Annotated in this window: 56 protein-coding genes (1 of these 56 running past the window's edge); 27 read left to right on the top strand and 29 right to left on the bottom strand. The window is 33.1% G+C overall.

Features of this window, described 5'->3' with window-relative positions; translation table 11 throughout:
- The 5 genes in view from QMA06_RS07725 to QMA06_RS07705 are tightly spaced (at most 6 nt apart) and all read left to right on the top strand, a layout consistent with a single transcriptional unit that may run on beyond the window.
- Nucleotides 1-465, top strand: partial view of a GNAT family N-acetyltransferase gene (locus tag QMA06_RS07725; protein ID WP_290206297.1) — the end only. Its footprint begins 513 nt before the window's first position; only the last 465 of its 978 coding nucleotides appear in the window; the start codon falls outside the window, past its left edge; it ends in the stop codon at nucleotides 463-465.
- Nucleotides 462-1586 (top strand): DegT/DnrJ/EryC1/StrS family aminotransferase, encoded by a 1125-nt coding sequence (locus tag QMA06_RS07720; RefSeq protein ID WP_290206296.1) that lies wholly within the window; start codon nucleotides 462-464, stop codon nucleotides 1584-1586. Before QMA06_RS07725 ends, QMA06_RS07720 begins: the two co-directional genes overlap by 4 nt.
- Nucleotides 1587-2897, top strand: a complete 1311-nt coding sequence (locus QMA06_RS07715; RefSeq protein WP_290206295.1) for an O-antigen translocase — start codon at nucleotides 1587-1589, stop codon at nucleotides 2895-2897. It abuts the gene before it with no gap.
- A 6-nt stretch (nucleotides 2898-2903) separates the two neighbouring features.
- Entirely contained in the window at nucleotides 2904-4199 is a 1296-nt protein-coding gene (locus QMA06_RS07710; RefSeq protein WP_290206294.1) for an O-antigen translocase, read from the top strand.
- On the top strand, nucleotides 4189-5025 hold the full coding sequence (locus tag QMA06_RS07705) for a phytanoyl-CoA dioxygenase family protein (RefSeq protein WP_290206293.1): 837 nt from the start codon (nucleotides 4189-4191) through the stop codon (nucleotides 5023-5025). The genes QMA06_RS07710 and QMA06_RS07705 overlap by 11 nt, the downstream gene beginning before the upstream one ends.
- A 13-nt stretch (nucleotides 5026-5038) precedes the next feature.
- Here QMA06_RS07705 and QMA06_RS07700 read toward each other — a convergent pair whose 3' ends face one another.
- Nucleotides 5039-6181, bottom strand: coding sequence for a glycosyltransferase (locus QMA06_RS07700; RefSeq protein ID WP_290206292.1), 1143 nt, complete (start codon nucleotides 6179-6181; stop codon nucleotides 5039-5041).
- An 83-nt stretch (nucleotides 6182-6264) separates the two neighbouring features.
- Between QMA06_RS07700 and QMA06_RS07695 the strand changes: the two genes are divergently transcribed.
- Together QMA06_RS07695 and QMA06_RS07690 are read left to right on the top strand one after the other, a co-directional pair.
- Nucleotides 6265-7353: a glycosyltransferase gene (locus QMA06_RS07695; protein ID WP_290206291.1), complete on the top strand. Its 1089-nt coding sequence runs from the start codon at nucleotides 6265-6267 to the stop codon at nucleotides 7351-7353.
- A 7-nt stretch (nucleotides 7354-7360) separates the two neighbouring features.
- The gene (locus tag QMA06_RS07690) at nucleotides 7361-7765 is read left to right on the top strand and encodes a sugar 3,4-ketoisomerase (RefSeq protein ID WP_290206290.1); all 405 of its coding nucleotides are present in this window, start codon (nucleotides 7361-7363) and stop codon (nucleotides 7763-7765) included.
- Here QMA06_RS07690 and QMA06_RS07685 read toward each other — a convergent pair.
- On the bottom strand, nucleotides 7751-8695 hold the full coding sequence (locus tag QMA06_RS07685) for a glycosyltransferase family 2 protein (RefSeq protein WP_290206289.1): 945 nt from the start codon (nucleotides 8693-8695) through the stop codon (nucleotides 7751-7753). The two genes, QMA06_RS07690 and QMA06_RS07685, sit on opposite strands and share 15 nt — an antisense overlap.
- Nucleotides 8688-9989, bottom strand: a complete 1302-nt coding sequence (locus tag QMA06_RS07680; protein WP_290206288.1) for a capsular polysaccharide export protein, LipB/KpsS family — start codon at nucleotides 9987-9989, stop codon at nucleotides 8688-8690. The genes QMA06_RS07685 and QMA06_RS07680 overlap by 8 nt, the downstream gene beginning before the upstream one ends.
- A gap of 169 nt (nucleotides 9990-10158) precedes the next feature.
- Between QMA06_RS07680 and QMA06_RS07675 the strand changes: the two genes are divergently transcribed.
- Nucleotides 10159-10986, top strand: coding sequence for a 2OG-Fe(II) oxygenase (locus QMA06_RS07675; RefSeq protein WP_290206287.1), 828 nt, complete (start codon nucleotides 10159-10161; stop codon nucleotides 10984-10986).
- Here the strand turns inward: QMA06_RS07675 and QMA06_RS07670 are convergent.
- The 7 genes from QMA06_RS07670 to QMA06_RS07640 all read right to left on the bottom strand — a co-directional run bounded on the left by QMA06_RS07670 (nucleotide 10983) and on the right by QMA06_RS07640 (nucleotide 18212).
- Entirely contained in the window at nucleotides 10983-11666 is a 684-nt protein-coding gene (locus QMA06_RS07670) for a cell division ATP-binding protein FtsE (RefSeq protein ID WP_290206286.1), read from the bottom strand. The genes QMA06_RS07675 and QMA06_RS07670 overlap by 4 nt on opposite strands.
- A gap of 137 nt (nucleotides 11667-11803) precedes the next feature.
- Nucleotides 11804-12985 (bottom strand): tryptophan synthase subunit beta, encoded by a 1182-nt coding sequence (trpB, locus tag QMA06_RS07665; protein ID WP_290206285.1) that lies wholly within the window; start codon nucleotides 12983-12985, stop codon nucleotides 11804-11806.
- 139 nt (nucleotides 12986-13124) lie between these two features.
- Nucleotides 13125-13826, bottom strand: a complete 702-nt coding sequence (locus QMA06_RS07660; protein WP_456119802.1) for a phosphoribosylanthranilate isomerase — start codon at nucleotides 13824-13826, stop codon at nucleotides 13125-13127.
- 122 nt (nucleotides 13827-13948) lie between these two features.
- Nucleotides 13949-14734, bottom strand: a complete 786-nt coding sequence (gene trpC, locus QMA06_RS07655; RefSeq protein WP_290206283.1) for an indole-3-glycerol phosphate synthase TrpC — start codon at nucleotides 14732-14734, stop codon at nucleotides 13949-13951.
- Between the two features lie 65 nt (nucleotides 14735-14799).
- Entirely contained in the window at nucleotides 14800-15795 is a 996-nt protein-coding gene (trpD, locus tag QMA06_RS07650) for an anthranilate phosphoribosyltransferase (protein ID WP_290206282.1), read from the bottom strand.
- Nucleotides 15796-15916: 121 nt separating this feature from the next.
- Nucleotides 15917-16486: an anthranilate synthase component II gene (locus tag QMA06_RS07645; protein WP_290206281.1), complete on the bottom strand. Its 570-nt coding sequence runs from the start codon at nucleotides 16484-16486 to the stop codon at nucleotides 15917-15919.
- Between the two features lie 325 nt (nucleotides 16487-16811).
- On the bottom strand, nucleotides 16812-18212 hold the full coding sequence (locus QMA06_RS07640) for an anthranilate synthase component I family protein (RefSeq protein WP_290206280.1): 1401 nt from the start codon (nucleotides 18210-18212) through the stop codon (nucleotides 16812-16814).
- Nucleotides 18213-18678: 466 nt separating this feature from the next.
- Between QMA06_RS07640 and QMA06_RS07635 the strand changes: the two genes are divergently transcribed.
- The 4 genes from QMA06_RS07635 (at nucleotide 18679) to QMA06_RS07620 (ending at nucleotide 20724) form a co-directional block, all read left to right on the top strand.
- Nucleotides 18679-19152 carry a TlpA family protein disulfide reductase gene (locus QMA06_RS07635; protein ID WP_290206279.1) on the top strand — a complete coding sequence of 158 codons (474 nt, stop codon included), beginning with the start codon at nucleotides 18679-18681 and terminating at the stop codon, nucleotides 19150-19152.
- Between the two features lie 74 nt (nucleotides 19153-19226).
- Nucleotides 19227-19838, top strand: a complete 612-nt coding sequence (locus tag QMA06_RS07630) for a thioredoxin family protein (protein WP_290206278.1) — start codon at nucleotides 19227-19229, stop codon at nucleotides 19836-19838.
- A 140-nt stretch (nucleotides 19839-19978) separates the two neighbouring features.
- On the top strand, nucleotides 19979-20296 hold the full coding sequence (locus tag QMA06_RS07625) for a rhodanese-like domain-containing protein (protein WP_290206277.1): 318 nt from the start codon (nucleotides 19979-19981) through the stop codon (nucleotides 20294-20296).
- 17 nt (nucleotides 20297-20313) lie between these two features.
- Nucleotides 20314-20724, top strand: coding sequence for a rhodanese-like domain-containing protein (locus QMA06_RS07620; protein WP_290206276.1), 411 nt, complete (start codon nucleotides 20314-20316; stop codon nucleotides 20722-20724).
- Nucleotides 20725-20951: 227 nt separating this feature from the next.
- On the opposite strand, the gene QMA06_RS07615 is transcribed toward QMA06_RS07620, so the two are convergent.
- Together QMA06_RS07615 and QMA06_RS07610 are read right to left on the bottom strand one after the other, a co-directional pair.
- On the bottom strand, nucleotides 20952-22295 hold the full coding sequence (locus tag QMA06_RS07615; protein ID WP_290206275.1) for a sensor histidine kinase: 1344 nt from the start codon (nucleotides 22293-22295) through the stop codon (nucleotides 20952-20954).
- On the bottom strand, nucleotides 22285-23637 hold the full coding sequence (locus tag QMA06_RS07610; RefSeq protein WP_290206274.1) for a sigma-54-dependent transcriptional regulator: 1353 nt from the start codon (nucleotides 23635-23637) through the stop codon (nucleotides 22285-22287). The genes QMA06_RS07615 and QMA06_RS07610 overlap by 11 nt, the downstream gene beginning before the upstream one ends.
- Nucleotides 23638-23935: 298 nt before the next feature.
- Here QMA06_RS07610 and QMA06_RS07605 point away from each other — a divergent pair, with 298 nt between their 5' ends.
- From QMA06_RS07605 to QMA06_RS07555, 11 genes are all read left to right on the top strand, one after another.
- Nucleotides 23936-25186 (top strand): efflux RND transporter periplasmic adaptor subunit, encoded by a 1251-nt coding sequence (locus QMA06_RS07605; protein WP_290206273.1) that lies wholly within the window; start codon nucleotides 23936-23938, stop codon nucleotides 25184-25186.
- Between the two features lie 163 nt (nucleotides 25187-25349).
- Nucleotides 25350-26030 carry an ABC transporter ATP-binding protein gene (locus QMA06_RS07600; protein ID WP_290206272.1) on the top strand — a complete coding sequence of 227 codons (681 nt, stop codon included), beginning with the start codon at nucleotides 25350-25352 and terminating at the stop codon, nucleotides 26028-26030.
- A 183-nt stretch (nucleotides 26031-26213) separates the two neighbouring features.
- Nucleotides 26214-28613: an ABC transporter permease gene (locus QMA06_RS07595; protein ID WP_290206271.1), complete on the top strand. Its 2400-nt coding sequence runs from the start codon at nucleotides 26214-26216 to the stop codon at nucleotides 28611-28613.
- A 119-nt stretch (nucleotides 28614-28732) separates the two neighbouring features.
- The gene (locus QMA06_RS07590) at nucleotides 28733-31147 is read left to right on the top strand and encodes an ABC transporter permease (protein WP_290206270.1); all 2415 of its coding nucleotides are present in this window, start codon (nucleotides 28733-28735) and stop codon (nucleotides 31145-31147) included.
- 67 nt (nucleotides 31148-31214) lie between these two features.
- Nucleotides 31215-33662, top strand: a complete 2448-nt coding sequence (locus QMA06_RS07585) for an ABC transporter permease (protein WP_290206269.1) — start codon at nucleotides 31215-31217, stop codon at nucleotides 33660-33662.
- Nucleotides 33663-33994: 332 nt separating this feature from the next.
- Nucleotides 33995-36349 carry an ABC transporter permease gene (locus QMA06_RS07580; protein WP_290206268.1) on the top strand — a complete coding sequence of 785 codons (2355 nt, stop codon included), beginning with the start codon at nucleotides 33995-33997 and terminating at the stop codon, nucleotides 36347-36349.
- 13 nt (nucleotides 36350-36362) lie between these two features.
- Nucleotides 36363-38747, top strand: a complete 2385-nt coding sequence (locus QMA06_RS07575) for an ABC transporter permease (RefSeq protein ID WP_290206267.1) — start codon at nucleotides 36363-36365, stop codon at nucleotides 38745-38747.
- A gap of 17 nt (nucleotides 38748-38764) precedes the next feature.
- The gene (locus QMA06_RS07570) at nucleotides 38765-39508 is read left to right on the top strand and encodes a head GIN domain-containing protein (RefSeq protein ID WP_290206266.1); all 744 of its coding nucleotides are present in this window, start codon (nucleotides 38765-38767) and stop codon (nucleotides 39506-39508) included.
- A 66-nt stretch (nucleotides 39509-39574) separates the two neighbouring features.
- Nucleotides 39575-40252 (top strand): ABC transporter ATP-binding protein, encoded by a 678-nt coding sequence (locus QMA06_RS07565; protein WP_290206265.1) that lies wholly within the window; start codon nucleotides 39575-39577, stop codon nucleotides 40250-40252.
- 11 nt (nucleotides 40253-40263) lie between these two features.
- Nucleotides 40264-41685 carry a TolC family protein gene (locus tag QMA06_RS07560; protein WP_290206264.1) on the top strand — a complete coding sequence of 474 codons (1422 nt, stop codon included), beginning with the start codon at nucleotides 40264-40266 and terminating at the stop codon, nucleotides 41683-41685.
- Nucleotides 41686-41780: 95 nt separating this feature from the next.
- Nucleotides 41781-42767 (top strand): DNA topoisomerase IB, encoded by a 987-nt coding sequence (locus tag QMA06_RS07555; RefSeq protein WP_290206263.1) that lies wholly within the window; start codon nucleotides 41781-41783, stop codon nucleotides 42765-42767.
- 13 nt (nucleotides 42768-42780) lie between these two features.
- Here the strand turns inward: QMA06_RS07555 and QMA06_RS07550 are convergent, their stop codons facing one another.
- From QMA06_RS07550 to gntA, 7 genes are all read right to left on the bottom strand, one after another.
- A complete protein-coding gene (locus QMA06_RS07550; RefSeq protein WP_290206262.1) occupies nucleotides 42781-44010 on the bottom strand; it encodes a cation:proton antiporter in 1230 nt (409 codons plus the stop codon).
- Nucleotides 44011-44034: 24 nt separating this feature from the next.
- Nucleotides 44035-46167, bottom strand: a complete 2133-nt coding sequence (locus QMA06_RS07545) for a catalase (protein ID WP_290206261.1) — start codon at nucleotides 46165-46167, stop codon at nucleotides 44035-44037.
- 313 nt (nucleotides 46168-46480) lie between these two features.
- Entirely contained in the window at nucleotides 46481-46711 is a 231-nt protein-coding gene (locus QMA06_RS07540; protein ID WP_290206260.1) for a hypothetical protein, read from the bottom strand.
- A 119-nt stretch (nucleotides 46712-46830) separates the two neighbouring features.
- Nucleotides 46831-46989, bottom strand: coding sequence for a hypothetical protein (locus QMA06_RS07535; RefSeq protein ID WP_290206259.1), 159 nt, complete (start codon nucleotides 46987-46989; stop codon nucleotides 46831-46833).
- Between the two features lie 22 nt (nucleotides 46990-47011).
- Nucleotides 47012-47494: a YciE/YciF ferroxidase family protein gene (locus tag QMA06_RS07530; RefSeq protein ID WP_290206258.1), complete on the bottom strand. Its 483-nt coding sequence runs from the start codon at nucleotides 47492-47494 to the stop codon at nucleotides 47012-47014.
- A 217-nt stretch (nucleotides 47495-47711) separates the two neighbouring features.
- The gene (locus QMA06_RS07525; protein WP_290206257.1) at nucleotides 47712-48299 is read right to left on the bottom strand and encodes an urea carboxylase-associated family protein; all 588 of its coding nucleotides are present in this window, start codon (nucleotides 48297-48299) and stop codon (nucleotides 47712-47714) included.
- Between the two features lie 5 nt (nucleotides 48300-48304).
- Nucleotides 48305-48967 carry a guanitoxin biosynthesis heme-dependent pre-guanitoxin N-hydroxylase GntA gene (gene gntA / locus QMA06_RS07520; RefSeq protein ID WP_290206256.1) on the bottom strand — a complete coding sequence of 221 codons (663 nt, stop codon included), beginning with the start codon at nucleotides 48965-48967 and terminating at the stop codon, nucleotides 48305-48307.
- 214 nt (nucleotides 48968-49181) lie between these two features.
- Here gntA and QMA06_RS07515 point away from each other — a divergent pair, with 214 nt between their 5' ends.
- Together QMA06_RS07515 and QMA06_RS07510 are read left to right on the top strand one after the other, a co-directional pair.
- Nucleotides 49182-49700, top strand: coding sequence for a DUF421 domain-containing protein (locus QMA06_RS07515; RefSeq protein ID WP_290206255.1), 519 nt, complete (start codon nucleotides 49182-49184; stop codon nucleotides 49698-49700).
- Nucleotides 49700-50281 (top strand): hypothetical protein, encoded by a 582-nt coding sequence (locus QMA06_RS07510; protein WP_290206254.1) that lies wholly within the window; start codon nucleotides 49700-49702, stop codon nucleotides 50279-50281. Before QMA06_RS07515 ends, QMA06_RS07510 begins: the two co-directional genes overlap by 1 nt.
- On the opposite strand, the gene QMA06_RS07505 is transcribed toward QMA06_RS07510, so the two are convergent.
- Both QMA06_RS07505 and QMA06_RS07500 read right to left on the bottom strand, forming a co-directional pair.
- Nucleotides 50278-50538: a SemiSWEET family sugar transporter gene (locus QMA06_RS07505; protein ID WP_290206253.1), complete on the bottom strand. Its 261-nt coding sequence runs from the start codon at nucleotides 50536-50538 to the stop codon at nucleotides 50278-50280. The two genes, QMA06_RS07510 and QMA06_RS07505, sit on opposite strands and share 4 nt — an antisense overlap.
- A 64-nt stretch (nucleotides 50539-50602) precedes the next feature.
- The gene (locus QMA06_RS07500; RefSeq protein ID WP_290206252.1) at nucleotides 50603-51619 is read right to left on the bottom strand and encodes a helix-turn-helix domain-containing protein; all 1017 of its coding nucleotides are present in this window, start codon (nucleotides 51617-51619) and stop codon (nucleotides 50603-50605) included.
- A 283-nt stretch (nucleotides 51620-51902) separates the two neighbouring features.
- On the opposite strand from QMA06_RS07500, the gene QMA06_RS07495 reads away from it, so the two are divergent.
- Entirely contained in the window at nucleotides 51903-52322 is a 420-nt protein-coding gene (locus QMA06_RS07495; protein ID WP_290206251.1) for a hypothetical protein, read from the top strand.
- Nucleotides 52323-52402: 80 nt separating this feature from the next.
- On the opposite strand, the gene QMA06_RS07490 is transcribed toward QMA06_RS07495, so the two are convergent.
- Nucleotides 52403-52978 carry a DUF421 domain-containing protein gene (locus tag QMA06_RS07490; RefSeq protein ID WP_290206250.1) on the bottom strand — a complete coding sequence of 192 codons (576 nt, stop codon included), beginning with the start codon at nucleotides 52976-52978 and terminating at the stop codon, nucleotides 52403-52405.
- Between the two features lie 143 nt (nucleotides 52979-53121).
- On the opposite strand from QMA06_RS07490, the gene QMA06_RS07485 reads away from it, so the two are divergent.
- On the top strand, nucleotides 53122-53274 hold the full coding sequence (locus QMA06_RS07485) for a hypothetical protein (RefSeq protein WP_290206249.1): 153 nt from the start codon (nucleotides 53122-53124) through the stop codon (nucleotides 53272-53274).
- 59 nt (nucleotides 53275-53333) lie between these two features.
- On the opposite strand, the gene QMA06_RS07480 is transcribed toward QMA06_RS07485, so the two are convergent.
- The 7 genes from QMA06_RS07480 to QMA06_RS07450 all read right to left on the bottom strand — a co-directional run bounded on the left by QMA06_RS07480 (nucleotide 53334) and on the right by QMA06_RS07450 (nucleotide 57625).
- Nucleotides 53334-54182, bottom strand: a complete 849-nt coding sequence (locus QMA06_RS07480; RefSeq protein ID WP_290206248.1) for an SDR family oxidoreductase — start codon at nucleotides 54180-54182, stop codon at nucleotides 53334-53336.
- A 340-nt stretch (nucleotides 54183-54522) separates the two neighbouring features.
- Nucleotides 54523-54780 (bottom strand): DUF7672 family protein, encoded by a 258-nt coding sequence (locus QMA06_RS07475; RefSeq protein ID WP_290206247.1) that lies wholly within the window; start codon nucleotides 54778-54780, stop codon nucleotides 54523-54525.
- On the bottom strand, nucleotides 54771-55727 hold the full coding sequence (locus tag QMA06_RS07470; protein ID WP_290206246.1) for an aldo/keto reductase: 957 nt from the start codon (nucleotides 55725-55727) through the stop codon (nucleotides 54771-54773). Before QMA06_RS07470 ends, QMA06_RS07475 begins: the two co-directional genes overlap by 10 nt.
- Complete coding sequence (locus QMA06_RS07465) at nucleotides 55720-56238, bottom strand: peptide-methionine (S)-S-oxide reductase (RefSeq protein WP_407704305.1); 519 nt, start codon at nucleotides 56236-56238, stop codon at nucleotides 55720-55722. Before QMA06_RS07465 ends, QMA06_RS07470 begins: the two co-directional genes overlap by 8 nt.
- 75 nt (nucleotides 56239-56313) lie before the next feature.
- Complete coding sequence (gene msrA, locus QMA06_RS07460; RefSeq protein ID WP_290206244.1) at nucleotides 56314-56865, bottom strand: peptide-methionine (S)-S-oxide reductase MsrA; 552 nt, start codon at nucleotides 56863-56865, stop codon at nucleotides 56314-56316.
- Nucleotides 56862-57317, bottom strand: coding sequence for a peptide-methionine (R)-S-oxide reductase MsrB (gene msrB / locus QMA06_RS07455; protein ID WP_290206243.1), 456 nt, complete (start codon nucleotides 57315-57317; stop codon nucleotides 56862-56864). Before msrB ends, msrA begins: the two co-directional genes overlap by 4 nt.
- 68 nt (nucleotides 57318-57385) lie before the next feature.
- On the bottom strand, nucleotides 57386-57625 hold the full coding sequence (locus tag QMA06_RS07450) for a Rho termination factor N-terminal domain-containing protein (RefSeq protein ID WP_290206242.1): 240 nt from the start codon (nucleotides 57623-57625) through the stop codon (nucleotides 57386-57388).
- Between the last annotated feature and the right edge of the window lie 46 nt (nucleotides 57626-57671).

Genomic DNA, 57671 nt, shown 5'->3' with positions numbered 1-57671 from the left:
AAAGTTGAAGAATCCGATAATTTCGAAACGTTTTGGAACGAAATATTAATCCCAAATTTAGAGGCCAAGCACAACGTAAAACCTGTCCATAACTTAGAGGAAATTTCGCTTTTAAAATCTAGGTTTCCGAACCAAATAAGACAGTTCAATGTTCTAGCTAATGATAAAATCGTCGCAGGAACCACCATTTTTGAAACTGAAAACGTAGCCCATTGCCAATACATTTCAGGGAATGAAGATAAAAATGAATTGGGCAGTTTAGATTTTCTGCATCATCATCTTATTGAAAACATATTTGGCGAAAAATCGTTTTACGATTTTGGAACTTCTAATATTAATTTAGGTCAACAAATAAATAAAGGATTATTATTTTGGAAAGAAGGCTTTGGTGCGCGATCCATTCCCCAACGATTTTATAAAATAGAAACGAAAAATTATAAATTGTTAGATGACATTCTGGTATGATTAAATTTTTAGACCTACATAAAATAAACAATCGTTTTCGCGATGAGTTTAAAGCAGCTTTCAGTATCGCTTTAAATGACGCGCATTTTATTTTAGGTAAGAACGTTACTAATTTTGAAAATGAATTTGCTAGCTATTGTGGAACAAAATATTGTGTAGGTACAGCTAACGGTTTAGATGCGCTCACCTTAATTTTAAAAGGCTATATTCATTTAGGCAAATTAAAAAAAGGCGATAAAGTAATTGTACCTGCAAATACGTTTATTGCTACAATATTATCAATTTTACATGCAGAATTAGTTCCTGTTTTGGTAGAGCCAGATGCATCAACTTATAATATTTCGGTAGATACTGACACCACAAAGTTTGTGGAGGCTAAGGCCATTATTATGGTGCATTTATATGGGCAACTTGCAGATGCGGAATATTTTCAACAAATAGCCAAGCAGTTTAATTGTCTGCTAATTGAAGATGCGGCTCAAGCACATGGTGCTGAATTATCTAATGATTTAACACAACAGTCATCTGCAAAGCAATTAAGAGCAGGAAGTCTATCGCATGCGGCGGCATTCAGTTTTTATCCCAGTAAAAATCTTGGTGCATTGGGTGATGGCGGAGCAATAACTACGGACGACCTAGAATTGGTTAAAGTGATACGATTAATGCGTAATTACGGAAGTAAAGAGAAATATCAAAATGAAATTGTTGGTTATAATAGTAGATTAGATGATATGCAAGCGGCATTTTTAAGCATTAAATTGAAAGTGTTAGATGCCGATAATAAGAGACGTCGAGAAATTGCTGAAGTATACTTAGAACAAATTCATAATTCGAAAATAAAATTGCCATTTTATAATGGTTCTAAAAATCATGTATTCTATGCGTTTGTCGTTGAAGTTGAGAATAGAAAAGATTTTATTGATTACCTCAATAAAAATGAAATAGAATGGCTAATTCATTATCCTGTTCCACCACATCAACAAAAAGCATTAGAGCCCTTTTTACATTTAAATTTACCCCTAACTGAAAAAATTCATAAAAGAATTATAAGTTTGCCTATAAGTCCTGTGTTGACAGATATGGAGATTCAAACGGTCATTGAAGTCATAAATACCTACTAGTTGAAAAAAGTTTTTAATTATATTAATACCGAAGTTCTTGTAAAAGCTGGTAGACTAAACATGGTTAATATCAGCATTAGGATTGTAGCTGGCATTATTGTGTCTAAGTTTATAGCCGTTTATATTGGTCCACAAGGCATGGCGTTAGTTGGGAATTTAAGAAACTTTATGAGTGCTTTACAAACCGCGGCTATTTCAGGTCTTTATAAAGGAGTGGTAAGGCTTATAAGTCAGTTTAAGGAAGATATTATTGAACTGACGAAAATTTTATCTACGATATTTTACTTTGGTTTCTTCTCTTCGGTAATGTTGGCATTTGTATGCTATTATAATGCAGAACTGATTAACGAAATTCTTTTTTCTTCACACTACCACTACAAATATATTATTGAAACTCTTGCCATAGTTTTACCGTTCTATGCGTTAAACATGTTTGTGTTTTCGATTTTAAATGGATTTTCTAAATATAAATACTTACTTCTTATAACTATTTTAGGTCAGGTTTTAGGACTCTTAATTTCTGTTATTCTTATATATCAAGAAAATGTAGATGGAGCTTTATTAGCGATTGTTATAACACCGTCACTAAATTTACTCATAACCATTGTAGGAATTGCTTTTAGAAAAAGTTTAATGTCGTCAATTAAAATAACAAAAGTAAGTCTCTCAATATTAAACAAACTTGGACCAAATATGATTATGGCTTTGGTAAGTGCTATGGCAATACCAATTGTTATGATCATTATAAGAAATTATATCATCTCTAAAATAGGTATAACATCAGCTGGGTATTGGACTGCAATGACACGAGTTTCAGACTACTATTTAATGTTTTTTAATTCGTTAATGGCACTTTATATTCTTCCTCGTTATTCTAAAATAAATTCAAAAAATGAATTTAGAAAAGAAGTTTTTAGTTTTTATAAATCTGTTATGCCAGTTTTTTTAGGACTCTTACTAATCATTTATTTAAGTCGGTCAATACTGGTAAATATAATGTTTACAGAAAATTTTAGACCTATAGAAGATTTGTTTGGCTATCAAATATTAGGGGATATAGCACGTGTTTTTTCATTAGTTATAGCTTATCAGTATTTGGCGAAACAGATGTTCACTCATTTTATAGTTTTAGAAATATTCTTATTTGTAATTATGTATGTTTCCAGTATATTTCTCATAGATGAATTTGGTTTAAAAGGTGCGGTCATGGGACATTGTTTAAGCTATTGTATGTATTTTGGTATTATAATCTTACTTTTTAGCAGTTCGTTATTTGGAGTGTTGAATGAAGATGGTTTAGACAAAAAATAAAAAAACGTGAAACTGCCTAAACTTATTAGCGGAAACATTGTACTTAAGATAACATCGCTTAATGCCGTAGTTATCGCCATAAGATTAATTGTATCTGCTTTTATTCAGCGATTATTGGCTGTAACTATTGGTGAAGTTGGTATTGCAAATATAGGCCAGATTCGGAATTTACTGGCGATGCTGACCACTACATCGACACTCGGTATGTTTTCGGGTGTGGTTAAATATGTCGCGGAGTTTAAAAACGATCAACCCGAACTTTCAAAATTATTTTCGTCCGTAACACTATTTATAATTATTGGTTCATTCGGTTCTGCGGCAATTTTGTTTTTTGGTGCTTCCTATTTTTCAGATTATCTATTTTATTCACAAGCCTATATTTATGTGTTTCAACTTTTAGCAGTTATTGTTCCATTTATAGCTATTAATCGTGTTGTAAATGCGGTGGTAAGTGGCTTATCTGATTACAAGCGCTATGCAAAAATTGAATTAATTAGTTATCTACTAGGTTCCGCTGCGCTGATATATGGCTTATATAGTTTCGATTTAAAAGGGGTGATTATTGCCATAGCCCTAACGCCTATAATTCAGCTGCTAGTTTTAGCATTTGTGTTTGGTAAAACCTTAAATAGATATGTGCAGTTTAAAGCGTTAAGTTTAAATTTTATTTACAAAAATAAATTGTTAGCGTTTACATTAATGTCCTTTATATCTACTTTTTTAATTAATTATATTGAGTTAGATATAAGATCATTTGTCACTAAAGAAATAAATATTAATGAAGCTGGTTATTGGACGGCGATGACTTTTATTTCAAAAAATTACATGGTATTTGCAACGGGGTTATTTAGTTTATATGTATTACCCAAATTTGCAAGTATCCATACCAAAACTGAATTTAAAAATGAAGTGCTCAACATTTATAAAACAATTCTACCGATTTTTGGTTTGGGTATGCTGTTAGTATATCTTTTGAGAAATTTTATTATTGAATTAATTTATCCAGATTTTACCGGGATGGAGCCCTTGTTTAAATGGCAACTATTGGGTGATTTTATACGTTTAGGTTCTGTGGTTTTGGCACATCAATTTTTAGCTAAGCGTTTGGTGAAGAGTTTTGTGATAACAGAATTAATTTCATTAAGTCTATTTTTTGTACTGACAAAAGTATTTATTCCATACTATGGAACAGAAGGCGTGGTGTTAGCACACTTTATTCGGTATATTATTTATTTTATAGTTGTAGCCATAGTTATCTGGTACTATTTTAAAAACATTTCTAAAAATATAAATGATGCATAAAACCTGTAGTTTATTTATAGACAATAAACCTTTTGAATTTAAGGTTGAAGGCGAATTTTTTTGGGGAAATTCTGAATTGTTATATCCTGTGAAAGACAATGTACTTTCAAAAATGAATTGGGAAAAACAAGGTTTTAAGGTGGTTAAGGCCTTTGAAGAAGATGAATTCCTTAAACTTAAAGGTTCAATAAAATCTATTATTGAATCCGCTTTAATTTCAAATAACATAGCCGTTGAAACTTCGACTTTCAAATTAAAGGATTATCACAAGTATGTAACCGATAAAGAACTACATAATAAAATAATAAATATAACTCGCAATTTAGAGGTTTCAGATTTTGATTTTGATATCGAGTTATTAGCCAAGCGATTCGGTTCTATATTAGGTTATGAATTGACATCGTGGGTTGAAGAACTTCAGAAATCACATATTCAAATTAGAATAAGTAGACCAAATTCTCTGGATATTAATCCACCTCATAGAGATGGTTATTTAAGTTTTTGGGAAGATATCATCAATGTTTGGTTGCCCATTGAAGGTTGTAATGAAAAGTCGTCATTACCTGTTATGGAAGGCAGTCATTTGTTGCCAGAAGATGAAATTTTAAGAACGGAAAGCAAAGGAGCCAAAATAAACGGAAACGTTTATAATGTGCCATGTATTTTAGAAACTAAAGCGGGATCAATAAAAATGATAAGACCAAACCCTAACGAAGGGGAGGCGTTAATATTTACTCCATTTTTAATACATGGTGCGGCTGTTAATCAAAATGAAGATATTACGCGTATTTCCTTGGAACTCCGTTTTCCTAAGGCAAAGAAATAGATTCAACAGTAATTTATTTATCGCGATTCCATTTTTCTAAATAGGATTTTGCACAATTAATATGATCGTGATGTTGCTCTACAAAATCTCGTCCATTTCTAGAAATTTCAATTATTTTTTTTGGGTTTATAATTAACCATTCTAGTTTTTTTGCAACGGCATCAGCATTAGGTAAGGCATTAATAGCCACAGTATCCGCTTGGAGATTAAAATAGTCTAACCATTCTTGTTCTGCTCCTGTAAAAACGACTTTCCCTTTTGCCATGGCTTCCAAAGCATTAAACCCTTGATCATAAGCGTACACTTGATCTAGTAAAATATGACATTTGTCAAATCTTTCAATATACTCCGCATATGGTAGATCCGTAGTCGTTATAATTTCTACCTTATTTGAATATTTTAGCGCGATTAAATCTAATGCCGCATCAAAAATATCATTGCCTTTTTTTATATAGTTATGCGAATTTATACCGTGAAAAATAACAATCTTATCATTAATGATAGGACTTCTATAATCAAGTTGAGATGTGTTGATTGCATGAGGAATCATGCCTAAATATTTAGGATGTCCAATAAGCGGAATATGATAATCCAAATCATTGGAGATGACACCTTCGATGGTATTGAATATATAGTCGTGTAATATTTTGTGCTCAGGAGTTAAATAACTTAAAGCAGCTAAAAAATCTTTTTTCGTTCCTTTATTTTCTAAATATGGTGTGAGTATGGAATATCGAAATTTTTTACGCATCGCATAATCGACACTTATAAAATCTGTACCACAAGATAATAGAAAAGGCTTGTTGTTCCATCCAATTAATAAATCAATTATTTTTTTTTGGTTATTTCTGTCACAACCAAATGGAGCTTCATTCAAAAATTGGATAACATCATAATTCGATAATTCTTGTTTTTTAGACTTGATTTGGTAATTTAGGTGTGTGCCAAGAATATCAAAAGAAAAAAGTTTTACTAAAGCGACTCGTATTTTTTTTAATAGCCCAGTTTCAAAATAATTTTTGATTTCTATATCAACTTTTACTTTTTTAAAGCCATCTGTAAGACCAACCACTTTTGCCGAATGACCTAGGTGTTCTAATCCAAGTTTAATATTTCTATGAGTTCTGTTATATTCGCCAACGAGTAGAATCTTCATATAATTAATAGATTTGGCATAGCAATAGTTTCATTAAAATGTCTAATATATATGCTTACATTTGTTTTCAAATATAGTGTTTAATGAACAATCCGGTAAGGAAAAAAATATGTATCGTTGTACGGTCTTTGGCAGGTGGAGGTGCAGAGAGATCTGCTGGTCTGTTATCCATAATGTTGTCAGAAATTGGACATGACGTGCATGTTGTTTCCGTATTAAATGATATAAAGTATCCTTATGCTGGTGATTTATTAAATTTAGGAATTATAAAAGAGCGGAATTCAAAATTAGTTGGGGGATTAAAACGTTTTAAGGCCTTATATAAATATATAAGACAGCATAATTTTGATTTCCTAATTGATAATAGACCACGCGTCAATAAATTACAAGAATACGTAGTTGCAAAATTTCTATATAAACCGAATAGAACTATATATTGCGTGCGTAGTTTTAACTTGTATAATTATATGCCAACTAATGCATTGATGGCAAGAATTTGGTATGGCAATGCTTACAGAATTGTTAGTGTATCTGAAACTATTTCAAAAAAACTAAAAAATCAATATCATCTAAATAATGTAATAACTATTCATAATCCAACAGATATTGCTTCTACAACAATTTTAAGTAAACCAAAAATCCATGGAGATTATATCCTTTATTTTGGAAGATTAGTCGACGACGTTAAAAATGTATCATTATTGCTTGAAGCGTTCGAAAAATCTCATTTATACAAAGCGAAAGTGAAATTAGTAATTATGGGTGAAGGTAAGGATAGGACAACATTGGAAAAAAAGGTTGCAATGTTGAATTGTAAAGAATATGTGGAATTTATTGGTTATAATCCTCATCCCAATTCAGTGATTGCTCATGCAAAATATGCAGTACTAACCAGCCACTACGAAGGATTTCCTAGAATACTTTTAGAGTCTCTTTCACTGGGAATTCCGGTGGTTTCTGTAGATTGTAATTCGGGTCCGAGTGAAATTATTAAAAATGGTGAGAACGGATTGTTAGTTGAAAACTACAACACACCAGCTTTGGCTTTAGCTATGGATACTTTATACTTTGATAACGCATTGTATCAAAAATGTAAAGAGAACGCAAAACGAAGTGTATTAAAATTTAATCAAGATAATATTGCCAAACAATGGCAGAAAATTTTAAATTAAGCATTCTATGAATACACCGAAAGAAACTTATATGATTGACATTCCTAAAGTACATGATGAAAGAGGAAGTTTAGGGGTGGTTGAAAAGGATACTATTCCATTTAATATTAAGCGAATTTACTATTTGTACGATGTGCCAAGTGATAGTTTTAGAGGAGGACATGCCCATAAAGAACAAGAGTCGGTAATTATTGCGCTTAGTGGTAGTTTTGAGGTGATAATTGATAACGGTACTAACAAACAAAGAATTTTACTTAATAAACCAAATCAGGGTTTGTTTATTCCAACAAAAATATGGCGAGAAATTGAAAATTTTTCCTCGGGTTCCGTTTGTTTAGTGCTGGCTTCAACTGAATTTGATGAAAATGAATATTTAAGAAATTACGACGATTTTTTATCATTTATACGATGAGATATAAATGCCGTTATTAATGAAAAAATAATATAGTTTTTTCATTAATATAATTATATCCTTGGGCATGCTTAGAATAATTCTTTGCTTAGTATTTAAATGCTTTTTATCAATTTGAGGTAAAAGTGTTTTAAAAGTAGCTTGATTAGACGCTAATTTACATTGTATAGCAAGTGAGTAACGATTAAGAATTAAATAATGATGTAGAGAAAGGTTCTTTTTTTCATGTTCTGAAAAATTACTAAATAACTGTTCTTTACTAATTTGATGATTTGTTTTTGATAAACTATTAGGTACTGATTTGTCGTAATAACAGGTTATCGTAGGATTGAATACAATCGTTTTGTGAATTCCATACCTTATCATTAAATCAAGATCTTGACCAGAAAGTATATTAGGATTATAGCCACCTAAATTGATAAAATCGGTTTTATTAAAAGCAATTGACGATGTCATTGCAATAGGATGAATTGTACTAGCTTTAAAATAATCTTCTATAATATGTGGTTCGTTTTTTGGCGGGGTATTATAAATAGCATCAATTAATTTGGCGTTTAAGAGTTTTAGCTGATAAGCATTAGAGAACAAACTAGCATTGGGGAATTTTAATATGGACTTGTGATGTTCTTCTAAATGATTAGGATACCAAAAGTCATCAGCATCAATTAACGCAATAAATTGGGCAGTCGCTTTTTTTATACCAATATTTCTAGATTCCGCAGCTCCACAATTTTTTTGAGAATAAACCTGAATTCTCTTGTCTTTGATTAATTTCACTTTATTAAGACTGTCATCTGTTGAGCCGTCGTCAATAATAATAACCTCAAAATCTTTAAAGGATTGGTTAATGACGCTTTGTAAAGTGTTTTCAACATGATCTGCTTTATTATATAAAGGAATCACAACAGAAAAAAAAGGGGGTTTACGCATTAGTTAGTAATTGATTAGCAATAGATTTTGAAGATTGTAAGGAGTTATCTGAAATACCACCTTGCAATAGCACAGAATTGTACATTTCATATTTAAACGAATCAATGTTGATTTTATTCGGATTATAGTCCATTGCTTCTTCCAAAAGGCTTGAAAGGGCTGCTTTATTTTTTAGCTTAAGACAAACATAATCATTATCATAAAAGGCATTACCTAAAACAACCACGGTTTTGTATTTGAATATAGCTTCAATACCAACCGTAGAATTGTTAACAATTATCATTCTAGCGGATTCCATTGCTGAATTCAACGAAGACGTATTGTCAATTAATATCTTATTCTCATTAATATAATTGTAAAGCGTGTCTTCATATTTATTAATAAAAAGCGGATGTTCTCTAACTACTAATTTTAATTTTTTTGGCAAGTTAGCGTAAACGCTTTCTAGAATTTCAGTGTGCGTTTCAAAATGTGGACTGTGATAAACCATATTCACATCCAAAGGAACTTGCAGAATTAGTAAGGCATAAGGCTCGTCGTCGGAGTGCTTAGTTTCGGAGTAAGAACGATTTTTTCTATAACTGTTGAGGTCACTATATTTTAAATCTGGTGGATAGATTGCTGTGTTTTCAAATAACGTCATTAGCGCCATATCCAATCCACGATAAATAAGGGATCTATTGTATTTATAAGTCTTGCTTTCTTGATTAATATTTAAGGAATTTCGAGCATCAGTATTACTTAAAGTAATTTTAGTTTTTTCTCTAAGACTAATATTGGCATTTACACCTTTATCGTCAAAGAAAGTGGTATTAAAAGGCCCCTGTTCTATATAGTAGATTTTAATGTTTTTGGTTTTGGCCAATGCGATACCAACCTCCATGCATAACCTAGAATCTCCGATACTAATGATATAATCTGGTTGATCTTTGGTGAAAATAGCGTCAAAAATATCAATATAAGCTAAGGTTTGCAGTTGCAAGGATTGTTTTGAAATCTTTCTATTTAAGGCACTATGAAATCTATAATAGTCGTTATATTTTAAATTTTTATATTCGTTTTTAGAATTTATTATAGATAAGTAAAATGTCTTTTTAAAATGGGCCAATACCCAGGCTTTTGCAGAGATCCAACTGCTGTGTCTAAACCTCAACAGCGGATAAAGAAAACCACTAAAATATAGGCTGAAAATCTTCAAGCTGATATTAGTAGTGTGATTAGCTTTTAACTGACGCTCAATGTCGAGATAAAATCTAGAGAATTTATCTAATGTGCTTAGACAGATGACTTTCATATAATATTAAGACCTCTTACATTTTTAAATGGCTTACAATGTAATTAAAAAATATCGGATGGCTAAAGTAATAGCCCTGCTTTCACAAGAATAAATTGAAGCGCAAAGACTTTAGCGTTAAATGAAATTAATTTATATTGCCAATGCCTAAAACCGGTTAATAGTGAACATGACTTCCGAAGATATTGTCGAGCACATTTATGATAAAATCCTAACGAATAAACGGGCTATATTATCAACATATACTAAATCCAAATCTAATATTGGTTACTTTTTTATAGATGATTTATTACCGATAGATATCGCCAAAGCATGTTTTGACGTTTTTCCTAAAAAAGATGAAATGCGATGTTTACATACCATTCGAGAATATAAATACGTATCGGCTCAAATGAACAGTCATCACCCATTACTTGAAAGAGTACTTTATGCATTTCAAGATGATCGGATAGTAAATTTAATCGGTGAGATTTGTAATATAGAAACATTGTATGCCGACAAATCCCTTTATGCAGGTGGATTATCGTTGATGGCAGATCAAAATTTTTTAAATCCACATTTAGATAATTCTCATGATGCTGAACGCGAACGGTGGCGTGTTCTAAATTTATTGTATTACGTAACACCCCAGTGGGAGCTTAAAAATGGTGGACATCTAGAGTTGTGGCCCAACGGTCCCAAAAAACAACCAATTGTAGTAGAAAGTAAGTTTAATCGTTTGGTGGTTATGGCCACGCATGATACCTCTTGGCATTCTGTCAATAAGGTTAATTCAGAGTCTGCTGCGAGATGCTGTATTTCTAACTATTATTTTAGTCCAGAGCCATTAAAGGTAACTGATAAATTCCATGTCACTAAATATAGTGGTCGTCCTGAAGAAACCTTTAAAAGTCTTATACTTGGGGCGGATGCCAAATTAAGAATGTTAGTGAGAAAAGTTTTTAAAAAAGGCATCAGAAAAAATCCTCATATTTATAAAAAAGACGAAGATTCTTAATTCTTACGTTGTACAACCTCAAAAACCTTATTTTCATCACATTTTAAAGTTTTACTAGGGTATTTTAACAGCAACGCATAATCGTGAGTGGCCATTAAAATAGTATTGCCGTTATTATTGATGTCTTGCAATACTTCCATAACTTCAATACTTGTTTGCGGATCTAAATTCCCAGTGGGTTCATCTGCTAAAATGAGTTCAGGATCGTTTAATAAGGCACGAGCAATCGCAATACGTTGTTGCTCACCACCAGAAAGCTCATGCGGGTATTTAAAACCTTTGGTTTTCATGGCAACCTTATCTAAAACAACATCTATACGGTCTTTTATGCGGTCTTTTTCTTTCCAACCCGTAGCTTTCAGAACAAATTCTAAATTGCCAATGATGGTACGATCGGGTAACAATTTAAAATCCTGAAAAACAATGCCCAATTTTCGTCTTAAAAACGGAATGTCTTTCTCTTTCATGGTTTTTAAATTAAAATCAACAACAGAGCCTTCTCCTTCGGTTAATTGCAAATCACCATAAAGCGTTTTCATAAAACTACTTTTTCCGCTTCCTGTTTTTCCAATAAGATACACGAAATCACCTTTTTGCATTTCAAAATTTACTTTTGAAAGCACCATACTGTCACCTTGAAATATAGTAGCATCTTTTAATTTTAAAACCGTTTCGGACATATAATGAAGATATAAATGAGTTCCTTTTGTAAATGTATTGCTAATAAACTAAATTCCAAAAACTAAAACCTGAATTCCAAATGCGTTATTTTGAAAATTGGAATTCAAAATCTTAACTCAAAATTTATAAAGCTGTTTTATAACTTAAAGTAATCAATGTAGTTTTGCAAGTCCTTATCTCCACGACCAGATAAATTAAGAACAACGATATCGTCGGCTTTAAACTTTTTATGATCAAAAACAGCCAAAGCGTGCGAACTTTCAATTGCTGGGATAATGCCTTCCAGTTTGCATAAATCTAACCCGGCTTTCATGGCATCGTCATCGGTAATTGCGATAAATTCAGCTCTACCTGTTTTGTATAGATTAGCATGCATTGGTCCAACTCCAGGATAATCTAATCCGGCTGAAATGGAATAAGGTTCAGTAATTTGTCCATCATTAGTTTGCATTAATAATGTTTTGCTACCGTGAATAATCCCTTCTTTTCCTAAAACTGAAGTTGCCGCACTTTCTCCCGAATCTACTCCATGTCCGGCGGCTTCAATAGCAATAATATTAACCGCTTCATTATCTAAATATTGATAATATGTGCCGGCAGCATTACTTCCACCACCAACGCAAGCAATGAGATAATCAGGATTTTCTGTGCCTTCTTTTTCCAATAGTTGACTTTGAATTTCTTCGGAAACCACGGCCTGAAACTTTGCCACCATATCCGGGTAGGGGTGAGGTCCAACAACACTGCCTATTATATAATGCGTATCCACGGGATTATTTATCCAATCACGAATCGCTTCATTTGTAGCATCCTTTAAAGTTTTACTCCCTGATTTTGCTGGAATCACTGTAGCTCCAAGCATTTTCATACGAGCTACATTTGGTGCTTGGCGTGCAATATCAATTTCTCCCATATAAACGATACACTCAATGCCCATTAATGCACAAACGGTTGCGGTTGCTACTCCGTGTTGACCAGCACCAGTTTCGGCAATAATTCTGTTCTTGCCAAGACGTTTTGCCATTAAGATTTGGCCTATCGTATTGTTAATTTTGTGCGCTCCAGTATGGTTGAGGTCTTCACGTTTCAAATAAATCTTTGTATTGTATTTTTCTGAAAGGCGTTTGGCGAAATAGAGTGGAGAAGGACGACCCACATAATCTTTTAACAAGGCATTAAATTCCTTTTGAAACGAAGGTTCTGCCATTATTTTAAGATAATTTTGCCTTAATTCTTCTACATTTGGATAAAGCATCTCTGGGATGTATGCACCTCCAAATTCTCCGTAATACCCTTTTTCGTTAATGTTGTAACTCATTGTTATAATGTTTAGAAGCCTATCACTACTCGTTACTCAGGTCAGAGTATTTTTATAGGATAAGTGGACTATTTTCTTTTTTTTTTTCGTAATTTAATTTCAACAGTGAGCAACTAAATACTATCACTGTATCTGAGAACTATGTTTTAATTTCTTGTATAAACGTTTTTAATTTCTCAATATTTTTCAGGCCAGGTTCTATTTCAAATTTACTATTGACATCCAAAGCATAACAATATTTAGAAGCAGGACTTTTTATAAATTCTTTTACTTTTTCAGCTTCATTAATTCCAATACCACCACTTAAAAAATAAGGTTTCTTTGATGGGTAACTATTTAAAACACTCCAATTGAAGGTGTAACCATTTCCACCTGGTAGTTTTCCCTTGGTATCAAATAAAAAATAATCGCAATGATTTTCGTAAGGTTGAAGCACTTCAAAATTAAATTCGTCTTTTATACTAAAAACCTTAATAATTTCTAAGGTGGCGATTTGATTAGACTTTTTTATTGAGTCATGATTATCTGTTACTTTAGGAGAGGTTATTTCGTTGTTGCTTTCTTCGTACTGGCGTTTTAATTGTTCGCAATATTCTGGTGATTCTTCTCCATGAAGTTGAACGGCTTGTAAATTAAACTTGGTAATCATTTCTATTACGCTATTCATGTCTTCATTTACAAATACCCCCACTTTTTTAATAGATTTCGGTAGTGTTGGAATAACAGAATCAAAATATCTTGTTGATTTATTATAAAATATAAAGCCCAAATAGTTCGGTTGCAAATTAGCAACCGCTTCCATATTGTCTTTATATTTCATGCCACAAACTTTTAATTTCATCTTAGTTCTGCGAAAGTGGTAAATTCTTCGCACCTTCGACTTTTTTTATTCTCGCGGAGGCGGGAATCTTTTAAATTATTTAATTAACACTTGCAAAATAGTTATCACATTCAGAGTAATAATTAACTTATTAATTCGGAAATAAACCGTTTAGCACTTTCCCCAGGATTGGCCGTTTTCATAAAATTTTCACCTATTAAAAATCCTTTATAACCAAAAGGCTGTAATTCTTTTATCGCTTCTACTGAACTGATACCGCTTTCAGAGACTTTGACAAAATCGTCAGGGATTAATTGGCTCAACTGTTTTGAAGTTTCTAAACTGACGTCAAAAGTTTTCAAATTCCGGTTATTTACACCCAACATATCTAGAGACGGCATTATGGATTTTTGCAATTCTTCTTCGTTGTGTACTTCTAATAACACATCTAGATTTAAACTTTTTGCAAATTCTGAAAATTGTTTGATTTCCGCTTTTGAAAGAATTGCAGCAATTAATAAGATTACGTCTGCGCCATAAGCTTTCGCTTCAAGAATTTGATAAGTATCTATAATAAATTCTTTCCTTAAAAGTGGCAGTTTACAACTTGCTCTAGCAACAATTAAATCATCTAATGCTCCACCGAAATATTTGCCATCTGTTAGAACCGACATTCCGCATACACCTGCACTTTCATATCCAGCGGCAACATCTTGAACGTTTAAATCTTGATTAATAACAGATTTTGAAGGTGAGCGCCTTTTGTGCTCTGCAATAATTCCTGAATCACTCATTTTTAAATTTTGAGCAAGTGAAATTGTTGAACGCTCAAATAAAACGGATTGCTCTAATTGACGAATTGGAATTATTGATTTTCTTAATTCAACTTCCTTACGTTTGTCTATTACTATTTTGTCTAATATATTCATTATCAATTCTTAAGTGATAAGCATCTGTTTTTTAGACAGCTTATTAAAAACTTAACACTGCTAATTTATTTGTTGCTCAACGCTACCAATTTATCTAAACTCCTTTTCGCTTTTCCACTTAAGAGGGATTCTTTAGCCAAATCAAACCCTTCTTTGTGCGAAATTTGCTTTGCCGTGGCAATCGCTAAACCTGCATTGGCGTAAATAACATTATTTTGTGCTTCTGTACCATTACCTTCAATTATAGTAGTGAATAAGTTGGCTGCTTGTTGCACGGTGTTTCCTCCGAAAATTGCTGATTGCTCGATGGCATCAACTCCTAGTTCTATGGGTTCAAATAATATTTCAGATGAATTAGAAATGACCTTAGTTTTTCCGGTTAATGAAATTTCGTCATAACCATCTAAGGCATGAACTATCGCATAGTTTTTGTCGGATTCTTGGTATAAATAGCCATATAATCGCAATAATTCAAGGTTAAAAACACCGACCATTTGATTTTTTGGAAATGCAGGATTTACCATAGGCCCCAACATATTGAAAAAGGTTTTTACACCCAACTCTGTTCTAATTGGTGCTACATTCTTCATAGCTGGGTGAAATAGAGGAGCATGTAAAACACAAATGCCTGCTTCATCAATACTTCGTTCTAAAAAATCCGTATCATTAGTGAATTTAATGCCTAAACTTTCCATTACGTTAGACGAGCCACACGCAGAAGACACACCATAATTGCCATGTTTAGTAACATGGATACCAGCTCCGGCCGTTACAAATGACGATAAGGTTGAAATATTAAAGGTGTCTTTTCCATCTCCTCCTGTACCGCACAAATCAATAGTGTTGTAATTATTTAAATCTACAGCCACGCAAAGTTCTAAAAGCGCATCTCTAAAGCCTCTGAGTTCGTCTAAAGTGATACTTCGCATCATATAAACCGTTAAGAAAGATGCGATTTGACTTTGGTTGTATTTTCCTTCCGAAATATTGACCAAGACATTTTTTGCTTCTTCACTTGAGATGCTTTCTTGATTTATTAATCTGTTTAAAAGTGCTTTCATAAATCTATCCCTAGCCCTTTCCGAAAGAAAAGGGAACTGTTATATTAAATTCTAAATTTTTAATTTTTCTTATTGTCCACTGTTTACTTTATGAGTTGTAAATAGTGACGAAGATTGAAAACTAATTTTCATTCACCCAATTCTCCAAAATCTTTTTACCATTTGGGGTTAACACCGATTCAGGATGATATTGAACACCTTTCACATCATAGACCTTATGTCTTAAGGACATAATTTGGCCATTGTCGTCAAAAGAAGTAGTTTCTAAGCTTTCTGGTAAATTAGTATTGACTACCCAAGAATGGTATCTACCGACTTCAAATGTTTTATCGAGGCCATTAAATAAGGGCTCATCATCAACGGAAAGCGTAACCGTAGTTGCAATACCATGATAAACGTGATCTAAATTTTCTAATGAACCACCAAAAACTTCACCAATGGCTTGTTGTCCTAAGCATACACCTAAAATGCTTTTAGTTGGAGCATAGGTGGCAATGATTTGTTTTAATAATCCGGCCTCATTAGGTATTCCAGGTCCAGGTGATAAAATAATTTTATCAAAAGCCTCAACTTCGTCGAGTGTTAGCTTATCGTTTCGTTTTACAACTACCTCGCAATCTAAATCCTCTAAATAATGGACTAGATTATAAGTAAAACTGTCGTAATTGTCTATGACTAATATTTTTTTCATCTAAATGCCTGTGATAGCAGGTATCATATTAATTAAACTTCTTTTGTCCTTGTTCATTTGTCTTGATGCAAACCAGCCAAACATCACAATCAAATTAGGAATTACTCATAGAATCCTATTATTTTTTTAAATCGTGAATGCGAAACATTTGCTAAGCATACTTGCTTTCGGAATTCCATGCTTAAAGCTTCGCTTTGCAGTGTTATCCTAAACTCATTATTTCTGAGTTTTGATGTTTCAGACTTTGTAATAATATGGGACATTGATATTTACTGATTATTGTTTTGTTCCCAAATTATAATTAATCTTGTCTAACTTTTAATTTTCAAATTTCTTCGGCTTGCTCAATAGCTTTTGTCAGTGCTCCGAGTTTATTATAAACCTCTTGCAATTCGCTTTCAGGTTTTGATTTAGCTACCAATCCCGCTCCAGCTTGCCAGAAAAGTTTATGATTTTGACTCAGAAAGGTTCTTATCATTATAGCATGATTAAAATTACCTTTAAAATCCATAAAACCAATTGCACCACCATAATAGCCTCTACTGGTTTTTTCATATTTCTCAATAAGCTGCATAGCTTTATGTTTTGGTGCTCCGCTTAATGTACCTGCAGGAAATGTATCTGCAACTACTTGCATCGTATCTGTATTCTTATGAATAGTCCCTGTAACTTTGCTCACTAAATGTATAACGTGAGAGAAAAACTGAACTTCTCTATAATTTCCAACTGCTACATTGCTGCCGTGTCTACTTAAATCATTCCGGGCTAAATCGACAAGCATAACGTGCTCACTATTTTCCTTATCGTCTTTTATTAATAACTCTGCTAATTCAGCATCTTTAAGATCATTTCCGCTTCGTTTAAAAGTGCCAGCTATGGGATGGATTTCAGCCTTACCATCACTAACAATTAACTGAGCTTCTGGCGAACTTCCAAATATTTTAAAATTACCGTAATCGAAATAAAATAAATATGGAGAAGGATTGATACTTCTTAAAGCCCTGTAAACATTGAACTCGTCTCCACTAAATTGTTGAGAAAATCGTTTAGACAATACAAGTTGAAACACGTCGCCTCTGGCACAATGTTTTTTAGCTAATTCTACATGTTTTTTGTAATCGTCATCTGTAAGATTAGATGTTATCTCCCCTTTTGTTTTAAAATCGTAAGAGGCATATTGTCGGGTTTGGATGAGTTGAAGAATAGCATCGATGTTATTTTCAGTGTCAAAACAATGTGCAAAAATATAAGCCTCGTTTTTAAAGTGATCAATAGCAATGATATTTTGATAAACAGCATAATAAACTTCTGGAATAACTACTGAATTTTCTTTTTTAGAAATTTCAATATCTTCAAAATATTTTACAGCATCATAAGCGGTATAACCAAAAATGCCGTTGTTTATAAATTTGAAATCTTCTTGGGTATCTATCTTAAATCGTTGCGTGAATTTGTGAATCTCTTCAACAACACCTACGGTTTCTACAAAATTGGTTTTAGAACTTCCGTCCGGATACGTTTGATATATCGTATCATCCTGAACTTTTATCGAAGCAATAGGATTGCAACAAATGTAAGAGAAACTATTATCATTAGCGTGATAGTCACTACTCTCCAATAATATACTATTTGGGAACTTATCTCTTATTTTAAGATAAATACTTACTGGCGTAATCGTGTCTGCCAATATTTTTTTATAATGTGTATATAAACTAAATGTTTTCATGTATGCTGAATTATTTCAGTATTTCAATATCCGATTTCATTTAACATCAATCGAATAGTTTTGAATTAAAAAAGACTTGTCGTGAATGACAAGCCTTTTTTTTTATATTAACATAACAAGGTTGGGTTCACTAACGTACGTTTGAGAATTTCCACCACCAAGTATGATTTAATTTTATGTTCATAATTGGTTCAAATATAAAAATGATAATTTGTATAATCAAGTATTTGAATTAATTTTTTGTTAATTATTAATTGTTCAACATTCAGATTTATAACTTTATATCTATTAATAGGTGTGAATGTTATTATTTTTATTTAAAATGGATTAATGTATTTTTTCTTACGGCTTATGAGAACTAAATAATATTGACATTTACAATATAAAAAAAATCAATTTCGATATCTCAGCAAATGATAATATAGAAATTCTATGAGCGCGTTAAAAAATCAATAGCTATTAACTTATGAAACATCTCTTTTTAATTCTGCTAATTTTAGTTATACCTTTTCAAAATGATAAATTGGAAGTTTATGATTATGACGGATTAGAACCATTGATAAACAAGAACGATGGAAAGATACATGTTGTTAATTTTTGGGCCACATGGTGTGCACCATGCATAAAAGAATTGCCTTATTTTGAGGCTATAAATGATAAATATAAAGATGGTAATGTTGAGGTACTATTGGTGAGTTTAGATTTTCCTAATAAGTATGACACTACATTAAAACCGTTTATAAAAAAGAAAAACTTAAAATCGAAGGTTGTTGCTTTAGATGATACGGACCAAAACCGATGGATACCGGCAATTGATAAAAACTGGTCAGGTGCGCTGCCTGCAACAATTATCTATAAAGGAGATAAGCGTCAATTTTATGAAAGATCTTTTACACAAGAAGAATTAGAAGCCGAACTCCAAAAATTTTTAAAGTTATAGGTGATTTATATAATGTTGTAGTTGGAAAATTGATTAATTTAAAAGAATAAAAAATAATTATAAATTTAAAAATAATGAAAACCTTAAAATTATTATCAGTTGTAGTGTTCGTATTTGCACTGTCTTCTTTTACAAGTAAAACTATTATCAACGGTTATAACGTTGGAGATAAAGCCACCGATTTTAGTCTCGAAAATATTGATGGCAAAATGGTGTCGCTATCCGACTACACAGAGGCTAAAGGCTTTATTATTACATTTACATGTAATACCTGTCCTTACGCTGTAGCTTATGAAGATAGAATAGAGGCTTTAAATAAAAAATATGCTCCTAAAGGTTTTCCTGTTATAGCCATTATGCCCAATAATCCCGAAGTTAAACCAGGTGATAATATGGAAGCAATGCAACGTAGAGCTAAAGAAAAAGGATTTACTTTTCCTTATTTAATGGATAAAGGGCAAGAAATTTATCCACAATATGGTGCAACAAAGACTCCTCATATTTATGTATTAGAAAAAACGACCAACGGTAATGAAGTAAAATATATTGGAGCTATAGACGATAATTATAAAAATGCCGATGCTGTAAAAGAAAAATATGTTGAAAATGCGGTTGATGCATTATTGAATGGCAAGGACATTAAAGTAAAAGAAACGCGAGCGATTGGATGTACTATAAAAGTATAAATTGATAAAAACAAGTCTTGGGTTTTAAATTAAGTTCAGGCATAGAAATGTTAAAAATTGATCCGAAGTGTAACACTTCGGATTTTTTTTAGTCTATATACTAAGGAAATGTTAAATTTGCATAAACTTAAATAGACGTAATGGCAGATTTATCACAAAATGATTGGACAAAACAACTCAATGCAGACAATAATTCTGTTGTTTTAGATGTTAGAACACAAGAAGAAGTTGATGAAGGAATTATTCCTAATGCAATTCACATTGATATTTATAAAGGCCAAGCTTTTGTAGATGAATTGGAAGGCTTAGATAAAACCAAAAATTATTATGTGTATTGCAGATCTGGAGGGAGAAGTGGACAAGCCTGCGGTATAATGGACCAATTAGGTTTTAATAACGCTTATAATTTGAAAGGCGGTTTCAATGAATGGCAAGGTGAAGTTGCTCATCAAGAATAATATTAAATTTAATAATAATGAAAAACAACGTTGTATGTTTTTGTCTTTTTATGACATTTTGTTTCAGTGTTAGCTGTATTGATAGTAAGCGAGATACCAACGAAGTAAAATTGGTTACTGCTGAAGAGATGCAGTCGATTTTAGAATTAGAAGATGTACAATTAGTTGATGTACGTACTCCTGAAGAACATAAAGAATTGCATATAGTTAGTGCTCAGAATATTGATTTTATGTCACCAACTTTTGATGATGACATCTCTAAATTAGATAAAAAGAAACCAGTAATATTATATTGTAAATCTGGTGGCCGTAGTGCTAAATGTGCAAAAAAGATGAAAGATGCAGGCTTTGAGAAAATATACGATCTCCAAGGTGGCATTTCAAAATGGAAACATTCAGATAAAATAAAATTTAAATCAAAATCATAAAAAAATAGACCGAACTTTTGTTCGGTTTTTTTATGTTTAAAGTCAGAAACTAAAAAGACAGACTAGGCATTAACGTTTTATTTTTTAGCGTAAACAGTAGTGAAATAGAACTTTATCTTATTTCTTACTCTAATAAATTTCGATACATCGCTTTATTCGTCATATAAAAAGTAGAATAAACATCCAAAGCGTGTTGTATTGACTAAACTTCAATTCAACTTTTCTCGTTAAAACACCAAACTAAATACAGAACCTTCTCCTTCAATACTTTTTACTATGATTCGGCCTTTATGAAGTAACATAATCTGTTTACAAAGGCTTAATCCAATACCGCTTCCGGTGGCTTTACTTGTAAAAAAAGGCACAAAGATATTATCTAATATATCTTGTGGAATACCAGAACCATTATCAAAGACTCTAATTACAATATCTCTATTGGTATTTTGAGAAGCTACAATTTTAATTTCTGCATGAACTTCATTTTTACAAGCATCAACCGCATTTAAAATGAGATTAATTAAAACTTGTTCAATAAGATGCATATCGATATCTAACTCTAGTTTAGGAGTTGTAATATTAAATGCTATAGCTATATTTTTAGCCTTTATAGAGGGTTCCATCAACAACTGGATATTATTGAACAACTCAGATAATTTTACCCTTTGTAAATTTAGGTTTGTCACTTTACTTAAGCTACGATAGGTCTTAGCAAATTTTAAAAGGCCCTCACTTCTGTTTTTAATCGTTTTAATTCCTGAATTAATATCATCTAACTCGAGTGTGTTCTCTTCGGGAGTTTCAATGGCTAATTGTAAGTTTTTTTGAAGTGTATCTGCCAATGACGAAATCGGGGTTATGGAATTCATAATTTCGTGCGTCATTACACTCAATAATTTTTTCCAGGATTCAGATTCATTTCTGTTTAAGGTGTCGTCGATATTCTGGATAACGATGAGTTTAAAAGCATCATCTTCAACTTGAAATACGGTATCTGAAATCAAGATTTTTATCTTGTCGTTTTGTAACGCAATCGAAATAGAATCGGGTTCTCTATGAAAGGTTTCAAAAATTGTATTGAATAATTCAGGTTTTCTGTTTTCGACAAATCGTATGTTTTTAAAAGAAGGCACATCTAATATTTCACCAAAGGAATCATTACTCCAAAGTACCTCTCCAGATTCCAAATTATAGGCAATTATACCAATGTCTACCATTTCTAATATCTTCTGAAGGTAAACATATTGGGCTTCATTCTGTGAGTTGATTTCTTTAATGGTTCTATTAATTTCATTAAAACCAGTGTACAGAAAACGAATATCTTTAGGGCCTCTATCTTCTGGAAACCATCTTGAAAAATCACGATACTTAACGGCTTCAAAAAAATCGTCCATAGCTACAAATCGACGTTTTACAAATGAGTACGTATTGATTATTAAGTAGAGAATGCCGATGCCAATAATTACCGCGTAAATGGTTTTATCTTTATAAACGGTATATACCAAAGAAAGTAATGTGCCAACAAGAAGTATAATTCTAAAAAACAGCCAAAATAGGTAACCTCTATAGTTCATACTTCTCTAGACGTCTATATAATGCAGCGCGTGTAATGCCTAATTCTTTCGCGGATTTAGAAACGTTGCCTTTGTATTTCTCTAATACGGTAAGAATGGCATTTTTTTCTACAGCGTCTAAATTTAGACTTTGCGTTTCTAAAGTATTTGTTTTTGTAGAACGTTCTATGGTAGAAAACACCAAATCATCGGGTTTTAAAACAGAACCATCGGTCATAATTACAGCGCGTTCTAATACGTATTGGAGTTCCCTAACATTGCCAGGAAAGTCATGATTTTTTAACTTTGAAATGAATCCAGGCTCGAATGAAAACGCGTTTTTATTATATTTTTCGGCATATAATGCCACAAAATAGTGAGCCAATTCCGTAATGTCTGTGCCTCTATGTCTTAAAGGCGGCACCGTAATATCAACTGTATTTATTCTGTAAATTAAGTCCTTTCGGAATTTCTTTTCATCCGCCAACACTTTTGGATCAATATTCGTGGCACAAATTAATCGGATATCAATAGGAATAGCTTCATTAGAGCCTAAAGGTGTTACTAGCCTATTTTGTAGAACGGTTAATAATCTAATTTGCTGATTTAAACTTATATTTCCGATTTCATCTAAAAACAAAGTGCCACCATTGGCGGCTTCAAAACGTCCTTTTCTGTCTTCTCTAGCATCTGTAAACGCTCCTTTTTTATAACCAAATAATTCGCTTTCAAAAAGTGATGCGGTTAAAGCGCCAACATCAACTTTAATAAAGGGTTTGTTTTTTCGATTAGAATTATCATGAAGTGCTCTAGCAATTAAATCTTTACCAGTACCGTTTTCACCAAGCACTAATACATTGGCATCGGTAGGTGCGACTTTTTTTAATTTTACGAAAACATCGTTCATTACGTCGCTGTCTCCTATAATTTCAATGTTATTAGAATTTAGCGAATCTTTTCTTGAGTTCTTAGATTTTCTGTTGTTAAGAATAGTGGTTATGGTTTCAATGATTTTTTCATTTTTCCAAGGTTTCATTAAAAAGTCAGAGGCTCCTTCTTTTAAACCTTTTATGGCTAAATCAATATCAGCATAAGCCGTCATTAAAATCACAGCGGTTTCAGGTTTTTGTTGCCTGATTTTATTCAACCAAAAAATACCTTCATTACCTGTATTCACCAATCCATTAAAGTTCATATCTAATATGATAATGTCATAGGTGGTTTTTTCTATTTGCGACGTAATATTACTGGGATTCTTTTCGGTAACCACATCCTTAACAAGTGGTTTTAATAATAATCGTAATGCCGTAAGAACATCAACGTCATCATCAATAACTAATATAGTTGCGTTTTTTAATACCATTACTCGATAATCGAGATTTATTTATTAGGAAGCGATTCAAAAGTTCAACGTTCTGTTTGTAAAGTACGTATGAAGCTAAATTTAAGGTTGTGGTTACAATATTACGATTTTATCTTCAGCTTATTAAAAAATCAAAAATGAAATTTTAATGGTGGCTAAAAGTGTGCATTTTCGAACATAAAGTGTATCAAAAACGAACACTTTTAAATTTCGAATCATGTTTATTGTGTTGATAAATAGTGTTTTACGGTTTTGGCATTATCTTCACTATATAAATAATATAAATTAAAACTCAATAATGGACGTACCAATTCAAAAGAAAAAATTTTCTAATCAAAAGCTTTTAATTATCGCTGGTATTTTAGCAATAATAGCCTTAATCGTGTATGTTATATTTCAAACCTCAGGAGGTTCTAAATTAAATGTAGAGAAAGAACGAATTTCAATACATACGGTTTCAAAAGATGTTTTTCAAGAAAATATTCCTGTAAACGGAATTGTTCTGCCAATTACAACAATTTATTTAGATGCTTTAGAAGGAGGACGCGTAGAGGAAAAATTTGTTGAAGACGGCGCCATGTTAAAAAAAGGGGAACCGATTTTAAGGTTATCTAATACAGATTTAGAATTAAGTTTAGTTAATCAAGAAACCTCCGTTTACAACTTATTAACGCAGATGCAGATTTCTCAAAATGCAGCGCGTCAGAATACTATTAATAGACAAAATCAATTTACAGATGTTGAAAATAATTTGATTGAAGCCGAACGCGTTTATAATTTAAATAAACGATTATATGATAAAGGTGCTATTGGTAGAATGGATTACGAATCTTCTGAAAATGATTACAACTATCAAAAAGAGCGTATGAAACTAGCGGAGCAAGTGTTGTCAGAAGATTCAATTTCATCTAAGCTCGAAGTTAATCAAGCTAAAAACTCGTATGCGCGTACGCAAAGTGCTTTAGAATTAATGCGAAAAAAAGTTGGCGATTTAGTAGTAAGGGCGCCAATCGATGGACAACTGACTTCGCTAGATGCTGAAATAGGCCAATCCATAAACAAGGGTACGCGATTAGGACAAGTAGATGTTACCTCTGGTTATAAAGTGAGAGTGGATATCGATGAGCATTACATTTCTAGAATCTATACCGGACAAACAGGAACGTTTACACTCAATGGTAAAACCTACACTTTAACGATTAAGAAAGTCTTTACACAAGTCACCAACGGACGGTTTCAAGTAGATATGAAGTTTGAAGGAGATGTGCCAGAAGGCATCAGAAGAGGGCAAAATCTACAGATCCGCGTCGCTTTGAGCGCAGAAAAAGAAGCTCTATTAGTTTCAAAAGGTGGCTTTTTTCAAAAAACCGGTGGGAATTGGATTTTTAAAGTAAGTGAAGATGGAAACACTGCTTACAGAGTAGATATTAGACTCGGAAGTCAGAATACGGCCTATTATGAAGTTATTGAAGGCTTAAATCCAGGAGATGAGGTGGTGACATCGAGTTATGATTCTTTTGGCGATGTTGAAGAACTTATTTTGAAGTAGAGCAGCGCGTTATGATTAGTTCATAACGCCACGTTGAAAATATATCGAAAAACGAAATTTGAAATGGGAGTAAAAAACAAAATGATTACAGAAATAAATAATATATAAATAGATGCTTTTTAAGGTCAAAAGCAAATAGAAAATCAATTAAACAACAAAAAAAATGATACAAATTACCGACTTAGAGAAATTTTATAAAACCGAAGAAGTCCAGACCATTGCTCTAAATAAATTATCCTTCGGAGTTAAAGAAGGTGAGTTTGTTGCCATCATGGGGCCATCTGGATGTGGAAAATCAACGTTATTAAACATCTTGGGTTTATTGGACGATCCTGATGGCGGAAGTTTCAAGTTTAACGGTACAGAAGTCGCAGGCTATAATGAGCGTAAACGTTCAGAATTGCGTAAGCATAATATTGGTTTTGTTTTTCAAAGTTTTAACTTAATCGATGAACTCACCGTTTTTGAAAACGTAGAATTACCATTGATCTACACAGGCGTAAAACCAGCAGAACGCAAAAAACAAGTTGAAGCAGTTTTAGAAAAAATGCAAATTATGCATCGCCGTAATCACTTTCCTCAGCAACTATCTGGCGGACAGCAGCAACGTGTGGCTGTCGCGAGAGCAGTAGTCAACAAACCAAAATTAATATTAGCAGATGAACCTACTGGAAATCTAGATAGTACTAACGGTAATGAAGTTATGGATTTATTAATAGACCTTAATGAAGCCGGAACTACAATCATTATGGTAACACACAGTGAGCACGATGCAAAATATAGCCATAGAATTATAAGAATGATGGATGGACAAAAAGTAACAGAAAATGTTTTAGAAATGTAAAAGCAATCATCAATCAAAATCAATCAACCAGGTGGAAAGCACTTCAGTATTAATCGCAATTAACCAATCACTTACTGAAGTGTTGAAACCGAATCAATCAAATCAATCAATTAGATGCTGAAAACATTATCGGTCTGTAAATAGAAAATCAGCACAAAAAACGAACAGTTAAATCAAATAATCATGCTTAAAAATTATTTCAAAATAGCGTTTAGAAATCTTCTTAAAAATAAAGTGTATTCACTTATTAATATTTCTGGTTTGGCCATTGGGATGGCGGCAACAATACTCATTGGGTTATGGGTTGCTGATGAATTGGGCTACAATAGTTATTTTGAGAATAAAGCGACCATAGCACAAATATATCAACACCAAACCAGTAATGGGAAAGTGGAAACTGGGCCCGCGATACCTAGACCATTAGAGTTTGAAATACGTAAAGATTACTCAGATAATTTTGAATATGTTATGATGTCATCTTGGACACAGCCGAGATATTTAAAATTCGGTGAGACCAATATCTACAGAACGGGTAATGCCATGCAAGAAGCTGCACCCGATATGTTGAATTTAAAGATTATTGAAGGTGTAAAAGACGGCTTGCAAGAAAAGAATTCAATAATGCTATCCCAAACCACAGCAAAGGCACTTTTTGGTTCAGAAACAGCGGTTGGTAAAATCATCACGATAAATAGTGAAGATGATTTAGCTGTTACTGCAGTTTACGAGGATATACCTGAAAACAATACGTTTAATGATACGGATTATATTATTCCGTGGACATATTACGTCACTACACAACCGTGGATAGAAGCATCTAAAGACCAGTGGAACAATAACTCGTTTCAAATGTTTGTTCAGATTAATGAGAATACAAATATGGAGGCAGTAACTTCAAAAATAAAACATGTTAAACAAAAAATATATCCTGAAAGTATTGAAAATAACCCTGAATATTTCCTTTTTCCAATGGACGAGTGGTACCTACGAGGGGATTTTGAAAATGGTGTACAAACAGGTGGAAGAATTGAAAATGTGTGGTTGTTTGCCATCATCGGAATATTTGTGTTGCTATTAGCGTGTATCAATTTTGTAAATCTGAGTACTGCTCGATCAGAAAAGCGAGCTACTGAAGTCGGTATTAGAAAATCTATTGGTTCACAGCGTGGGCAGTTAATTTTTCAATTTCTAACGGAATCTTTTCTCATTGTGCTGTTGTCATTTCTATTTGCTTTGGGAATTGTATTGTTGTTTCTAAACGGTTTTAATAATTTGGCGAGCAAGGCTATTATATTTCCATGGGGAAATATTCAATTTTGGTTCTTATCACTTTTATTTATTGTCATTACGTCATTTCTTGCTGGGAGTTATCCGGCGTTGTATTTATCATCATTTAATCCGGTTACAGTTTTAAAAGGTACATTTAAGGCAGGTCGCTTTTCGGCTTTACCAAGAAAAGTTTTAGTAGTTGCACAATTTACCATTTCAGTGGCATTGATCATTGGCACGTTGGTGGTAATGAACCAAATTCAATTTTCTAAAAACAGACCAGTTGGGTATAATAAAGAAGGTTTGATACAAATACCAGTGATGAGTTCACAATTTTTAGGTAAGCATGAAACCATGCGAACACAATTTTTGGCTTCAGGTGGTGCTACAAGTATGACGACGATGAGCAGCCCAACTACAGACGTATGGTCTAATCGTGGTGGTTATACTTGGGACGGTAAACCTGAAGGCTTTCAAGAAGATTTGGCCTACACTACTGTAAATTATGATTTTGTAAAAACTTTAGGTTTAAATATTAAGGAAGGTCGAGGATTTTCGAGAGAATTTGCAACGGACTCCAATGCTGTTATTTTAAACGAAACTGCTGTAGAGTATATGCAAATTCAAAATCCTATCGGGAAGTATATTCGAGATTCTGATACCGAAAATCCAATTCCCCCAATGAAAATTATCGGAGTGGTAGAAGATATGATCATGCAATCACCTTATAGTCCGGTGAAACAATCGATGTATGCCTTTGGTATTAATAGGAATATAGCATATTATAATTTGAGACTTAATCCAAATAAAAGTATTTCAGAAAATTTAACGCTGATAGAAGATGTGTTTAAAACTAATTTTCCGAGTACACCATTCGACTATCAGTTTGTGGATGAAGAATACGGAAAGAAATTTAGGTCAGAAGAACGAACGGCAAGTTTAGCAAGAGTTTTTACTGCTTTAGCGATTTTTATTAGCTGCTTGGGCTTATTTGGATTGGCAGCCTTTGTAGCCGAACAGCGTACCAAGGAAATAGGTGTGCGGAAAGTATTGGGAGCATCTATTAGCCAACTATGGTTGTTGCTATCTAGAGACTTTATCACGCTTGTCGTTGTTGCCCTTTTAGTAGCGTCTCCAATTGCCTATTACGTGATGACACAATGGTTACAAAAATTTAGTTATAGAACCACTGTTGGTTGGGAGGTTATTGCTATTGCTTGTCTTGGTGCTTTAATTATTACGTTAATTACGGTGAGTTTTCAGGCTATAAAGGCGGCGATATCAAATCCTGTGAAATCATTACGCACAGAATAAATCGTAAAAGTAACCTGTACTGAATTGACATAAAACGCTTTTCAAACGTTGGAACGGTGTTATAATTAGCTAAAAAAAGATTTGAGCATAAGAAAAATGAGAAATAAATAATAGATACTATGAATCTCCTCTATTTTAAAATTGCTTTTAGGTACTTATTAAAAAATAAGCTGTATTCCTTTATTAATATTATTGGTCTTTCATTAGGTATTGCTACGTTTATAATTATTTCACTTTACGTTAGTTATGAGAAGAGCTATGATTCTTTTGTAGGCTCCGATACCGTCTATCGCGTCTATATGGACTATATAAAGGGCGATATATTTGAAGCCGGTGACGCACAGACCTATAATTTAACAGGTCCAACGCTTAACGAACAATTTCCAGAAGTTGTTGATAATGTTAGGCTTTATAGGTTAGACAAGGTCACATTTGTCAAAGGAGATAAAATTATTGAACAGCCTAATGGAGCATTAGTGGACGCTTCTTATTTCGATATTTTTGATACCCCTTTATTACAAGGTGATATAAGTAATTTTAAGAAGCCTAATACCGTAATTCTTTCCGAAAGTTTAGCTGAAAAATTATTTGGGGATTACGATCCTTTATTGAAAACCGTTTCTGTTTTTTATGGGTCAGATACGCTTTTGAAAGTGGTGGGTATATTTCCAGATATGCCCGAAACCACTCACATGAAGCTTAATTATTTAATATCTTTTGAGACGTTAGAAACTTGGGAGGCACTAAAAAGTCAAGCCAAGTTAAATTGGAATCAGAATAATTTCTTCACTTATATAAAAGTGAGTAAGCATACTAATTTTGAAGCATTACAAGATAAAATAACTAGCGCAGATTTTGAGAATGATCCAGATGAAAGACATAATATTGAGCGCATTACGGATATCCACTTATATTCCAATAAACCTTATGAAGCAGAGACAAATGGTAGCGGTAGTCGTGTAAAGTTTCTAACGATTATAGCCATTATTATTTTATTACTGTCTTGGCTAAATTATATTAATTTATCTACCGTAAAATCCTTAGAGCGTTCTCGAGAAGTAGGAATTAGGAAGGTAGCTGGTGCACAACGCTCACAATTAATTTTACAATCGCTTATAGAATCTATGTGTTTATTTCTATTAGCTCTTGTCACCGCAATTATATGGGTGATTGTTTTGTTACCTATTTTTAATGATTTTGTAGGAAAGTCTTTGATATTGGGAGTTTCCAATAGTAGAGCTTTACTGCCATTTGCAGGTTTAATGTTTTTGGGTAGTCTTTTAGCAGGCTTTTATCCCGCCGTTATTCTTAGTAATTTTTCACCAGTAAAAGCTTTAAAAGGAAAAATAGTAACCTCTTCAAGTAAATTGAACATCCGAAAGGGCTTAATTACAGTTCAGTTTTTTGCAACAATTATTTTAATTATCGGCACATTAGTGGTCTCTAAACAAAATAATTTTTTAAAAGAACAATCCATTGGAGCCGAACTCTCTCAAGTTTTAGCATTAAAGGGGGAAGTTTTGGAAACAATTCCAGACTCTACTTTAGCGGTTAAAATAAAGGTATTTGAAAATGAACTTAAAAACTTATCCTTTGTTAATGAAGTAGCCAGAACAGCAACTTACCCTGGAGATGGTTACGATAATTTATCATCGTCGGTAGGAATAGAATATCCAGACGGTACCCTCGATGAGCGACAAATATTTTACGGCTATGCAGCTAGACCCAATTATTTTAAGGTTGTGGATATTAAATTTGTAGCAGGTGAAGCATTTAAAGAGCGTACAGGAAAGCAATTGGAAAATATTGTAATTAATGAAAAATTTGCTCAGCAAATGGGTTATTCAAATCCTGAAGATATTATAAATCAACAGGTGAAATTTTGGGGTGAAACATGTACTATAACAGGGGTAATTAGGGATTATCATCATTTTGGTTTAAAATCTGAAGTACTGCCACTGATGATCTTTGAACATCAAACCTACGATAATGTGTTAGTAAAACTGAATACGTCATCGGGCACAGTAGCAGGTATGCAAACAAGTTTAGATGAAATTAAATCGCTGTATAAATCTATTTTTCCTAATAGTATTTTAAACTATTCTTTTTTAGATAAAAAGTTTGAAGCCCAATATGCCGAAGATCAAAAATTTGGAACTGCTTTTCAGATTTTCACAGCATTGGCGATTTTTATTGCAGCTTTAGGCTTATTTGGCCTAACCTCGTACATGTGCTTGCAACGCCGAAAAGAAATTGGTATCAGAAAAGTTACAGGAGCTAGTGTGTTTCAAATTTTAAAATTACTCAATAAAGATTTTGTGAAGTTGGTAGTCATCGCTTTCATCATTGCTATACCTGTGGGTTGGTATATTATGAAAACATGGCTTCAGGAATTTGCGTACAAAACCGATTTAAGTTGGTGGATATTTGCTTTATCTGCAATCATAGCCATACTAATTGCTCTCATTACAGTAAGTATTCAGTCTGTAAAAGCAGCTATCGCAAATCCTGTTAAATGTTTAAAAACGGAATAGTTATCATCATCAAATCAATTCACAGTCACTTTTATGTGCTTTCGTGAGCAAAAGGAAACGAACAATTATGATAAGAAATTATATCAAAATAGCATGGAGAAATATTGTGAAGCATAAGGTATTTTCTCTAATTAATATTATTGGATTAACCATAGGTTTAAGTGCGTCGTTTGTTATTGGCCTCATGATTTATTATGATTACACGTTTGATACGTTTCATAAAGATGGGGATCGTATCTATAGAATAGTTTCAGATTTCAGTGATCCTAAAGAAACGTACGGTAATTCTGGTGTTACATTAGCTTTGGAGGATGCGATTAAGGAAAATTCAAACTTCGAAACGGTCAGTGGGTTTTATATTGAGAGGCCAGCAAAAGTAGAAAATAAAGAAAATGGCTCTAAATTCAATTGGCCGAACTTTGTAATTTTCACTGGTTCAGAGTACTTCGATATTTTTAAATATAAATTTTTAGCAGGTAACAACGCGAATACCCTTAATATTCCAAATAATGTAATTCTTACGCAGAGTCGTGCAGCAGATTACTTTCCCAACACTGCGCCAATTAATATTATAGGTAAAACCTTAGTTTATAATGATTCTGTAAATGTTACCGTAACGGGAATTGTTGAAAATTTAAAACAAAGAACAGATTTCGTCTTTGAAGAATTTATATCTCAGCCCACAATTTTACAAACAAGATTACGAGAAGATTTTTTAAATAAAAATTGGGGAAACACAAACTCTGACTCTCAACTTTTTGTAAAGGTAACGGCATCTTCCAATCTAACCGCCATACAAAATCGTTTAGATGATTTAGCAAAGGAACATCGAGATGACAATGCTAAAAAATATGGTGAACATACACATTATAGATTACAGCCTCTCAGTGATATTCATTTTAATGAGGTGTATGGTATCTATGATTGGAGTAAAGGACAAGCTAGTAAACCGTTATTGCGAAACCTAGCGTTAGTTGCACTATTTTTATTATTGTTGGGGTGTATAAATTTTATCAATCTCAATACAGCACAAGCCTCGCAACGTGCTAAAGAAATTGGAATTCGGAAAACTTTAGGCAGTTCTAGAAAGCAGCTTATTGGTCAGTTTATGGGTGAAACTTTGATACTAGTTATAATTTCAGCTTTGTTGTCTTTAATATTATCAAAATGGTTAATGACAATTTTTTCAGATTTTGTACCCGAAGGTCTAGGTTTCGAACTTTTTAAATCGCCAATTATCATTGTTGGTATTGGAATTTTATTATTGATAGTGACCGTATTATCTGGTTTTTATCCCGCCTTAATATTGTCTAAATTCAATACCGTTTCAGTTTTGAAAAATCACTTAGCAATAGGTGAAAAGAAAATAAGGTTAAGAAAATTTTTAACCGTATTTCAGTTTTCTATTGCACAAGTTTTTATCATAGCAACCATACTGGTTGGTCAGCAAATTAATTACTTATTAACTAAAGATATGGGTTTTAAAACAGAGGCGATTGTCTCTGTGTTTAGTCCAAGAAGTGAGCGCGAAACTTCTAAAAAGCAACTCTATGCCGAAAAGTTACGTGCCATTCCAGAAATTAAACAGGTAAGTATTGGTGGTGTCGCACCTGCATCTTTAAATACCAATAGCACTACTATTACTTATACGGATGGTGAAAAAGAGGTCAATTCAGAACTACAATTTATTTTTGGGGACACGAAGTATTCAGAATTATTCGAATTAGATATTCTCGCTGGTCGTTCCATTCGAAATGATACGATTAAAGAATTGGTGATAAATGAAAAGTGTTTAAAAAATTTAGGATTTTCTAAACCAGATGACGCTATTGGAAAAACAGTGCAATTAAATAACGAAACGGTGCCAATTGTTGGAGTTATGGCTGACTTTTATCAACGCTCTTTAAAAACCGAAATTCAACCGATGGCATTGCGTGGCGATTGGTTTCGACCACGATTTAGTCAATTTCAAGCCTTGCATATTTCTTTTCAAAATGAATCTTCAAAAGGGTTAACAACAACACTTTCAAAAATTGAGAATGCTTATAAAACCGTTTATACAGAGACAGATGACTACCGGGTAGAATTCTTGGATAAAACCATTCAACAATTTTATAATAGAGAGGAAAAAGTATCTAAACTTTTAAATTGGGCAACAGGTCTGTCTATTGTTATTAGCTGTTTAGGTTTATTGGGTCTGGTAATTTATACTACCAACCGACGTGTTAAAGAAATTGGTGTTCGTAAAGTCTTGGGGGCATCAATATTAGAAATCAATACCTTACTATGTAAAGAATTTTTAATTCTGGTAGCCATTGCTTTTATAGTTGCGGCACCCATTGCTTATTATGGAGTTAATAATTGGTTACGAAATTTTGCTTACAAAACCACCATAAGTTTTTGGGTATTTTTATTAAGTGGAGGGGCTATGATATGCTTTGCATTAGTTATAATTAGTATAAAGACCTTGCAAGCGGCAAGTGCGAATCCGGTAGATTCATTACGCTCTGAGTAAATGTTTCCAACCCCAAAGCGGGGACAGAATTAAATGAATTATAGGATATCGTTAATTTGAGTCGTCAATACGTTATTCAGACCACCATTAGTTTTATGCTGAAATTGTTTCAGTAGGTAACCTGATTGACCTAATTAAAACTCTTTTTTCTAGTAGTATTAAACTGTTCGAATACGAACAAAAAGTGTATCGAAATCGAACAGTTTCATTTTGTAGTTTAGTTGTAAAGCGTTCATTAAAAGCAGTTTAAAATTTTGGCATTATCTTCTCTATAGAATTGGTAGTTGTGTTTAATTTGGAAATACGCAATAATTCAGTATTAAAAAAGACATATGATTTTCAATTATATCAAAATAGCATTCAGAACTTTATTGAAGAATAAAGGATACAGTTTTTTAAACATATTTGGTTTAGCTGTAGGTATTACTTGTGCAAGTTTAATTTTTCTTTGGGTAGAGGATGAGGTGAGTTATGATGCCAACTTTAAAAAGCAGGATCAAATTTATTATGTATCCACCCATCAAGAATATGATGGAGCGTGGAGAACATTTAGTTCTACACCTGGGCCTTTAGCTGAAGCGATGAAAACTGAAATTCCTGGCGTAGTTAAAGCTGCACGTACCAAACACAGAGATTTTTTGTTTTCGGTCGGTGATAACGCAATTAATAGATCTGGCCGCTATGTCGATAAAGATTTTATAGAAATTTTTAGTTTAAAATTTATTGAAGGAAGCGCAACAAATGCCTTTAATAATCCTAATGCTATAGTCATTACTCAAGAAATGGCAGAGGTGCTCTACGGATCTAATAGGGGAGTGGTTGGTAAAACTTTAAAGGTGAATGATAAGGATAGTTACATTATTACAGGTGTAATGGAAAATCTTCCAAACAATATTACATTTCCATTTCATTGGATAGCACCTTTTGAGCGTTATAGTAAACCTTACGATTGGATGGCAGAATACGGCAGTTTTTTTGCTGACACTTTTGTTGAATTGTCCCCAGAAGCTAATTTTAGTGCTGTAGACGGGCAAGTTCGTAATTTGCTTGAGAAAAAAACAAATGAAAGTGATGCGAAAGCATTTTTACATTCTATTAAAGATTGGCATTTAAGAGATCATTTTGAAAATGGTATACAAGTAGGAGGTCGTATTGATTCGGTTCGATTATTTACCATAATCGCTTTAATTATTTTACTCATCGCTTGCATCAATTTTATGAATTTATCGACAGCAAGAAGTGAAAAAAGAGCTAATGAAGTCGGTGTTAGAAAAGCAATGGGATCGGGGCGTTCTCGTTTAATTATTCAGTTTATTTCTGAGGCGTTGATATTGGCTTTTATAGCAGCTTTAGTTAGTGCGTTGTTACTTTTTCTTTTGTTACCACAATTTAATTTGCTAATTGATAAAAGTCTAACTTTAGGATTAACACAACCATTACATCTCGTCTTCTTATGTGGAATCACTATGGTCTGTGGTATTTTCGCAGGACTATATCCTGCATTTTATCTGTCTTCATTCAAACCAGTAGAAGTTCTAAAGGGCTTAAAAGTAACTCAAGGTTCGGCAACGTTCATTAGAAAAGGTTTGGTCGTTGGGCAATTCACCATTTCTATTGTATTTATTATTTGTACCATTTTGGTCTATCAACAAATACAATATGTAAAAAATAGAGATTTAGGGTACGATAAAGAGCAGTTAATTTCAATGAAAGTTAACGGCACTATAATAGAGAAATTCGATATAATTAAAGAAAATCTTGTTAACTCTAAAGCTATAGAAAGTGTGGGGTTAAATAACTCGGGCATTTTGGATGGTGGCAATAACGGCTCTGGTCTAAAATGGACCGGAGGTACAAACACCGAAGATGTGCTGATTTCCTATAGATATATAAGTTCTGATTTTTTGGAAACCGCAGGGATAAAGCTTGCGGAAGGGAGAGGGTTTAGTGAAAACAAAGCTAAGGACAGTTCTAGTGTTTTAATTACTGAGTCATTTTCAAAATTAATGGGAAGTGGTAGTGCTGTTGGTAAACAAATTAATAGACATGGGGATTTGTATACCGTTATAGGTGTGGTTCAAGATTTTTTATATGATGATATGTATGGAGCAAGCGATCCTGTATTATTCTTTAATTATCATGATGAAGCGAGTTTCATGTACCTTAAAACAAATCATCAAGTTGCGACTAACGAGGTATTACGTACGGTAAAGGGAATCATGAAAAAATACAATCCAGCCTATCCTTTTGAGTATTCTTTTGTTGATGATACTTTTAATGCCAAATTTAAAAGCGAACAACTTATGGGTAAGCTTTCGCAACTGTTCGCCTTGCTCGCGATTCTAATTTCATGTTTAGGGCTTTTTGGATTAGCGGCATATACAGCAGAACAACGCCGTAAAGAGATTGGTGTCCGTAAAGTGTTAGGAGCAAGTGTAACTGGTATTATAAGATTATTATCCAAAGACTTTTTGAAACTTGTAGGTGTTTCAATTTTAATCGCCATTCCAATAGCTTGGTATGCGATGGAAAATTGGCTTCAAGATTATGCGTATCGTATAGAAATTAGTTGGTGGATTTTTGCAGTAGCTGGCATTGTAGCCTTGTTAATTGCTATGGTTACTGTCAGTTTTCAAGCGATTAAGGCAGCAATCGCAAATCCTGTAGATAGTTTAAAAACCGAATAATATTTTCAGAATTATGTTACGTAATTATATAAAATTAGCCTGGAGAAATTTAAAGTCTAATCGTCTGTTCTCCATAGTCAATATTCTAGGGTTATCTATTGGTTTAGCCACAACTATAATACTGTTTTTATTCATTTTGAACGAGCGTAGTTTCGATAAAATGTACGCTAATAAAGATCGTATATATAGAGTGCTTTTAAACACCACTAGAGATGATATAGAAACTTGGGCAAGTGCACCCTCTGCACTTGGGCCAGAATTAAAAGCAAATATACCAGACATTGAAAATACTGGAAGACTTTTACAGCATGATTTTGGGGGTTCAGCATTCATAAAAGCGGGTAATGATGTATTTGCAGAGACAAGGTTATTTTGGATTGATGCCTCAATATTTGAAATGTTTGATGTTGAAATCATAAATGGTACTGGAGCCGAAGTTCTCAATAACCCTAATACGGTTTTATTGTCCCAAACCACATCGATGCGTTATTTTGGAGACAAAAACCCAATAGGAAAAACGTTAACCATTGATAATAACGAGACCTATGAAGTTAAAGGAGTCTTTAAAGATTTTCCAGAAAATAGCTCTCTGAATTTTAATGTGGTTGCTCCATTTATTATGCAATATTCAGCTAAAAATCCAACTTGGAACAATGCAAGTTTCGAGACCTTTATTCTGTTGAACTCAAGTAACCCAGATGTAGACAATATTGAATCTAAAATTCAGAATTTATTAGATGCGAAGGTTGAAAAAGATGAGCAATGGTATAAGTTTTCAATTCAACCTTTAGAGCGCATACACCTGTATTCTTCAACATATACTGACAGTTATTTGAATACAAACGGTGATATAAATCAAATTCATAATTTAACGGCTTTAGCAATTTTAATTCTAGTTATTGCTTGTATTAATTATATGAATTTAATTACAGCACGGTCACAGAAACGAGCAACAGATGTAGGTATAAATAAAACATTAGGAGCGTCAGTAAGGCAAGTTGTCGCAAGATTCTATGTCGAAACTGGCTTAATTACACTTATCGCCATGAGCTTAGGTATTGTATTTGCCGCATTGGCATTGCCTATATTTAACGACATTACCGGCCAGCAATTAGATATTTCTTCGTTGCTTTCATTTCACATTCTAGGTTTGTTAGTTTTAATTTGGTTAGTAACTACGTTAATCTCTGGTTCATATCCGGCCTTATATCTGTCTCGTTTTTCTGCTAAGGAAGTTCTACAACCATCTAAAAGTAAAGGAGGAATGACAAGTGTGATAAGAAAAAGTTTAGTCGTCGTTCAATTTTCGGCTTCTGTGATTTTAATTATCGGAGTTATGGTCATCCAACAACAATTAGAATTTATCCAAAACAAAAGCTTGGGTTATAACCCTGAGAACGTAATTGCCATTTCAACGGCGGGATTAAAGAATGGTCAAGAAAATAGGGCATTAGTAAATGCTTTTGAGAAATTACCAAATGTCTCTAAGGTTGTTATGGCTCAAGGTTACCCAGGAATGGATGTTAGTGGTCGTAGTTTAAGTAAGCCATACAGCGATGTGAGTATGAGTATACAGACCAATACCGCAGATCGGGACATTGTAGACGTGTTGCAACTTAAATTAATAGCGGGTCAGTTATTGCCAGAAAACAAACAACGAGGCGATACATTGGTTGAAGTGATTGTAAATAAAACTACAGTAGATTTTTTAGGTCTATCACCATATGAGGCTATTGGTGAAAAAGTAACGATGCAACTTGGTAATAATGCTTATATCTATGGTGTTGTAGATGATTTTAATTTTGCGTCCTTACATAGCCCAATTGGTGCTTATGCGTTTCATAATTCCATTCGTGAGCCGGCATCATATTTACTCGTAAGATTTAAAAATGATGTGTTAACGGAAACAATTTTAAATTTTGAAACGACGTTTAAAAATGTAGCACCCAATTCCGCTTTCGAATATACTTTTTTGGATAAAAAACTCGAGTTGCTTTACGAAAAAGAGCAACGCACCGCAAACATAGGATTACTATTTTCAATATTAGCCATTATAGTAGCCTGCCTTGGACTATTTGGCTTAGCAGCGTTTATGGCAGAACAACGACATAAGGAAATAGGCATTAGAAAAGTCTTTGGTGCGAGTGTGCCAAAAATAGTACAATTGCTGTCCATGGACTTTTTAAAATTAGTCTTAGTCTCATTAGTAATTAGTTTTCCCTTGGCATTATATGTTATGAATAATTGGCTGCAAGATTTTGCATATCGCATAGAAATAAGTTGGACGGTATTTTTATTTGCTGGTGTATTAGCGTTTTTAATCACCTTTGTTACGGTGGGATATCAAGCCATGAAAGCTGCTTTAACTAATCCTATAAATAGCTTAAGAAAAGAGTAGTAAAATAAAAAAAAGACATGAGAAATTATAAATATATTCTAATATTAATGGTGATTGGTATAAACCAAAACATCGGAGCTCAAACCAAAAGAGTTGTCGAAAATTTTAATAAAGTTATTATCAGTCCGCATATAGAAACCACTTTTATACAAGGCGATGAAACATCGGTTACTATTTTAAATAGTACCGAACCAGACGATAAAATTAACGTTGAGGTGAGTGGAGAAACACTTCGCGTTTACTTAGACGATGCCAAAGAAACCACTAAACATCAAAAAATTGAAGTTGATGGTATTAAAAGAAATGTGCCAATTTACAACGGAAAAGTGTTAACTATTGTAATCACTTATAAAACAATTAATAATCTTTCATTACGAGGTGAACAGCGGACTGTTTGCGAAAATTTAATTGCAGTTGAGAAGTTTAAGCTAAAAATCTATGGAGAGTCCCAAGTTACTTTTAATGATATAAATTTTAAGGAATTTGATGTAGATGTGTATGGTGAAAGTGAATTGATCATTATAAAAGGTAAAACAAACCACCAGAATATTACAGCGTATGGGGAAGGTAAAATTAATCTTGTTGAGGTCGAAAACAAAGAATCCAAACTTAAGGCTTATGGTGAAGCCGTTTTTACTATAAATACATCAGAGCAAATAAAATTTACAGCTTATGGTGAAGCAGAGTTGCACTATAAAGGCAGTGCAACTGTGAAAACGGGATTGAGCTTTGGAGATTCCACTATAAGCCGAATAGAATAGATATCACTATCATAAAATAAGATGTTATGCGTACTTAGATGCGTTTTAAATAAAATTAATTAAAAAATGAAAAACAAGTTGTTAAGCATAAACGAAGCCTCAAGAACCGTTAATTCTGGAAGTAACAAAGTTACATTACTCGATAATATTAATTTAACTGTAGAAGAGGGTGAATTTATTTCACTTATGGGACCATCGGGATCTGGAAAATCTACCTTATTAAATTGTATAGGAATGTTAGATAGTTTTACCGATGGCGGATATGTGTTTTTAGGTGAACCAGTACATCGCATGAAGGAGAAAAACCGTTCCAAACTCTATAAGGAATACATCGGTTTTGTATTTCAAGCTTATCATTTAATTGATGAACTCACGGTTTACGAAAATATCGAAACACCACTGCTTTACAAAAATGTAAAATCGTCCGAAAGAAAAGCCATGGTAGCCGATATGTTAGATCGTTTTAATATTGTTGGAAAAAAAGATTTGTTTCCGGTGCAATTGAGCGGTGGGCAACAACAATTGGTTGGTGTAGCTAGAGCTTTAATCGGAAAACCAAAATTAATCTTAGCCGATGAACCGACAGGAAATCTAAACTCAAAGCAAAGTGAAGAAATCATGGAGCTTTTTTCAGATTTGAATAAGGCAGGTGGGACCATAATCCAAGCGACACATTCTGAAGAAAATGCCTCTTATGGTTCACGAATTATTAATCTTCTGGATGGCAAAATAGTTTCAGAATAAGAAAAAAAATTATGATTTATAAACTGATATTACTAATCATCCTATCACTGATTAATTGGGCGGGTTTTGCTCAAAACAGAATCAATAAGAGCTATACTTTACAAGAATGCATTTCTATTGCTTTAGAAAATAATCTCAATTTGCAATCAACCAAACTATCGGCAAGTTCGGCTAAAGTAGATTATCAACAATCTAAAGCTAACTTACTACCTAGTATTAATGGTGATTTTAACTTGGGCGTTAATGACGGTAGAAGTATCGATCCTTTTACCAATAATTATATCAATCAGGAATTGACATTTTCTAATATGGGATTGAGTTTAGATTTGACCATTTTCAACGGATTTCGATTATTAAATTCAGCGAAACAAAATCGTTTGAATAAAAAAGCTTCAGAAATGGAAATTGAAGCCGCGCAACAAGATTTAATACTTAATGTGACACTAGCTTATCTTCAAGTATTGAATGCAAAAGACCTTTTAGCATTGGCAAAAGCACGTTTGGAAACTACCAACGCTCAAGTCGAAATTCAAGAAGATTTCTACGAAAATGAATCAGGAAACCCTGCAGATTATGCAGATATTTTAGGGCAAGTCGCTAGTGATGAAACCAGTGTTTTAGTATCTGAAACCAGTTTGAACAATGCTAAGTTAAGCTTGTTACAACTGTTAAATTTAGAGGAAAATGTTGTAATAGATCCGAAAACATTGATTCTAGATTTTGAAAAATATAATTTATCAGCCGATGAAGTATTTGTTGAAGCAGTACAAAACTTAGCGATCTTTAAAGCGCAAGCTATACGAATTGATGCTGCTGAAAAAGGAGTGAGTGTTGCAAAATCACAATTTACACCAGCCATATCTATATTCGGGGGTTTAAACACTAACTATTCTAGCGCTGCAGAATTATTCACATCAAACGGAACAAATTTTGTAGAAACAGGAGATTTTGTAACTATAGATGGACAAGATTTACCGATTATAACAGAGGAAACAGCATTTTCATCTGGCGATATTAGCTATACCGATCAATTAGATAATAATCTAAACACCGTTGTAGGTATTGCTGTTAATGTTCCGATTTTCAATGGTTTTAGAGCCAAAAATAACGTCGCACTCGAAAAAATAAAAGTAAAGGAATCTGTTTTAGAATTAGAGCGCACACATTTAGAAATTAGAAATGCGATTGCCCAAGTTCACTTTGATATGGAAGCCGTTTATAAACGTCACCATAGTTTAGAAAAACAGGTAAAAGCCTACGAAGAATCATATCGTATCAACGACATAAGGTTTAAAAATGGTGTTTCTAATTTCTTGAACTATATCACCAGTAAAAATAATCTAGATAATGCTAAAGTAAATTTAGCTAATGCAAAGTACGAATATTTACTACGAGTAAAAGTTTTGGATTATTATAGAGGAACTAATTTATGATAATAACATTGTGCTGAAATAGATACATTTAATAGCTTTTGAGTTAATCCTTGTCTTAATAAAGTAGTTATTTTATATGTTCTTAATTAGGCAAAATGATGTATTACCGTAGAAAACATGGAAGAGGCTTTCGCTATGTCGATGACTCTAATCAAACCATAAAAGACAAAAAATTAAAATTGTGGTTTAAATCTCTAGTTATTCCACCAGCGTGGACCGATGTAGAGATTAGTGCCAAAAAAAATGCTAAAATATTAGTGGTAGGTCGTGATGATAAAAATCGCAAACAGTATATCTATAACCCTAAATTTAGAGAAAAGCAGAATCAAGAAAAATTTGACCGCATTGTTAAATTTGCCGATAATATAGAACATATGAGGCGAGTTACAGGGCAACACCTTAGAAAACGAAAATTATCTAAAGAGAAAGTATTGGCCTGTATGGTACGTCTTTTAGAGGCGGCTTATTTTCGGCCAGGTAATGACTATTACGCTAAAGAGAATAGTAGTTATGGCCTAACCACAATGAGAAGTAAACATTTGCAGATTGAAGGTGAGGAACTCGTATTTAGTTACAAGGGAAAATCTGGAAAGGCACAAGAGCGTCATATTGTTGATAAGAAGTTAGCCAAAATAGTAAAGGAAATAGATGATTTGCCTGGTTATGAAATATTTAAGTTTATAGATGAAGCAGGAGTAAAGCATGATGTGAAAAGTGATCATCTTAATAACTACATTAAAGAAATTATGGGAGAAGAATTTTCTACCAAGGATTTTAGAACATGGGCAGGAACTGTAATTGCAGCGTTGGCATTAGACGAAATTGGTTTGTCTAAAGAACAAGATCAAAAAGAATTAGATAATAATATTCGTGAGGCCGTAATTAAGGTGAGCGAAAGACTAGGAAATACTCCATCGGTTGCCCGTAGTTCTTACATTGATCCGCGCGTAATAGATGAATATATAGATGGCAAAACCATTAATTATTTTCAAAAGGAGATTTCACGACTTTTAAAGGTGAATGAAAATCTTTCGCGAGAAGAAATTGGTGTGTTGTGTATGCTAAAAAAGAAATTGAATTAGATGAAAGGAAACCTTATTTTTCAAAAGTTTTCATAATTCGTTTTGCTGAAAATCCATGTATTAAAATGGAAATTAAAATGACTAACGCCACGATTGAAAAAATGTGGTTTAAATCATTAAACTGTCCATGCTTAATGGCGTAAGTGAGATAAAAAACAGAGCCGATACCTCTAATTCCCAAAAATGATATAGCTAATCGTTTTCCTTTATCCAGTCCTGTTCTTTTCAAGCTGATGTATCCTAATAGAGGTCTAGCAATTAGAACCAAAAAACAGGCAAAGATAAATGTCGGCAAGGTTATAAAATTTAATATTCCAGCCATAACGGAGCCACCGAAGAAAATCATCCAAAACGTAATTAAAAATTTCTCCGTATTGGTTATAAAATCTAAATTTGGATCACTTTCTGTTTTTATATCTTTAGTATGTTTATGGTAATTGGCAAATAGACCAGTAAAAAATACACTCAAAAAGCCATACGAATTGAGCATTTCAGCTAATCCGTAAGAGATAAATGTTAAAGAAAGTGCCACAAAAGCTTGATGTATTTTACGCTCATAATTATTTGATAATTTTTTGGTAAAATAGCTATAACAAAACCCTATGACCGCTCCAATTAAAGTCCCGATAGCTACTTTATAGAGTACATAATAACTTAGCCATTCTTTCCATTCCTCAACTCCTAATGCATTTTGCTTAGACCATAAAATTGCTAAAAACACGAAAGGAAATGCCAAGCCGTCATTCAATCCGGCCTCAGCAGTTAAATTATACTGAATGCCAACATTCTTAGATTCGACGGACTGCTTTTTGTTCAGTTGAATTTCAGACGCTAAAGCAGGATCTGTAGGTGCCAAAACTGCAGCGAGAAGTAAAGAAATTGGACCGTTAAAATTTAATAAGTAATGGGATATTAAGAAAACAACCCCCATAAATAAAGGCATCGTTATACTTAATAATCGAATTGGATTCTGCCACTCTTTCCAAGAGTAGTTAAGCCCAATTTTTAAGCCAGCCACCATAAGGCTAATGATAACCACTAATTCTGAGAACCGTAAGGTTAAATCAATTTCCCATACCGGATTAGGCCACGGCAATGGCATATTAATATAATAGAGAAAGGCACCAAAAATTAATAATGGTATTGTAAAACTGAATTTAAATTTCTTTATTAGAATAGGTAAAAAACTCGCTAGAAGTGAGGTTATACCTAATATTAATAGTACAATATAGTATCTATTCACAGTGCCTTTTTAAGTATTAAAAATCTATGCTGGTACTTTAGCTGCTATTGGCATCCGTTCCCAATTGCGATGTTTAGCTATGGCATCAATAAATGCTTCAGGCTTCGCATTAATAAAGATGGCTTTATCATCCTTATAATCGCCCACAAAGGTGTCATCAATTAAATGTTCACCTTCATTAGCTACAGCTATGGCTTTGCAGTGCTTAAAAGCTTCATTAATAAACTTTTTATACTTAGGTTCATCTTTCAACTTATCAATTGATTGCTGCCCACCAGGTATATAAATAGCATCAAATAAAACACTTTCTGTAGTCATAATAGAAGCATCGACATCGTGATCCATATTTTCATCACATTTAACGGTGCCTCCGTGTGGTGCAATTAATTTTACCATAGCATCCCCGGCTTCTAACGCTTTTTTCATTGATTTATAATCGCTCATCGAGAACCCTTCCGCCACTAGCACGGCAATTTGCCTTGTTGCGATAGAATCAAATTTTGTGTGCGCCTGACTTAAAGCATTGTCACGTTCTAAATAATTTTTCTTTTTTGGTGGTTGCTGTTTACCAGAATTATCGTCAGCACCGATGGCTTGGTTAACCGGTTGCTCAATATTTTCAGGAACATTAAGACCTAAACCTTTGGCGACTTTCTTGGCTAAATCACTATCAATTTGAGCAATTTGATACAACATGCGCTCTTTAATGGATTTGTGGGTACATTTTCCTAACTCAAAAGTATAGGCATCTGCAACGTGTTCTTTCTCCCAGTCAGCCAGACTTCTGTAAAATAATGCAGGTTGCGAATAGTGATCACTAAAGCTCTCGCTACGTGTTCTTATTTTTTTGGCATCAATGCGCTCTTCATAAGAATGAAAGGCTCCTTCAGACATTTTAGCTAAATGAGGACAACCGCCACCCAAAGAATTTGGAAAATAAGCAGTTTGTCCTTTAGGAATATCCATTTGCATATGTCCGTCACGCTGATTATTATGTGTATTAGTAATTGGACGATTGATTGGGATTTGATGAAAATTAGGACTACCTAATCTTGATAATTGAGTATCACGATACGAAAATAATCGACCTTGCAACAATGGATCGTTTGTAAAATCAATACCAGGAACAATATGTCCCGGCAAAAATGCAACTTGCTCAGTTTCTGCAAAGAAATTTTCTGGATTTTTATTTAACGTCATTTTACCAATAATCTCTACAGGAACCATTTCTTCAGGAATTAGTTTAGTAGGATCTAATAAATCGAAATCAAATTTATGTTCATCTTCTTCTGCTACGACCTGAATGCCTAATTCCCACTCTGGAAACTGACCAGCTTCAATTGCTTCCCATAAATCACGTCGATGAAAATCGGCATCTGCACCATTAATTTTTACGGCTTCATCCCAAGTCACTGAATGTGCTCCTAATTTAGGTTTCCAATGGAATTTCACAAAATGCGATTCATTTTTAGAATTAATTAATCTAAATGTATGAATACCAAAACCTTCCATCATACGTAAACTGCGAGGTATGGCTCTGTCGCTCATGGCCCAGATATGATTATGAAGTGTTTCTGTGGTTCGGGAAATAAAATCGTAGAATGTATCGTGAGCCGAAGCCGCTTGAGGAATTTCATTATTAGGTTCTGGCTTAACCGCATGGATTAAATCTGGAAACTTCATAGCATCTTGAATGAAAAAAATAGGCATATTATTGCCCACCAAATCCCATGTGCCTTCTTCTGTATAAAATTTTACGGCGAAACCACGAACATCCCTGGCTAGATCTGGCGAACCCTTTGAGCCAGCAACCGTGGAAAATCTAGCAAATACAGGTGTCTTTCTATTGGTATCTGTAAAAATACCGGCTTTACTATATTTTTCAATACTGTCATACAATTCAAAATAGCCATGTGCTGCGCTTCCTCTGGCATGAACAATGCGTTCTGGAATACGTTCGTGATCAAAGTGGGTGATTTTTTCCCTCAACAAAAAGTCTTCTAATAGGGTAGATCCTCGTTCTCCCGATTTTAGGGAATTGTTGGTGTCATTGATTTTTAAACCTTGGTTAGTGGTCATTACCTTGTCTTTAGCATCTTTTTCAAATTGCTTAAGGTCTTTCGTTTTCTTACTTTCTGAATTGTTCTTTTTTGCCATGGTTAATAATTATGAAGTTGAAATTGACTTTTCAAAATTGAAAATTTTGATCACTAAATTCTTAATATTTAATGATATACTTTAGCACAAATACTTTTAATTATAACTGTATCGCTAAACTAAGTCTGAAATGTTTTCATTAATTTTAGTTGTTTTCTAATTTATAAAGGGCATTCTTAGAAGAAAAATTCAGTAAAAATGATTCTTCTTAAGGTGTTGAAATGTTTTTCTCAATATCTGAATTTAAGAAACTTAAGAAACGTTAAAAACCAATTCAATTGAATTGGTTTTTAACGTTTCTATGTGCATTTAACTATTCTTCTTCAGAATTACCATCGGGAATCATTTCGATATTTCGTTGCATCTTATCCATAGAATCCGCGATTTTATTTTTTTCTGAATCTGAAAGTTCATTAATTTTAGTCGTCTTTTTTAGATTTCCTTTTCCATCGGTCTCCAAATTAACATCTTTAGTTTGTTTATTGAAATTTGATGATTTTCTATAATTATCTTGAAAATCAGCATGTTTTTTTTCGTTACTCATAATTTTAAGTTTTTAGTTCTACAATAAGGCACCTTTAGAATTTACAAATGATATAAAAACAATACTTTATAAATTACTCCGTCTATATTCTAAATCGATTGGTGAAAGAATTATGAGAATTAATTATCTTTCTTTGATTTTCTCACCTTACGATCATCATCATCTTTTTTACCGTATTGATTGTAATGCTCTGTTTTCTGAGCACCCTTCTCGTCGGTAGCATTTTGATAAAGCGTCTTTTCATGATCTGTTTTCGGATTTTCTCTATCTTTTGACATCTTTTGAATTTTTTGGTTAAACTTATTTGGCTTTTTTGTTCAATCGGTTCTGCGCAAGTTTATCTAACTTGTTATCTGCATCATATTCTTCATCTAAGGTTTTCTGCAATTTTGAAGCGATATCATCATATCCTAGTTCTTTGGCAAACCTAACCGCCGTTCCGTAACCTGAAATTTCATAATGTTCTACACGTTGCGCTTCTGCGATTAAGCCAACATTCATTATGTCGTCATTATCGGCTTCTTTAATAAAACCTTCAGCCTCCTTAATGAGTCCTTCCATAGCTTTACATTTTTCACCGCCTGGCTTAATATCTAATTTCTCGCAAATTTCTTCTAATCGTGATTTATGTTCTTTGGTTTCTTTTAGATGGTCTTCAAACGATTTTTTCAAATCAGAATCAGATGCATTTTTAACCATTTTAGGAAGTGCCTCAACAAGTTGGCTTTCTGCGCTATATAAATCTTTTAATTGGTGTTCGAATAATGATTTTAAGTCTTTCATATTTTTTTTGGATTTTAATTAATTACTAATTGTAACTAAAAATAACTATTGAAAAGCGTTCTTAATATCGCAAAGACAATTTAAATTGACTCAAACCATTTTTAATTTGTAGATTTTAATGAGAGTAATATAGAATAGATAATTTGACCTAAGAATGGATTATAAAGGTAGATTCGAATATTATTAACAATTAATGTTGGGCATTATAGGTTTCATATTAAGCGTTAATTATAAAATGAATGGGTTTAAATGAGCCTCCATTACTATCCTCAGCAGAGCAAGCAGTGAGACAAACTAATAAATCCATTTGAGCCAAAAATTTTATAGAATCACCCGGTTTTGAAGTCGGAGGTAAAACGGAGAGTTTCCCATCTTTATCGAACTGTACATTCATAAAAATATTGAATGCCGTAGGGATATCGTCTATAGACAATCCAAACGGTTCTAAGTTGGTATATAAATTTTCTAAACAGCTTGGGTGGTAACCTTCGTAATTGTACATAATTTTAAAGGTCTCTTTGCTGCAGGGAGCTAACAAAAAGTCATTTCTGCCATTAGTGTCTTCAATAATCTTAACCATCTGATTAGAACGATTGCTCCATAGATGATTTCCTTTGGTTAATAATATGGATTCTTCAAAATCTAAAGATTTACCCGAGGACAATTTTTCATTAAAATCCTTACGGTTAAAAAGCACCATATCGCTTACTTGTTGTCCTAATGGATCAATAACGGTTAAGGTGTCTCCTTTTTTGAGCTCAAATGCTTTACCGCTTTGTGTATCTATAACATGTTTTGTTTTCATGGATGTTAAGATTTAGAGTGAAAAGGACATTTCCACTGGTTGTCTAAATTTCTGCCACTATACTGTTTAACTTCAGAATCTTTTCTGAAATCTTTAAGCATAGGGTTAATATGACCTTGCAGTTTTTTATCGCGTTTACGGATTCTCTTTTTAACTTTTTTATAGGTTCCCATTTCCCGTAGTTTCTCAAATTGCCAATGTAAATTAAAAACAATAGTGGTATATGGACTTTGACGTGCTATTCTAGAGCTGTTAGGATGTAGACCAACAATATAAAAGGCTTTTCCTTTTAGGCTGAAGCTAAAATTAGAATCTTCTGGATTTTTGCTCACAGTTGTATCCCATTCGGAATCATCCATGTCGTGCAGTCGTTGAAGCGCTTTCCATAGTGCTTTTTCAAAATCAATTTCAGTTTCAAAATGATTATTAGGAAAAACAGCCAGTAGGGACTCAAATTCGTTAGATTCAAAATCGTATTGATCTAAAAAGGAAGCGATGTCGTTTAAAAGTAATTTTAAAGATTCTACATCCGTAATGGAATCATAAGTTTTTAAATGATAATTGTCCGTCATAAATAGCGTCTTAGCCATTATGCAAGGATGTTTCGCTTCTAAAATAAAATTCTTGTACGCTGTTTCTACGTCGCTAGTTATGTTGCTTGTACTCATATCGTGTGTATATATAAAGAAGTTTTTATCTCTAACTCTACGAAATTACAAGCTAAAGGAGGGATTTATTAACTCTATTAAATTTTCATTTATCGCTTTTGGTATAATTTTCATGTTCTGATATCTAATTATTTAAATAGGTTAATAATTGGGGCATAAGCACTAATCGAAGCTTTGATAAAGCTCTATTTTTATCCTATTAAATTTTTTTGATATGACTTTACAAGATTCAATTTGGTTAGTATTATCCGTATTAGGTATTTTTTCTATTATTATAATAATAACGCGCGTATTTGGTTTGAGAACTTTCGCTAAAATGTCGAGTTTTGATTTTGCATCTACAATTGCCGTAGGCTCTGTTTTAGCGTCTATAATTCTTAATACTGATTATACTTTATTAAAAGGTGCGATAACCCTCACAGCGATTATAGGGTTTCAAACCTTGTTTTCATTCTTAGTGCGAAAAAATGAATTTATTAAATCATTATTCACCAATAAACCACAAATTATTATGTGGAATGGTAAGATATTATACGATAGACTTAAAAAATGCAATGTTGGTGAAGATGATCTTATAGCCAAATTAAGAGAGGCGAATGTTCATCATTTTGATGAGGTCAAAGCTGTGATTTTTGAAAGTACGGGAGACGTTTCTGTAATTCATAATAATGAGAATAAAGGTATAATGCCGCAATTACTTAAAGATATTAATACACAACACATAAAACAGTAATGCTAGATTTTCTAAAAAATAATAAAAATGCTATTTATGGTGGAGCATTAGCAACGTTATTTACAGGGTTGGGAATTTTCCTATTGGGAAATGTTTCTGGCTATGAGGCAAAGCACTTATTGAAAGAATCTTTAGAAGGTTTAAATATGTTGTGTAATACTATAGTACTTGCTTCTGCTACAATTTTGGCTTTATTATTAACGTTATTAAGTGTGAGTTCTAGTTCACAAAATACCATTAAAAAAAGACACTATTATCAGGTATTGAGTATTGCCAAATTCGATGTCATTCTTTTTATTTCTGCATTAATAATTTTTCAATTTTTTAATATACCAATTACAGAATCGGATAACGTTCCGACATCATGGTACGATATGATTTATTGGGTGACTTTAGCATCGACCTCCGTAATTAGCGGAATGATGATTGGTGTAATTTTAATGCTCTATAATGCCGTGACTAATCTTATAGCAATCATAGGCTTAGATGAGGACCATCCCATGCTTTCTAATGAGGAGGCTGACGAGAAGATTGAAGAACAGAAAGACGAAATGAATGAAGAAATGAACGATGAAAATTAATCTTTTGGCTGTGTTATAATAATATAAAGCATAATTCCATTTAAAAGAAAAGAGATGCCATTGGTGATAATTATGGGCCAATCTTGCTTCATTATACCGTAAACGGTCCAGAGCCCTACGCCAATGCAGAGTATTACAAACATATAAGGGCTTACATCTTTAACCTTTTTTGTTTTAATAGCTTTAATAATTTGAGGTAATACCCCAAGTGTTGTGAATATACCAGCTGCTATACCAATAATTTCTTCTAAATTCATTTCTAAATTTAAGCAGAGTCCACTTCATCGAATAACAATATAGCTATTTTCTTTAACTGAAAAACTACCTGTCATTAAGATCCTTGAAGACGCTAGGACTGATATGGTATTTTTCTTTAAAAATTTTTGAAAAGTAACTCAAGCTTTTTAGGCCAATCCTTGAGACGGTTTCCGAAACATTGATATCTTCATTTTGAAGGATTTGATAGGCGGTTTCTAATCTTACATTAATTACAAATTCATTGACTGTAAAATTATAAAGATGTTTGAAACCTGTCTGTAGTTTGTTGGGATTTAATCCTGAAGCTCGTGATAACGCAGATATCGACAAATCTTCATCTAAATTTTGTGAGATGTAAGAAGTTGTTTTTTCTATACGCTTTATTTCATTAATTCTTAAAATTGTTTTGTTAGACTCATTTAATTGGTCGTCCTCAAATTGCAATAATTGATTCACAAATATTTGCAATCCTATACTTTCTAAATAGAATTTTCGGACTAATTTCAGATTTTCGTATTGGGATATGTTCGTTAGTAGCGTTTTGAATTCAATACCATAAAATCCATCATGATAAAATGTATTTTCAGCAAGAACATCTTGGTACAATTTCCTTAAATCCTCAGTCACGCCCGTCATCTCACAAATTGTACTTTTCAGAAATATTTCTCTATTAATCTCTAAACTGACAATATCGGTTTTTACATTTTTTTTGAACGAAAGGATGTGTCCATTAGTTGTATTGCTTGCCACAATAGCACACTTATATTGTGCAATTTCATGAGTGTCTTTTTCATCGGCAAAACGGTGATATACGGGGCCGTTAACTGAATAAATGTATTTGATAGGATGAATTTGGTCGACGGTAAAGTCAATCCTAATATCTTCATAAAATTCACATTGGTAGATTATTATGCCCAAGCCGTTGTCAAAATTAATACCTCTTATTTGGCCTTTTCCTATCGTATGAGGTAATTCTAAATAATATTCACTGCAACTTTCGTGATAGTCCACATTAAAACATTGAGCAATGCTTATAATAACTTCTTTAAGAGGTATGGAACTTACTTTACAAATTTTCATTAAATGGTATCGAAATTGGGGGTTGCCTATAGGGTTGTGCTCAATTTACGAATTAAATAAGGTAATTACAGTTGTACAATCTAAAATTTATGACATTACAGTTTAAATAAGTAATTTAATTAGGATTTAAAACCTGAGTGTGTCGTGGTAATAACGGATAGTTCGAAGAGATAAGAATCAACAATTAAAATATGAGATGAGTTAAAATTAAATGTATTAAAGAACACCATTGAGCGCTTAAAATTTTACCTTTTGCATAGTATAAATCTAAAAACTTTGAACAATGAATAAATTAGGAAAAATACTTGTGGTAGCTGCTGCAACTTCAGGGATAGCTTATATAACTAGAAAATGGTGGAATATTCCAAGTGAAAAATTAAAAAGTTCGGATCATACTTCTCGGATAAAAACATCTAAGTCAAACACCCAAAAACCGTCTAATGCGAATAGGGATTTGAACGATAATTCAGATTCTGATGAAAGAACGCAACGGATGTATAATGACTTAGGAATGACAGAAGAGCAAAGAAAACGCTATGTTGCGGATTATCGCGCTGTTGTTGATGATTGGAAGAATAAAAATCCGAACCAAGATATGGATGAGCAAATTATGGAAGAGCAACACAGTGCGACCTTAAACGCTGTATTGAATGAAGCACAATATGCCATGTACCGTGATTGGTCTAAGCAAAATCCGAACTAATTCTATAGAGACGGGTTTTAAGCCATCAGAATTTTTGATCAATTATCAGGATGTGTTGAGTTAAACTTGAATTACAAGATTTATCTTTGCACATCTTTTAGTAACCAATCATCAATAGAATCGTTATTTTTATTATGTAGAACTACCATATTGCCTGTAGTTTCGAATATCACGGCCTTTACTTCCGAAAGTTTTACAACATTAGCCTCTCGTAATTTTGACCGTAAATCACCTTCGGTGACTCTAACAGCTTTCAGGTTTTCCGTTAAAATAACTTCACCATCCATTAAAAGCGTAGGCTGATTGTCTATCACTTTTCTAAACCATTTGAAACGTCGAAAATAAGCAGCGATAAGTTGAAGGGCATAAATCATAACTAATCCCAAAGCTCCTTCTAAAAAACTTACTGCGTCTGCTAAAATTGTGGTTGCAGTAATGGAACCTACAGCAACGGTCATTGCAAAATCGAAACTCGACATTTTAGAAAAACTCCGTTTTCCAAAAATACGTGTGTAAATTATTATTGCGGAATAAATACCAATACTGGTTAGTACTATTGTAATTAATGATTGCGCGGAATAATCAAACAAACTACTAGGTTGATTGTTAGAATTTTGTGCAAATAGTAATAGCTGTAATGCATAAATAGTGCTCATAGTATTATCTTTTTATGATTAAACGGTCATTGTTATTCTTTAAAATATAGTTAAAATCTTAAAATTTTAATAATTTTTTTATCACGATTGAATTAATTCTTATCTTAATAATAGTAGATTTAATTTAATAAAAACTAACAGTTATGAGTTCAAAATCAAATGATAGTAAAGACAAGGCTAGAGAGATTCCAGATTCTAGTACTAAAAAATCCAGAGAGAGTAAAAGTGTCCATAGTCCATTAGATAATTCTCAAGAAGATGGGTGGAAACCTAAAGCCAACAGTGAAGAAGAATAACAATAATTTAAAGTGCCAAGTTCTAATTAGGAACTTGGCATTTTTTTTGGCTTATAAATTTACCCGCCGATAATTTCTCCACCATTAACATGAATAAATTGACCTGTAATATAGCTACTGTCTTTACAAGCTAAAAATACATAAGCAGGCGCAACCTCACTGGGTTGGCCAGCTCGGCCTAACGGAGTGTCTTGTCCAAAATCGCTAACATCATCAAATGAGGCTGGGATAAGTGGTGTCCAAATTGGTCCAGGTGCAACACCGTTTACACGTATATTCTTTTTAGCTAGTTGAGCAGAAAGTGATCTTGTGAAACTCACAATGGCTCCCTTGGTACTAGCGTAATCCACTAAGTGATCACTGCCCCGATAGGCCGTTACAGAACTAGTATTTATAATACAGTCCTCCTTATCGAGATATTTTAGCGCGATTTTAGACATATAAAAATAGGCGTAAATATTGGTTTTAAACGTTTTTTCAAAATCATCCATTGCAATATCTTCAATGGAATCTTTTGGAAATTGAACGGCGGCATTATTAACGAGAATATTTAATTGACCGTATTGATCAATACATTTTTCAAGGGCGTCATCGCATTGCTGTGTGTCTTGAAGATTCGCTTTAATTAACAAACACGCTTGTCCTTCTGCTTCTACTAAAGACTTTGTTTTTTCAGCATCTTTAGTTTCGGATAAATAAATAATAGCAATATCCGCACCCTCACGTGCAAAATGTACTGCAACGCTTCTGCCAATGCCACTGTCTGCACCTGTTAAGAGCGCAATTTTTCCTTTAAGTTTACCACTTCCGCGATAATCATCGCTAATAATTTCAGGTTGTGGGTTCATTTTATGTTCCTTTCCTGGAAGTTCCTGATCTTGTTCTGGGAATTTTTTTGGTTTGTTCATGTGTATTACGCTTAAAAATTTAAACTGGTTCTGTTACGAATTTGAATATGCTATTTCATTAGAAATGCTACCATTAGATTACTTTTAATGAATGTCTTCTAGATAATTAGCGATTTAAATACGCGCTTAAAATTATAAACAAATCGACTTTTTGGCTACTACAAAAACAATAGACTTTTGCTCATTAGAATAAAATCGGAAGAGTAAGTTTTAAAAATATATAAATGTATGCCGCAACCCTAAAGAACCAAGAAAGCTCTAATGAGCTAATTATTAGAAAAACCAAATGGGTTGATGAAATCCCAAGTCTACTTACGAGTATAGATTGTAAAAAGTTTTATTAACCGAATAGGAGGTGAAATAATTTATCGCCTAACCAATAGCCGAATCCCAAGACTAGGGGATAGCCAATAAATAGCCATAAATAGTCGATCACTGTTAATTGTCTAAAAGCAGTACTTCCATTTTTAGATAATAATTCTATAAAACCATACCACGATTTAAGTCCTAGTTTTCCTATAATACCATTTGCTAAAATAGCGATAATAAGAATAGTTAAGCCAATTACATATAGGCGGATGAGATGGTTTAATTCCATGATAAGTTATTTCGTTCTTGCCAATAATGTCCAGTTGAGACCCCATAAGATTTCAATTTTGAAATTTCATCTGTGGTCAATTCAAAGTCTAATGCTTTTACATTTTGTTGTAATTGTTTTGAGTTGGTAGCTCCACTCAAAACTAAATTAGGGTTTAAATATTGCATGATAAATCGAATAGCAATAGCATCAAATCCAACTTTATAGTGTGAAGAAAGAGATTCTAAATAATCATATGCCTGTTGGTAAATTTGATAGTTATCATTTCTAAAGACGCGACCATTAGCTAGTGCTTCTTTAATAATTATCGTTTTACCGTTAGCGCGCAATTCTTTTAAAATATGGAAAGTTGTTTGTTCAAAAAGGTTGAAAGTAACTTGGTAACTGTCGAATAATTCTTCACCATCAAAAACAATTTTTCGCGCAGCTTCAATAATTTTTATTTGTTCGGTACCGCTAGATGAAATTCCGATTTTAAGATGATGTTTTGCTTTTAATTCATATAATCTAGAAAGAACAGCATCATTGCTTAATACACCACTGTCTAAAGTGGCAGAGTGAATTTGATAAATATTTAAATTGGGTAAAAATGCTTTTGAAACTTCCCATTGTGAATTCAATTTATCAATGGAATGTTCTTTAATTTCGTGTTTTTCAGAAAAACCAATTTCCCAATTAGCAACATAAGTATAACCAAATTTTGTGGAGAGGTGGACGTCTTTATGTTGTCTCGAATTATGCCATTCCAGCAAAAATTGTTCTCCCAGTCCATAGGAAGGAGCAACATCAAAATGTCGAATACCTAAATTATAGCTTTCGTCCAAAACCTTAAAAGTATTATGCTTAAAAGCATCAACGGATTTGTCGATATCCGTTTTCGATTTAATGTTTATATATTCTGGTCTTCCTAATGCCGCAAGTCCCAATCCAATTTTAGTATCACTCATTTTTTAATTGTGCTTCAGTCGTTTTTAATTTTTTTGGAATAAATCCAATTTTTATATGTTCTGAAAATCTATTCAATAAGAGTTTTAATTTTGGATTTATAAATCGTTCACAAAAAGGTTTCTCTGGATTTTTTCGATAGTAATTCTGAATCGCTTCGCGAGACGGTTTAAATTCTGAAAAGGGATACACTCTTGTAACAAGTTCATTACCGAACTCAGGTTGAAACGATTTTAAGATGTTATCGGCCTCTCTTTTTTGAGCGCCTGAGAAATAATAAACCGCTGAACGGTATTTCTCTCGCATGGTATGTTGCGAAGTACTTTTATGAGTATGTAAATGAATTTCGATCAACAATTGAAGCGAAATCTCTTCAGGATTAAAATGAATTATAACGGCTTCAGAAAACGAATGATTATCACCGATTGAAGCCACATAACCTTGTTCAACCTTGTAAACCCCAATCAATGCTTGAACAACAGCTTCAGTACACCAATGGCAACCACCACCCATCGCTATTTTTGTTCGCTTTTTCAATACATTAATAATAAATTATATGAATAACATTTTGTAAAATCTTACCTTGGACTAATGCTTTAGTGTCTTTAATTTATCAGCATGTAATTGGCGAAGCTTCGCTAATTTCGGATCGATTACAAAACTACAATAACCATAATCTGGATTATTTTTATAAAAATCCTGGTGCTCTTTTTCTGCGTCATAAAAAATCGGAGCGGCAGATAATTCCGTTACAATCGGATTATCGTAATGAGGTTTCAATTCGTTAAAAACAATTTCTGCCATTTCTTTTTGCTTTTCATTATGATAATAAATTACAGAGCGATATTGTGTTCCACGATCTGCTCCTTGTTTGTTAAGACTAGTAGGATCATGAGTTGTCATAAAGATGATTAAAATATCTTCATAACTTATCACATTGGCATCAAAAGTAACTTTCACCACTTCGACAAAGCCTGAGAGTCCAGAGCATATTTCTCTATATGTAGGGCGACCAGGAGCATCACCACCAGTGTAACCTGAAACAACTTTTTCTACGCCTTTTACTTCCTCAAATACAGCTTCTGTACACCAAAAGCAACCTCCACCAACTGTAGCTGTTTGTAAATTTTTTTTTATCATTTGGCAATTCCTTTATTTAAAGCCATGGATTCTGAATTCACACAATAACGTAGTCCGCTAGGTTCTGGGCCATCTGGAAACACATGTCCCAAATGTGCATCACAGGTATTGCACAATACTTCTACGCGCACCATACCAAAGCTCGAATCTTTATGATATTTAATTGCGTTCACCTCAATGGGTTGAGTAAAACTAGGCCAACCTGAATTAGAACTGAATTTTATAGTCGAGTCAAACAAAGGTGTGCCACAACAGATACAATTATATTGGCCATCGTCATAAGTGGTACAAAGGGCTCCGCTATTTGGAGCTTCTGTGCCTTGTTGTCTTGTAATTCTGTATTGTTCTGGGGTTAATTGCGCTCGCCATTCGGCTTCGGTTTTTTCAACACGTCTATCTGGTGTAGGGTTTCCATTTACGGAAAAGCTAATTATATCTTTCCAAGTTAACATACTCTGTCTTTTTTATATTTGATTTCAAAATTGTCGTAATTTTTCTAAAATACTTTCATAATGAAGTTTTAATCTTTTCTCAAAGCTTTAATTAATTCACTTTTATTCATTTTAGATCTGCCGTCTATGTCAACATTTTTTGCTTGTTGATAGAGTTCCTCTTTTGTCCAATCTTCATACGGACTTGCTTTGCCTCCTTTTTTACCTGCATTTGGCGTATTGGCAATACGAGCCGCTTTCTCCTTACTATACCTTTTGTCTCGTAAAGCATCGTATTGATCTTCGTTTTTAATTCTTGAGCCTTCCATAGATATTAATGTTTTTATAATTTGGATTATAAGGTCGGTAATAATG

Origin of the sequence: Winogradskyella bathintestinalis (assembly GCF_030407435.1) — a bacterium.
Classification (GTDB): domain Bacteria; phylum Bacteroidota; class Bacteroidia; order Flavobacteriales; family Flavobacteriaceae; genus Winogradskyella; species Winogradskyella bathintestinalis.
Note: the sequence above shows the minus strand (reverse complement) of the source record. Positions and strands in the feature narration are given on the sequence as shown.

What these genes read in the sequence shown, in the direction of transcription:
- trpB (WP_290206285.1), bottom strand. Translation starts at nt 12,985, where the DNA reads ATGAGTTACAACATTAACGAAAAAGGGTATTACGGAGAATTTGGAGGT.
- QMA06_RS07680 (WP_290206288.1), bottom strand. Translation starts at nt 9,989, where the DNA reads ATGAAAGTCATCTGTCTAAGCACATTAGATAAATTCTCTAGATTTTAT.
- QMA06_RS07475 (WP_290206247.1), bottom strand. Translation starts at nt 54,780, where the DNA reads ATGGAATTAAACCATCTCATCCGCCTATATGTAATTGGCTTAACTATT.
- QMA06_RS07580 (WP_290206268.1), top strand. Translation starts at nt 33,995, where the DNA reads ATGATTTTCAATTATATCAAAATAGCATTCAGAACTTTATTGAAGAAT.
- QMA06_RS07505 (WP_290206253.1), bottom strand. Translation starts at nt 50,538, where the DNA reads ATGAATTTAGAAGAAATTATTGGTATAGCAGCTGGTATATTCACAACA.
- QMA06_RS07595 (WP_290206271.1), top strand. Translation starts at nt 26,214, where the DNA reads ATGCTTAAAAATTATTTCAAAATAGCGTTTAGAAATCTTCTTAAAAAT.
- QMA06_RS07600 (WP_290206272.1), top strand. Translation starts at nt 25,350, where the DNA reads ATGATACAAATTACCGACTTAGAGAAATTTTATAAAACCGAAGAAGTC.
- QMA06_RS07485 (WP_290206249.1), top strand. Translation starts at nt 53,122, where the DNA reads ATGAGTTCAAAATCAAATGATAGTAAAGACAAGGCTAGAGAGATTCCA.
- QMA06_RS07605 (WP_290206273.1), top strand. Translation starts at nt 23,936, where the DNA reads ATGGACGTACCAATTCAAAAGAAAAAATTTTCTAATCAAAAGCTTTTA.
- QMA06_RS07685 (WP_290206289.1), bottom strand. Translation starts at nt 8,695, where the DNA reads ATGCGTAAACCCCCTTTTTTTTCTGTTGTGATTCCTTTATATAATAAA.
- gntA (WP_290206256.1), bottom strand. Translation starts at nt 48,967, where the DNA reads ATGAGTACAAGCAACATAACTAGCGACGTAGAAACAGCGTACAAGAAT.
- QMA06_RS07470 (WP_290206246.1), bottom strand. Translation starts at nt 55,727, where the DNA reads ATGAGTGATACTAAAATTGGATTGGGACTTGCGGCATTAGGAAGACCA.
- QMA06_RS07570 (WP_290206266.1), top strand. Translation starts at nt 38,765, where the DNA reads ATGAGAAATTATAAATATATTCTAATATTAATGGTGATTGGTATAAAC.
- QMA06_RS07510 (WP_290206254.1), top strand. Translation starts at nt 49,700, where the DNA reads ATGCTAGATTTTCTAAAAAATAATAAAAATGCTATTTATGGTGGAGCA.
- QMA06_RS07670 (WP_290206286.1), bottom strand. Translation starts at nt 11,666, where the DNA reads ATGTCCGAAACGGTTTTAAAATTAAAAGATGCTACTATATTTCAAGGT.
- QMA06_RS07495 (WP_290206251.1), top strand. Translation starts at nt 51,903, where the DNA reads ATGAATAAATTAGGAAAAATACTTGTGGTAGCTGCTGCAACTTCAGGG.
- QMA06_RS07620 (WP_290206276.1), top strand. Translation starts at nt 20,314, where the DNA reads ATGAAAAACAACGTTGTATGTTTTTGTCTTTTTATGACATTTTGTTTC.
- QMA06_RS07590 (WP_290206270.1), top strand. Translation starts at nt 28,733, where the DNA reads ATGAATCTCCTCTATTTTAAAATTGCTTTTAGGTACTTATTAAAAAAT.
- QMA06_RS07515 (WP_290206255.1), top strand. Translation starts at nt 49,182, where the DNA reads ATGACTTTACAAGATTCAATTTGGTTAGTATTATCCGTATTAGGTATT.
- QMA06_RS07480 (WP_290206248.1), bottom strand. Translation starts at nt 54,182, where the DNA reads ATGAACAAACCAAAAAAATTCCCAGAACAAGATCAGGAACTTCCAGGA.
- msrB (WP_290206243.1), bottom strand. Translation starts at nt 57,317, where the DNA reads ATGTTAACTTGGAAAGATATAATTAGCTTTTCCGTAAATGGAAACCCT.
- QMA06_RS07540 (WP_290206260.1), bottom strand. Translation starts at nt 46,711, where the DNA reads ATGAGTAACGAAAAAAAACATGCTGATTTTCAAGATAATTATAGAAAA.
- QMA06_RS07615 (WP_290206275.1), bottom strand. Translation starts at nt 22,295, where the DNA reads ATGAACTATAGAGGTTACCTATTTTGGCTGTTTTTTAGAATTATACTT.
- QMA06_RS07490 (WP_290206250.1), bottom strand. Translation starts at nt 52,978, where the DNA reads ATGAGCACTATTTATGCATTACAGCTATTACTATTTGCACAAAATTCT.
- QMA06_RS07500 (WP_290206252.1), bottom strand. Translation starts at nt 51,619, where the DNA reads ATGAAAATTTGTAAAGTAAGTTCCATACCTCTTAAAGAAGTTATTATA.
- QMA06_RS07705 (WP_290206293.1), top strand. Translation starts at nt 4,189, where the DNA reads ATGATGCATAAAACCTGTAGTTTATTTATAGACAATAAACCTTTTGAA.
- QMA06_RS07530 (WP_290206258.1), bottom strand. Translation starts at nt 47,494, where the DNA reads ATGAAAGACTTAAAATCATTATTCGAACACCAATTAAAAGATTTATAT.
- QMA06_RS07645 (WP_290206281.1), bottom strand. Translation starts at nt 16,486, where the DNA reads ATGAAAAAAATATTAGTCATAGACAATTACGACAGTTTTACTTATAAT.
- QMA06_RS07535 (WP_290206259.1), bottom strand. Translation starts at nt 46,989, where the DNA reads ATGTCAAAAGATAGAGAAAATCCGAAAACAGATCATGAAAAGACGCTT.
- QMA06_RS07450 (WP_290206242.1), bottom strand. Translation starts at nt 57,625, where the DNA reads ATGGAAGGCTCAAGAATTAAAAACGAAGATCAATACGATGCTTTACGA.
- QMA06_RS07465 (WP_407704305.1), bottom strand. Translation starts at nt 56,238, where the DNA reads ATGGGTGGTGGTTGCCATTGGTGTACTGAAGCTGTTGTTCAAGCATTG.
- QMA06_RS07640 (WP_290206280.1), bottom strand. Translation starts at nt 18,212, where the DNA reads ATGAAAACATTTAGTTTATATACACATTATAAAAAAATATTGGCAGAC.
- trpD (WP_290206282.1), bottom strand. Translation starts at nt 15,795, where the DNA reads ATGAAAGCACTTTTAAACAGATTAATAAATCAAGAAAGCATCTCAAGT.
- msrA (WP_290206244.1), bottom strand. Translation starts at nt 56,865, where the DNA reads ATGATAAAAAAAAATTTACAAACAGCTACAGTTGGTGGAGGTTGCTTT.
- trpC (WP_290206283.1), bottom strand. Translation starts at nt 14,734, where the DNA reads ATGAATATATTAGACAAAATAGTAATAGACAAACGTAAGGAAGTTGAA.
- QMA06_RS07560 (WP_290206264.1), top strand. Translation starts at nt 40,264, where the DNA reads ATGATTTATAAACTGATATTACTAATCATCCTATCACTGATTAATTGG.
- QMA06_RS07575 (WP_290206267.1), top strand. Translation starts at nt 36,363, where the DNA reads ATGTTACGTAATTATATAAAATTAGCCTGGAGAAATTTAAAGTCTAAT.
- QMA06_RS07700 (WP_290206292.1), bottom strand. Translation starts at nt 6,181, where the DNA reads ATGAAGATTCTACTCGTTGGCGAATATAACAGAACTCATAGAAATATT.
- QMA06_RS07720 (WP_290206296.1), top strand. Translation starts at nt 462, where the DNA reads ATGATTAAATTTTTAGACCTACATAAAATAAACAATCGTTTTCGCGAT.
- QMA06_RS07675 (WP_290206287.1), top strand. Translation starts at nt 10,159, where the DNA reads ATGACTTCCGAAGATATTGTCGAGCACATTTATGATAAAATCCTAACG.
- QMA06_RS07690 (WP_290206290.1), top strand. Translation starts at nt 7,361, where the DNA reads ATGAATACACCGAAAGAAACTTATATGATTGACATTCCTAAAGTACAT.
- QMA06_RS07585 (WP_290206269.1), top strand. Translation starts at nt 31,215, where the DNA reads ATGATAAGAAATTATATCAAAATAGCATGGAGAAATATTGTGAAGCAT.
- QMA06_RS07695 (WP_290206291.1), top strand. Translation starts at nt 6,265, where the DNA reads ATGAACAATCCGGTAAGGAAAAAAATATGTATCGTTGTACGGTCTTTG.
- QMA06_RS07630 (WP_290206278.1), top strand. Translation starts at nt 19,227, where the DNA reads ATGAAAACCTTAAAATTATTATCAGTTGTAGTGTTCGTATTTGCACTG.
- QMA06_RS07625 (WP_290206277.1), top strand. Translation starts at nt 19,979, where the DNA reads ATGGCAGATTTATCACAAAATGATTGGACAAAACAACTCAATGCAGAC.
- QMA06_RS07660 (WP_456119802.1), bottom strand. Translation starts at nt 13,826, where the DNA reads ATGAAATTAAAAGTTTGTGGCATGAAATATAAAGACAATATGGAAGCG.
- QMA06_RS07610 (WP_290206274.1), bottom strand. Translation starts at nt 23,637, where the DNA reads ATGGTATTAAAAAACGCAACTATATTAGTTATTGATGATGACGTTGAT.
- QMA06_RS07555 (WP_290206263.1), top strand. Translation starts at nt 41,781, where the DNA reads ATGATGTATTACCGTAGAAAACATGGAAGAGGCTTTCGCTATGTCGAT.
- QMA06_RS07525 (WP_290206257.1), bottom strand. Translation starts at nt 48,299, where the DNA reads ATGAAAACAAAACATGTTATAGATACACAAAGCGGTAAAGCATTTGAG.
- QMA06_RS07565 (WP_290206265.1), top strand. Translation starts at nt 39,575, where the DNA reads ATGAAAAACAAGTTGTTAAGCATAAACGAAGCCTCAAGAACCGTTAAT.
- QMA06_RS07635 (WP_290206279.1), top strand. Translation starts at nt 18,679, where the DNA reads ATGAAACATCTCTTTTTAATTCTGCTAATTTTAGTTATACCTTTTCAA.
- QMA06_RS07545 (WP_290206261.1), bottom strand. Translation starts at nt 46,167, where the DNA reads ATGGCAAAAAAGAACAATTCAGAAAGTAAGAAAACGAAAGACCTTAAG.